This window comes from Streptomyces orinoci, assembly GCF_003121295.1.
Taxonomy (GTDB): Bacteria; Actinomycetota; Actinomycetes; order Streptomycetales; family Streptomycetaceae; genus Streptomyces; species Streptomyces orinoci.
In genome coordinates this window covers 115344-173014 of the sequence record NZ_PHNC01000035.1, presented here as the reverse complement: position 1 = coordinate 173014, position 57671 = coordinate 115344, and the positions used below count along the sequence as shown (strand labels likewise).

At 71.9% G+C, this 57671-nt stretch carries 44 protein-coding genes and 1 riboswitch (2 of these 45 cut by a window edge); of the genes, 34 read left to right on the top strand and 10 right to left on the bottom strand.

What is annotated here, in order from left to right; translation table 11 throughout:
* Nucleotides 1-945 carry the 3' portion of a M1 family metallopeptidase gene (locus CV755_RS32015; protein ID WP_109284203.1) on the top strand. 516 nt of this gene lie to the left of the window's left edge, so the window shows 945 of its 1461 coding nt (coding positions 517-1461); its start codon lies beyond the left edge, outside the window; it ends in the stop codon at nucleotides 943-945.
* 131 nt (nucleotides 946-1076) lie between these two features.
* On the top strand, nucleotides 1077-2579 hold the full coding sequence (gene hflX, locus CV755_RS32010) for a GTPase HflX (RefSeq protein ID WP_109284201.1): 1503 nt from the start codon (nucleotides 1077-1079) through the stop codon (nucleotides 2577-2579).
* A 156-nt stretch (nucleotides 2580-2735) separates the two neighbouring features.
* On the opposite strand, the gene CV755_RS32005 is transcribed toward hflX, so the two are convergent.
* Entirely contained in the window at nucleotides 2736-3968 is a 1233-nt protein-coding gene (locus CV755_RS32005; protein WP_161968777.1) for a trypsin-like serine peptidase, read from the bottom strand.
* A 208-nt stretch (nucleotides 3969-4176) separates the two neighbouring features.
* Here CV755_RS32005 and CV755_RS36995 point away from each other — a divergent pair, with 208 nt between their 5' ends.
* The 4 genes from CV755_RS36995 to CV755_RS31985 are packed head-to-tail and all read left to right on the top strand — an operon-like array spanning nucleotide 4177 to nucleotide 10190.
* Nucleotides 4177-5736 carry an aminotransferase class III-fold pyridoxal phosphate-dependent enzyme gene (locus CV755_RS36995; RefSeq protein ID WP_109284199.1) on the top strand — a complete coding sequence of 520 codons (1560 nt, stop codon included), beginning with the start codon at nucleotides 4177-4179 and terminating at the stop codon, nucleotides 5734-5736.
* A 37-nt stretch (nucleotides 5737-5773) separates the two neighbouring features.
* Nucleotides 5774-7468, top strand: a complete 1695-nt coding sequence (locus CV755_RS31995; RefSeq protein WP_109284197.1) for an IucA/IucC family protein — start codon at nucleotides 5774-5776, stop codon at nucleotides 7466-7468.
* A complete protein-coding gene (locus CV755_RS31990; protein ID WP_109284194.1) occupies nucleotides 7465-8157 on the top strand; it encodes a GNAT family N-acetyltransferase in 693 nt (230 codons plus the stop codon). Before CV755_RS31995 ends, CV755_RS31990 begins: the two co-directional genes overlap by 4 nt.
* A gap of 50 nt (nucleotides 8158-8207) precedes the next feature.
* On the top strand, nucleotides 8208-10190 hold the full coding sequence (locus CV755_RS31985; RefSeq protein ID WP_109284192.1) for an ATP-dependent DNA helicase: 1983 nt from the start codon (nucleotides 8208-8210) through the stop codon (nucleotides 10188-10190).
* 94 nt (nucleotides 10191-10284) lie between these two features.
* Here the strand turns inward: CV755_RS31985 and lexA are convergent, their stop codons facing one another.
* Nucleotides 10285-11070, bottom strand: a complete 786-nt coding sequence (gene lexA, locus CV755_RS31980; RefSeq protein ID WP_109284190.1) for a transcriptional repressor LexA — start codon at nucleotides 11068-11070, stop codon at nucleotides 10285-10287.
* Nucleotides 11071-11587: 517 nt separating this feature from the next.
* On the opposite strand from lexA, the gene nrdR reads away from it, so the two are divergent.
* The 8 genes from nrdR to CV755_RS31940 all read left to right on the top strand — a co-directional run bounded on the left by nrdR (nucleotide 11588) and on the right by CV755_RS31940 (nucleotide 19943).
* On the top strand, nucleotides 11588-12088 hold the full coding sequence (nrdR, locus tag CV755_RS31975) for a transcriptional regulator NrdR (protein ID WP_109284188.1): 501 nt from the start codon (nucleotides 11588-11590) through the stop codon (nucleotides 12086-12088).
* A 123-nt stretch (nucleotides 12089-12211) separates the two neighbouring features.
* Nucleotides 12212-15088 carry a vitamin B12-dependent ribonucleotide reductase gene (locus CV755_RS31970; RefSeq protein ID WP_109284186.1) on the top strand — a complete coding sequence of 959 codons (2877 nt, stop codon included), beginning with the start codon at nucleotides 12212-12214 and terminating at the stop codon, nucleotides 15086-15088.
* A 130-nt stretch (nucleotides 15089-15218) separates the two neighbouring features.
* Nucleotides 15219-16049 carry an arylamine N-acetyltransferase family protein gene (locus CV755_RS31965; protein ID WP_109284183.1) on the top strand — a complete coding sequence of 277 codons (831 nt, stop codon included), beginning with the start codon at nucleotides 15219-15221 and terminating at the stop codon, nucleotides 16047-16049.
* Between the two features lie 33 nt (nucleotides 16050-16082).
* Complete coding sequence (locus CV755_RS31960; RefSeq protein WP_109284181.1) at nucleotides 16083-16688, top strand: YdbC family protein; 606 nt, start codon at nucleotides 16083-16085, stop codon at nucleotides 16686-16688.
* Between the two features lie 113 nt (nucleotides 16689-16801).
* Nucleotides 16802-17461 carry a histidine phosphatase family protein gene (locus CV755_RS31955; RefSeq protein WP_109284179.1) on the top strand — a complete coding sequence of 220 codons (660 nt, stop codon included), beginning with the start codon at nucleotides 16802-16804 and terminating at the stop codon, nucleotides 17459-17461.
* Between the two features lie 11 nt (nucleotides 17462-17472).
* The gene (locus tag CV755_RS31950; RefSeq protein WP_109284177.1) at nucleotides 17473-18366 is read left to right on the top strand and encodes an ADP-ribosylglycohydrolase family protein; all 894 of its coding nucleotides are present in this window, start codon (nucleotides 17473-17475) and stop codon (nucleotides 18364-18366) included.
* Nucleotides 18367-18589: 223 nt separating this feature from the next.
* Nucleotides 18590-19318 carry a ribonuclease HII gene (locus CV755_RS31945; protein ID WP_109284176.1) on the top strand — a complete coding sequence of 243 codons (729 nt, stop codon included), beginning with the start codon at nucleotides 18590-18592 and terminating at the stop codon, nucleotides 19316-19318.
* Nucleotides 19319-19376: 58 nt separating this feature from the next.
* Nucleotides 19377-19943 carry a hypothetical protein gene (locus CV755_RS31940; RefSeq protein ID WP_109284174.1) on the top strand — a complete coding sequence of 189 codons (567 nt, stop codon included), beginning with the start codon at nucleotides 19377-19379 and terminating at the stop codon, nucleotides 19941-19943.
* A gap of 118 nt (nucleotides 19944-20061) precedes the next feature.
* Here the strand turns inward: CV755_RS31940 and CV755_RS31935 are convergent, their stop codons facing one another.
* Together CV755_RS31935 and CV755_RS31930 are read right to left on the bottom strand one after the other, a co-directional pair.
* On the bottom strand, nucleotides 20062-20634 hold the full coding sequence (locus tag CV755_RS31935) for a hypothetical protein (protein WP_109284172.1): 573 nt from the start codon (nucleotides 20632-20634) through the stop codon (nucleotides 20062-20064).
* Between the two features lie 249 nt (nucleotides 20635-20883).
* Nucleotides 20884-23049 (bottom strand): RecQ family ATP-dependent DNA helicase, encoded by a 2166-nt coding sequence (locus tag CV755_RS31930; protein ID WP_109284170.1) that lies wholly within the window; start codon nucleotides 23047-23049, stop codon nucleotides 20884-20886.
* Between the two features lie 120 nt (nucleotides 23050-23169).
* On the opposite strand from CV755_RS31930, the gene CV755_RS31925 reads away from it, so the two are divergent.
* The 7 genes from CV755_RS31925 (at nucleotide 23170) to CV755_RS31895 (ending at nucleotide 33862) form a co-directional block, all read left to right on the top strand.
* Nucleotides 23170-24561, top strand: coding sequence for a DUF4192 domain-containing protein (locus CV755_RS31925; RefSeq protein WP_109284168.1), 1392 nt, complete (start codon nucleotides 23170-23172; stop codon nucleotides 24559-24561).
* 116 nt (nucleotides 24562-24677) lie between these two features.
* Nucleotides 24678-26717, top strand: a complete 2040-nt coding sequence (locus CV755_RS31920) for a glycogen debranching N-terminal domain-containing protein (protein ID WP_109284166.1) — start codon at nucleotides 24678-24680, stop codon at nucleotides 26715-26717.
* Nucleotides 26718-26816: 99 nt separating this feature from the next.
* Nucleotides 26817-27563: an NUDIX hydrolase gene (locus tag CV755_RS31915; protein WP_109284164.1), complete on the top strand. Its 747-nt coding sequence runs from the start codon at nucleotides 26817-26819 to the stop codon at nucleotides 27561-27563.
* 179 nt (nucleotides 27564-27742) lie between these two features.
* Nucleotides 27743-29455, top strand: a complete 1713-nt coding sequence (locus tag CV755_RS31910; RefSeq protein WP_109284162.1) for an ATP-binding cassette domain-containing protein — start codon at nucleotides 27743-27745, stop codon at nucleotides 29453-29455.
* A gap of 240 nt (nucleotides 29456-29695) precedes the next feature.
* On the top strand, nucleotides 29696-30634 hold the full coding sequence (locus CV755_RS31905) for a FadR/GntR family transcriptional regulator (RefSeq protein ID WP_109284161.1): 939 nt from the start codon (nucleotides 29696-29698) through the stop codon (nucleotides 30632-30634).
* A 382-nt stretch (nucleotides 30635-31016) separates the two neighbouring features.
* Nucleotides 31017-32585, top strand: a complete 1569-nt coding sequence (locus CV755_RS31900) for an RNA polymerase sigma factor (protein ID WP_193553523.1) — start codon at nucleotides 31017-31019, stop codon at nucleotides 32583-32585.
* A 137-nt stretch (nucleotides 32586-32722) separates the two neighbouring features.
* On the top strand, nucleotides 32723-33862 hold the full coding sequence (locus CV755_RS31895) for a S1 family peptidase (protein WP_338323728.1): 1140 nt from the start codon (nucleotides 32723-32725) through the stop codon (nucleotides 33860-33862).
* Nucleotides 33863-33974: 112 nt separating this feature from the next.
* Here CV755_RS31895 and CV755_RS31890 read toward each other — a convergent pair whose 3' ends face one another.
* Entirely contained in the window at nucleotides 33975-34205 is a 231-nt protein-coding gene (locus tag CV755_RS31890) for a DUF7455 domain-containing protein (protein WP_071961820.1), read from the bottom strand.
* A gap of 432 nt (nucleotides 34206-34637) precedes the next feature.
* Here CV755_RS31890 and CV755_RS31885 point away from each other — a divergent pair, with 432 nt between their 5' ends.
* From CV755_RS31885 to CV755_RS31870, 4 genes are all read left to right on the top strand, one after another.
* The gene (locus CV755_RS31885) at nucleotides 34638-36758 is read left to right on the top strand and encodes a DNA gyrase/topoisomerase IV subunit B (protein WP_109284156.1); all 2121 of its coding nucleotides are present in this window, start codon (nucleotides 34638-34640) and stop codon (nucleotides 36756-36758) included.
* Between the two features lie 125 nt (nucleotides 36759-36883).
* Entirely contained in the window at nucleotides 36884-37375 is a 492-nt protein-coding gene (locus CV755_RS31880; protein WP_109284154.1) for a DUF1453 domain-containing protein, read from the top strand.
* 28 nt (nucleotides 37376-37403) lie between these two features.
* Complete coding sequence (locus CV755_RS31875; protein ID WP_109284152.1) at nucleotides 37404-38570, top strand: sensor histidine kinase; 1167 nt, start codon at nucleotides 37404-37406, stop codon at nucleotides 38568-38570.
* A gap of 44 nt (nucleotides 38571-38614) precedes the next feature.
* Nucleotides 38615-39331 carry a response regulator transcription factor gene (locus CV755_RS31870; RefSeq protein ID WP_109284150.1) on the top strand — a complete coding sequence of 239 codons (717 nt, stop codon included), beginning with the start codon at nucleotides 38615-38617 and terminating at the stop codon, nucleotides 39329-39331.
* Between the two features lie 28 nt (nucleotides 39332-39359).
* Here CV755_RS31870 and CV755_RS31865 read toward each other — a convergent pair whose 3' ends face one another.
* Both CV755_RS31865 and CV755_RS31860 read right to left on the bottom strand, forming a co-directional pair.
* Nucleotides 39360-40037 (bottom strand): response regulator, encoded by a 678-nt coding sequence (locus CV755_RS31865; RefSeq protein WP_109284148.1) that lies wholly within the window; start codon nucleotides 40035-40037, stop codon nucleotides 39360-39362.
* Nucleotides 40034-41647, bottom strand: coding sequence for a sensor histidine kinase (locus tag CV755_RS31860; RefSeq protein ID WP_109284146.1), 1614 nt, complete (start codon nucleotides 41645-41647; stop codon nucleotides 40034-40036). Before CV755_RS31860 ends, CV755_RS31865 begins: the two co-directional genes overlap by 4 nt.
* Nucleotides 41648-41928: 281 nt before the next feature.
* On the opposite strand from CV755_RS31860, the gene CV755_RS31855 reads away from it, so the two are divergent.
* From CV755_RS31855 to CV755_RS31845, 3 genes are all read left to right on the top strand, one after another.
* Complete coding sequence (locus CV755_RS31855; RefSeq protein ID WP_109284144.1) at nucleotides 41929-42771, top strand: ABC transporter ATP-binding protein; 843 nt, start codon at nucleotides 41929-41931, stop codon at nucleotides 42769-42771.
* Nucleotides 42761-43630 carry an ABC transporter permease gene (locus CV755_RS31850; protein ID WP_109284142.1) on the top strand — a complete coding sequence of 290 codons (870 nt, stop codon included), beginning with the start codon at nucleotides 42761-42763 and terminating at the stop codon, nucleotides 43628-43630. The genes CV755_RS31855 and CV755_RS31850 overlap by 11 nt, the downstream gene beginning before the upstream one ends.
* 63 nt (nucleotides 43631-43693) lie before the next feature.
* Complete coding sequence (locus CV755_RS31845; RefSeq protein WP_109284140.1) at nucleotides 43694-44758, top strand: ABC transporter substrate-binding protein; 1065 nt, start codon at nucleotides 43694-43696, stop codon at nucleotides 44756-44758.
* On the opposite strand, the gene CV755_RS31840 is transcribed toward CV755_RS31845, so the two are convergent.
* Entirely contained in the window at nucleotides 44742-45647 is a 906-nt protein-coding gene (locus CV755_RS31840) for a sucrase ferredoxin (RefSeq protein ID WP_109284138.1), read from the bottom strand. The two genes, CV755_RS31845 and CV755_RS31840, sit on opposite strands and share 17 nt — an antisense overlap.
* 125 nt (nucleotides 45648-45772) lie before the next feature.
* Here CV755_RS31840 and CV755_RS31835 point away from each other — a divergent pair, with 125 nt between their 5' ends.
* Complete coding sequence (locus tag CV755_RS31835) at nucleotides 45773-46804, top strand: CobW family GTP-binding protein (protein ID WP_109284136.1); 1032 nt, start codon at nucleotides 45773-45775, stop codon at nucleotides 46802-46804.
* A 265-nt stretch (nucleotides 46805-47069) separates the two neighbouring features.
* Here CV755_RS31835 and CV755_RS31830 read toward each other — a convergent pair whose 3' ends face one another.
* A complete protein-coding gene (locus tag CV755_RS31830) occupies nucleotides 47070-49529 on the bottom strand; it encodes a DNA gyrase/topoisomerase IV subunit A (RefSeq protein ID WP_109284134.1) in 2460 nt (819 codons plus the stop codon).
* 274 nt (nucleotides 49530-49803) lie between these two features.
* Between CV755_RS31830 and CV755_RS31825 the strand changes: the two genes are divergently transcribed.
* The 4 genes from CV755_RS31825 to CV755_RS31810 all read left to right on the top strand — a co-directional run bounded on the left by CV755_RS31825 (nucleotide 49804) and on the right by CV755_RS31810 (nucleotide 54602).
* On the top strand, nucleotides 49804-51150 hold the full coding sequence (locus CV755_RS31825) for a M16 family metallopeptidase (protein WP_241561532.1): 1347 nt from the start codon (nucleotides 49804-49806) through the stop codon (nucleotides 51148-51150).
* Nucleotides 51151-51185: 35 nt separating this feature from the next.
* Nucleotides 51186-52562 (top strand): M16 family metallopeptidase, encoded by a 1377-nt coding sequence (locus tag CV755_RS31820; RefSeq protein WP_109284327.1) that lies wholly within the window; start codon nucleotides 51186-51188, stop codon nucleotides 52560-52562.
* Nucleotides 52563-52782: 220 nt separating this feature from the next.
* A riboswitch (cyclic di-AMP (ydaO/yuaA leader) is annotated at nucleotides 52783-52938 on the top strand.
* A gap of 14 nt (nucleotides 52939-52952) precedes the next feature.
* Nucleotides 52953-53741: a M23 family metallopeptidase gene (locus tag CV755_RS31815; RefSeq protein ID WP_109284130.1), complete on the top strand. Its 789-nt coding sequence runs from the start codon at nucleotides 52953-52955 to the stop codon at nucleotides 53739-53741.
* Nucleotides 53742-53927: 186 nt separating this feature from the next.
* Nucleotides 53928-54602: a GntR family transcriptional regulator gene (locus CV755_RS31810; protein WP_109284325.1), complete on the top strand. Its 675-nt coding sequence runs from the start codon at nucleotides 53928-53930 to the stop codon at nucleotides 54600-54602.
* Between the two features lie 197 nt (nucleotides 54603-54799).
* Here the strand turns inward: CV755_RS31810 and CV755_RS31805 are convergent, their stop codons facing one another.
* Complete coding sequence (locus CV755_RS31805; protein WP_109284323.1) at nucleotides 54800-55081, bottom strand: HPr family phosphocarrier protein; 282 nt, start codon at nucleotides 55079-55081, stop codon at nucleotides 54800-54802.
* Nucleotides 55082-55199: 118 nt separating this feature from the next.
* Between CV755_RS31805 and CV755_RS31800 the strand changes: the two genes are divergently transcribed.
* Nucleotides 55200-57671, top strand: partial view of a bifunctional acetate--CoA ligase family protein/GNAT family N-acetyltransferase gene (locus CV755_RS31800; RefSeq protein WP_109284128.1) — the 5' portion only. 240 nt of this gene lie beyond the right edge of the window; only the first 2472 of its 2712 coding nucleotides appear in the window; the start codon lies at nucleotides 55200-55202; the stop codon falls past the right edge of the window.

The following is a 57671-nucleotide window of genomic DNA, read 5'->3' as shown; positions in this document are numbered from 1 at the left end:
CCCTCGGAGAAGGCCTACTTCACCTTCCGTATCACTGCCCCCAAGGACCTCACCGTGGTCGCCAACGGTGTCTCCACGGGCCGTACCACCGAGGGCGACGCCACCACCTGGACGTACCGCACCCGCCACCCCATGGCCACCGAGCTGGCCCAGGTCTCCATCGGGCGTTCCGCGGTCGCCGAGGGCACCGGCCCGCACGGGCTGCCGCTGCGCGATGTGCTGCCCGCGGCCGACCGGGCACAGCTGGAGAAGTGGACCGCGAAAACCCCGGAGCACCTGGCCTGGCTGGAGCGGCGGATCGGCGGCTACCCCTTCGAGAACTACGGCATGCTGATCGCCCAGGCCTCCACCGGCTTCGAGCTGGAGACCCAGACCCTCTCCCTGTTCGAGAAGGACCTGTTCACCCGCACCGCCTTCCCCGCCTGGTATGTGGAGTCGGTGATGGTGCACGAGCTGGCCCACCAGTGGTTCGGCGACAGCGTCACCCCGCGCACCTGGTCCGACCTCTGGCTGAACGAGGCCCATGCCACCTGGTACGAGTCGCTCTACGCGGAGGAGAAGGGCGGCCGCAAGCTCGAGGACCGGATGCGGGTGGCCTACCAGTACTCCGACCTGATGCGCCTGGACGGCGGCCCGCCGGCCGCGATCAAAAAGCCGGTGCCGGGCCGGAAGATCAGCATCTTCCGGCCGGTGGTCTACGACGGCAGCGCACTGGTGCTCTACGCCCTGCGGCAGAAGATCGGCGCCCCCGCCTTCGAGCGCCTGGAGCGGGCCTGGACCGCCGCCCACCGGGACGCCACCGTGAGCACCGCCGACTTCATCACCATGGCCTCCCGGGTCACCGGGCACCACCTGGAGTCCTTTCTGCGCCCCTGGCTGTACTCGCCCACCACCCCGCCCATGCCCGGCCACCCCGACTGGAAGGTCATCCGGAAACCCGCGTGACCCCTCCGCCTCCGCCATGGGACCATCAAGCGGTCGGCAGCGGCGCCGCGGGAATCTCCCGGAGGCGCCGAGCGTTGCCCACAATGGAAAAGCCCAAGGGGCGGCACGGCCCCCCGGATGCGAAGGATCACATGACCTCCACTTCTTCCCTTCCCCAGGACCGGCAGGGCCGGCAGAGCCTTCCGGAGAGCCTTCGGGCCGACGCCCTGATGGAAGAGGACGTCGCCTGGAGCCACGAGATCGACGGGGAGCGTGACGGGGACCAGTACGACCGTGACGAGCGCGCCGCCCTGCGCCGGGTGGCGGGCCTGTCCACCGAGCTGGAGGACGTCACCGAGGTCGAGTACCGCCAGCTGCGCCTGGAGCGCGTGGTGCTGGTCGGCGTCTGGACCTCCGGCACGGTGCAGGACGCCGAGAACTCCCTGGCGGAGCTGGCCGCGCTCGCCGAGACCGCGGGCGCCATGGTGCTGGACGGCGTCATCCAGCGCCGCGACAAGCCGGACCCGGCCACCTATATCGGCTCGGGCAAGGCCCAGGAGCTGCGGGACATCGTCCTGGAGTCCGGCGCCGACACCGTGGTCTGCGACGGTGAGCTCAGCCCCGGCCAGCTGATCCACCTGGAGGATGTCGTCAAGGTCAAGGTGGTGGACCGGACCGCCCTGATCCTGGACATCTTCGCCCAGCACGCCAAGTCCCGGGAGGGCAAGGCCCAGGTCTCCCTGGCCCAGATGCAGTACATGCTGCCCAGGCTGCGCGGCTGGGGCCAGTCGCTGTCCCGCCAGATGGGCGGTGGCGGCTCCGGATCCTCCGGCGGCGGCATGGCCACCCGTGGCCCCGGTGAGACCAAGATCGAGACGGACCGGCGCCGGATCCGCGAGAAGATGGCCAAGCTGCGCCGGGAGATCGCGGAGATGAAGACCGGCCGGGACATCAAGCGCCAGGAGCGGCGCCGCAACAAGGTCCCCTCGGTGGCCATCGCCGGCTACACCAACGCCGGGAAGTCCTCCCTGCTCAACCGGCTCACCGGGGCCGGGGTGCTGGTGGAGAACGCCCTGTTCGCCACCCTGGACCCGACCGTGCGCCGGGCCGAGACGCCCAGCGGGCGGCTCTACACCCTGGCCGACACCGTCGGCTTTGTCCGCCACCTGCCGCACCACCTGGTGGAGGCCTTCCGCTCCACCATGGAGGAGGTCGGTGACTCCGACCTGATCCTGCATGTGGTGGACGGCTCGCACCCGGCGCCGGAGGAGCAGCTGGCGGCGGTCCGCGAGGTGATCCGCGACGTTGGCGCGCTGGACGTACCGGAGATCGTGGTGATCAACAAGGCCGACGCGGCCGATCCGCTGATGCTCCAGCGGCTGCTGCGCATCGAGCGGCGCGCCATCGCGGTCTCCGCCCGTACCGGCCAGGGGATCGACGAGCTGCTGGCGCTGATCGACGCCGAACTGCCGCGCCCCGCCGTGGAAATCGAGGCGCTGCTGCCCTACACCCAGGGTTCGCTGGTGGCCCGCATCCACGCCGACGGTGAGGTGATCTCCGAGGAGCACACCGCGGAGGGCACCCTGGTCAAGGCACGGGTGCACGAGGAACTCGCCGCGGATCTGCGGCGTTTCGCGCCTGCCGCGCGAGCCTGAGCGCACGGTTTGAGCGGACGGCCCCATGGGCGGTCCGGGCGGATGGCCTGAGCGGATGGCCCCCTGGGGCGGTCCGGGCGGACGAAAGGGCCCGTTCCCGGTGAAAGCCGGTGAACGGGCCCTTTTCCTCGGCCGATTGGCCTCGCAGGCCGTTGCTCAGCCCTTGCTGGCGAACTTCTGGCTGATGGCGTCATAGACGCCCTTGGCCTCCGGGCCCAGATGCGGTCCCGCCAGCCAACGGCTGTCGGAGGGGCCGATGGAGGTGTTGGACACCAGCTCCGGCCTGCCGTCCGGCCCCTTGGCGAACCAGCCGCCGCCCGAGGAACCGCCGGTCATGGTGCAGCCGATGCGGTACATGGTCGGCTGGGCGGGGTCCAGCGACAGGCGGCCCGGCCGGTCGATGCAGTCGTACATCTTCTGCCCGTCGAAGGGCGGCGCGGCCGGATAGCCCCAGGCACCCATGGAATTGATGGACTTGACCTGGGGGGCGTTGAAGTCCACGGTCAGCGCGCTGCCCACGGTCTCCTCCAGCGACTTGCCGCTGCCGTTCTCCTGCGCCACATGCAGCACGGAGAAGTCGTAGGGCGCGCCCTGGCCGCCCGTCTCGGCGCCCTGGGTGATCCACTGGGTGGAGGTCTGGGCCCAGTTGGCCCACCACACACCGTGCGGGGCCACATCCTGCACCGGCGCGGTGTTCACCCGCGAGCTGGGCAGGCCCTTGTCGTTGTAGGACGGGACAAAGGCGATATTGCGGTACCAGCCGCCCTTCTTGCCCGCGTGCACACAGTGCCCGGCGGTCCACACCAGGTTGGACTTGCCCGGGTGTGCCGGGTCCTTGACGACCGTACCGGAGCAGACCATATGGCCCTGCGGGGCGTCGAAGAACACCTTGCCCACGGGCGGAACGCTCTGGTGGTAGGGGAGTTTGACGGCCTGGGCCGGCACCGGGCGCGGCACCGGGTCGGTCACCCCCTGGTCGCCCTGGCCGGAGCCGGGAGCTGCGCCCGGTGCGTCGGCGAGCTTCTTGTCGTCGGACTGGGCGTCCTTCATGGTGTCCGGCTTCCAATGCCCCTTGATGATGGGGTTGATGAAGTCGCGGGCCTCACGCAGCCAGCGGTCCCGGTCCCAGTTCTTCCAGTCGCCGTTCTTCCACTTCTCGATGTCCTTGAGGCTGAAACCCTTGGGCAGCTGAAGGACGTTGTCGCTCTGCTGGCTGGAAGCGCTGGCCTTGTCGTTGCCGGCGGCCTTGTCGTCCGACGGCCCGCAGGCGGTGGCCGACAGCGCCAGCGCGGTGGCCACCGCGGCGGCGGCCAGAGTGCGCGAGCCATGGGCACGCAGCGCCCGCCAACCGTCGTATCGGTGGGTGGCGCGCGGGCGTTGGGATGGCATGGAGTGAAATCCCCCGATCTAGGTTGTCATGCACCGCCCCGGCGATGGGGCACGGCCACCCTAACGCCGGTGCCGGGGAGGACGGTGCGGGCCCCGGCCCCGGTTCCCGGTCGAAGGATCTTGCACTCGCCCGTGTTCCGGGGCATCCGGCGTCGTTGGTACGTACGGGGGACGGTCGGCGTTCAGCGCACAAGGAGGGACCGTAGTCGTGGGCTTGACCCAGTCACCGCCGCCGGCGCTGCCCGACGCGGCGTCAGCGGCCCGCGCGGCGCAGTCCGCCGCTCCCGCCTGTCCGCTGCCGATCGTGCCGGTGCGGGCCCGGGGCCTGATCGTGGAGGGCGCCGACGGCCGCCGCTATCTGGACTGCTTCCCCGGCGCCGGGGCGCTGGTGCTCGGCCATAACCACCCGGTGGTGCTGGAGGCCGTCCGCTCCGTGCTCGACGGCCAGGCCCCGCTGTATGTGCCGGGCCTGGCCACCCCCGCGGAGCGCGCCTTCACCGGCGAGCTGCTGCGCACCCTGCCGGGTGGGCTGGCGGAAAGCGCCCGGATCAGGTTCTGCGGCCCGGGCGACGGGGAGGCGGTCACCGCCGCCCTGGAGCTGGTACGGGCCGCGACCGGCCGGGACGGCTGCCTGGTCTCCCCGGCCACCGTCTCCTCCGACGACCGGCTGCGCCGGATGCGGGACACCGCTGCCGCGCATTCCGTCCCCTTTGTGGTGGACGAGAGCCGCACCGGAGTGGGGCGGACGGGGGCGTTCTGGGCGGTGGAGCACAGCCAGGTGGTGCCCGATGTGATGGTGCTCTCGGGAGCCGTCGGCGGCGGGCTGCCGCTGGCGGCGGTGGTGCACCGGGAGGATCTGGGCCCGCCGCCCGCCGAGGGCAGCACCTTCCGGGGCAACCAGCTGGCGCTTGCGGCGGGCGCGGCCACCCTGCGCTATGTCCGGGAGCGGCAACTGGCCGAGCGGGCCCGGGTGCTGGGCGGCCGGATGCTCAGCCGGCTGCGCCGCCTGGCGCTGGAACACCGGTGCGTCGGGGGAGTGCGGGGGCGCGGCCTGATGCTGGAGATCGAGCTGCTCGACCATGCCGAGGCCCTGCGCCAGGAGTGTCTGCGCCGGGGCCTGATGGTCGGGATCGGCACCCGGCCCTTCCCGCTGGTCCACCTGCTGCCCCCGCTCACCATCACGGACGAGCAGGCCGAGGCGGTACTCGCCAGGCTGGCCGACGCGCTGGCCGAGATCTCCCGGCCTGCCCGCCACGGCCCGGCTTTCGGCGAGCGCCGGTCGGTTTCGGGTGAGGACCGGTCGGTCTCGGATGAGGACCGGTCGGTTTCGGGTGAGGCCCGGGCCGCCCCCGGTGAGCCCTCGTCCGTCTCCGGCGGGTCCCGGTCTGTCCCTGGTGAGGCCCGGCTCGTCTCCGGCGAGTCCGAGTCCGCCTCGGGTGGGTCCCGGCCCGTTTTCAGCGAGCCTCAGCCTGTCCCCGGCGAGCGCCAGCCCGTCCCTGCCGAGCCCCAGCCCGTCTCCGGCAAGCGCCGGTCCGTCCCCGGCGAGTCTCAACCTGCGCCTGGCGAGGTCCAGTCCGTCTCCGGCGGGTCCCGGCTCGTCTCCGGCAAGCGCCGGTCCGTCCCCGGTGAGTCTCAACCTGCGCCTGGCGAGGGCCAGCCCGCCCCCGGTGAGCCCCAGCCCTTCCCCGGTGAACCGCTGCCCGCGCCCCGCGAGCCCCACCCCGCCCCCAGCCAGCCCAAGGAGGAAGGCGTGGCATTCCCGGCCTGACCGGGTGTCCGCCGTTGCAGCTCATGAACCGGACCACATGAAGGCGCCCGGCGCCCTGGCGGCCGTCGCCCGGCAGGCCGGGTTCCCCGGGCCGCGCCCGCCGGCCGACCCCCTGGACCACCCCGACCCGGCCCGCGCCGCGGACGCCACCGTGCTGGAGCGGCTGCTGCGCTGCTGGGTGCGGGAGACCAATGTCGCGCGCCCCGGCGGCAGTTGTCTGCGCATCCCGCTCAGCGCCGACGGCCGGGTGCTTCATGTGCCCGTCCCCTACTGGTCCGTTACCGGAAGCCACCGCTTCGGTCCGCCCGGTCTGCTGGACGGACCGGCGGATGCCCCCGCGCTGGACGCCGTCACCCTGGCCGCCCTGCTCGGCCGGGAGGCGGTGCACTCCGGCCGCGCCCCGGCCGGTCACGGCGCCGAACTCACCCTGCGCATTGCGGAATTGGTCCGCCGCACCACGGCCTTCCTGCGGCAGCGGCGGCTGGATCCCGGACCGGAGGACGGGGAGTACTTCCTGCACGGCGAACAGGCGCTGCCGGGCGCGGCGTTGGGGGAGACCGAAGGTCATCCCCCGGAGTCGGCCGAGCCCTTCCGGCTGCACTGGCTGGGCGTCCACCGCTCCCTGCTGGCCGCCGACTCCGCCTGGACCGAACGCGGCCGGATCGTCGGCGCGGCCGTACTGACCGCCCGGCTGGCCCCGCCCGCCCTCGGGCTCCCGGCGGACAGCGTGCCGCTGCCCGTACATCCCGCGCGCCTGGCGGCGCTGCACCGCGAGCCGGCCGTCGTCCGGCTGCTGGAGGCCGGACTGCTCCATGACCTGGGCGCCCATGGCCAGCCCTGGTACGCCACCACAGCCCCGCGCACCGTCTACCGCAGCGGAGCGCCCGCCCTGCTCCGGCTCAACGAGAGCGACCGCCAACTTCTGGCATCCGGCGTGGAGTTGCACCGGATGCTGCGCGGCGGGATCGCCCAACGCTGGCACGCCGCCTGTGGTCCGGGCTTCGATGTGATCCGCGACCCGGCCTGGCTGGGCGTCAACGCCCCGGACGGCGTCCCGGTGCCCGGCCTGGGGCTGGGCATCCGGCACCACCCCTTCGCCCCGGACGCCGACGCCGTCTGTCTGGCCGGGCTGCTGGCACCCCGCCCCTGGCCAGGGCGCACCACGCCCGCCGGGCACCCGGCGCTCTGCTCCCGGCTGGCCGCCATCGTCGCCCGCCTGGTGCGGCGCACCGGCCGGCCCGCCGGGGCGGTGTCCGCCGAGTGGTTTCTGCGCTATCTGGAGGCGGTGGTACGGCCGTTGCTCTGGCTGGACGGTGCCGCCGGGATCGTCCTGGGCGCCGACCGGCAGCACACCCTGGTGCTGCTGGACGCCGAGGGCTGGCCGGCCGGCGGACGCCACCGGGGCAGCCTGCACCACCGGCTGCGCGAGCGGCTGCACCCGCCGGGCCCGGCCACCGTCGCCGACGACCGGGCGGACGAGGAGTTCGCCTGCGCCCTGGGCATCGACAACCTGCTCGGACTCATCGGCGCCCTGGGCGCCCAGCGCCTGGCCGATGAGCGCATTCTGCTGGCCGCCCTGCGCCGCTTTCTGCGGGAGGCCGCCGGGGCGCCCGCCGGGACGCGCTCCAGCCTGCCCGGCATGCTGCTGGACTCACCCACCCTGCGCTGCCGCGCCGGGCTGCTCACCGGACCGGTCACCATCACCAACCCCCTTGCCACGGCCCCGGGATGAGCGCCGACTCCGAGGACACCCTCGATCTGCGGCTCACCGGGGAGGCCCGTCGGTTCATCGCCGGTGACCCGCCCGCCCCGCGCACCACCGACCTGCTGGACGGCCTGCCCGGCTGGGGGCCGGTGGCCACCGCCGCCGGGCCCTTCCATCTGGTGCCGGTGCAGGAGGAACGCGACCTGGCGCTGCTCGCCCGCTGGATGAACGATCCGGCGGTGGCCGCTGTCTGGGGACTGGGCGGGCCGCGCACCGTCACCGCCGCGCACCTCGCCGAGCTGCGGCGCACCGACGGCCGCAGCGTGCCCTGCCTGGGCGTGCTGGGCGGGGTGGTGATGAGCTACTGGGAGATCTACCGCGCCGATCTGGACCTCATCGCCCGGCACTACCGCGCCCTTCCCCATGACACCGGGGTCCGGCTGCTGATCGGCCGGACCGCCGACCGGGGCCATGGCCTGGGCACCCTGCTGCTGCGTACCGTCGCCGATCTGGTGCTGGACCGCCGGCCGCACTGCGGGCGTGTCATCGCCGACCCCGATCTGCGCAATATCCCCGCCATCGCGGCCCATCTGGGCGCCGGATTCCGGCTGGCCGCCGAACTGGCACCGTCCGGCACGCAACTCGCACCGTCCGGTCGGCAGCTCGCACTGCTGATGCGGGAACGCGCGCTGCGCGGTGTGCTGCAAGGCCGGTGAGACGGAAGTCGGCCCACGATGTCGGTGCCGCCCCGTAGGCTGGACGGGCTATGACTGCCACCTCCTCCAAGCCCTCGCTCACCGACCTGCTGCGGGCCGCCGTCGCCGCCGTCGGAGGCTCCGAGCGCCCAGGCCAGGCCGCCATGGCCGAGGCCGTCGCCGAAGTGATCGACAACAATGCGCATCTGCTGGTGCAGGCCGGCACCGGCACCGGTAAGTCGCTGGGCTATCTGGTGCCCGCCCTGGCGCATGGCGAGCGCGTGGTGGTGGCCACCGCCACCCTGGCGCTCCAGCGCCAGCTGGTGGAGCGCGATCTGCCGCGCACCGTGGAGGCGTTGCATCCGCTGCTGCGCCGCCGCCCGGAGTTCGCCATGCTCAAGGGCCGCTCCAACTACCTCTGTCTGCACCGGCTGCACGAGGGCGTGCCGCAGGACGAGGAGGAGGGCCTCTTCGACGCCTTCGAGGCAGCCGCCCCCAGCAGCAAGCTCGGCCAGGACCTGCTGCGCCTGCGGGACTGGGCGGACGAGACCGGGACCGGTGACCGGGACGATCTCACCCCCGGCGTTTCCGACCGGGCCTGGTCCCAGGTCTCGGTCACCTCCCGGGAGTGCCTGTCGGCCTCCAAGTGCGCCTATGGGGCGGAGTGTTTCGCGGAGGCGGCCCGGGAGCGGGCCAAGCTCGCCGATGTGGTGGTGACCAACCACGCCCTGCTGGCCATCGATGCCATCGAGGGCGCCCCGGTGCTGCCCGGCCATGAGGTGCTGATCGTGGACGAGGCCCATGAGCTGGTCTCCCGGGTCACCGGTGTGGCCACTGGGGAGCTCACCCCCGGCCAGGTCAACCGGGCGGTGCGCCGGGCGGCCAAGCTGGTGGACGAGAAGGCGGCCGACGCCCTGCAGACCGCCGCCGAGGGCTTTGAGCGGGTGATGGAGCTGGCCCTGCCCGGCCGTCTGGAGGAGCTCCCGGAGGATCTCGCCCAGGTGCTGATGATGCTGCGGGACGCCGCCCGCACGGTGATCTCCGCCATTGGCAACACCCGGGACAAGACCGTCCAGGACGAGGACGCGGTCCGCAAGCAGGCCCTGGCCTCGGTGGAGAATGTGCACGCGGTGGCCGAGCGGATCGTCGAGGGCTCGGAGTACGACGTGGTCTGGTACGAGCGCCATGACCGCTTCGGTGCCTCGCTGCGGGTGGCGCCGCTGTCGGTGTCCGGGCTGCTGCGGGAGAAGCTGTTCGCCGAGCGCTCGGTGGTCCTCACCTCAGCCACCCTCAAGCTGGGCGGGGACTTCAACGGGGTGGCCGCCTCCCTGGGCCTGGCTCCCGAGGGCGTGACCGGTGAGGATGTGCCCGAGTGGCAGGGCGTGGATGTGGGCTCGCCCTTCGACTACCGCAAGCAGGGCATCCTCTATGTGGCCCGGCACCTCTCCCAGCCCGGGCGGGAGGGCAGCCGCTCGGACATGCTGGATGAGCTGGCCGAGCTGATCGAGGCGGCCGGCGGCCGTACCCTCGGCCTGTTCTCCTCGATGCGGGCGGCCCAGGCCGCCGCCGAGGAGCTGCGCGGGCGGCTGGAGCTGCCCATCCTGCTCCAGGGCGAGGAGACCCTGGGCGAGCTGATCAAGACCTTTGCCGCCGACCCCAGGACCTGCCTGTTCGGCACCCTCTCGCTGTGGCAGGGGGTGGATGTGCCCGGCCCCAGCTGCCAGCTGGTGGTGATGGACCGGGTGCCCTTCCCGCGGCCGGACGACCCGCTGATGAGTGCCCGGCAGCGGGCCGTGGAGCAAGGGGGCGGCAATGGCTTTATGGCCGTGGCCGCCACCCATGCCGCCCTGCTGATGGCCCAGGGGGCGGGCCGGCTGGTACGGGCCACCGGTGACCGCGGAGTGGTCGCGGTGCTCGACCCCCGGCTGGCCACCGCCCGCTACGGCTCCTTCCTGCGGGCCTCCATGCCGGACTTCTGGTACACCACGGACCGCAACCAGGTGCGCCGGTCGCTGGCCGCCATTGACGCCGCCGCCAGGGAGCAGGGGAAGTAGCCGGTCCGGTCCCGGCGCGGAGGAAGCGGCCGGGCGCGGACACGGCGGGGCCCCGGAACCGGCGCAGTGGCTCCGGGGCCCGGTCTCGGTGCTCTCACACCCGCCGCAGGACCGCCACGACCTTGCCCAGAATGGTGGCTTCGTCGCCCGGAATCGGCTGGTAGGCGGCGTTGTGCGGCAACAGCCACACATGGCCGTCCTCGCGCCGGAAGCGCTTGACCGTCGCCTCGCCGTCGAGCATGGCCGCCACGATATCGCCGTTCTCCGCGACCGGCTGGCGGCGCACCGTCACCCAGTCCCCGTCACAGATGGCGGCCTCGATCATGGAGTCGCCGACCACCTTGAGGACGAAGAGCTCACCGTCGCCGACCAGTTGGCGGGGGAGCGGGAAGACATCCTCCACCGACTCCTCGGCCAGGATGGGGCCACCGGCCGCGATCCGGCCGACCAGGGGGACGTAGGAGGCGGCGGGCTTGCCGGTGGTGTCGGTCGGCTGGGTGCTGGGCTGGTCCGAGCCGCGGACCTCATAGGCACGGGGCCGGTGCGGATCCCGGCGCAGGAAGCCCTTGCGCTCCAGGGCCATCAGCTGGTGGGCCACCGAGGAGGTGCTGGAGAGCCCCACCGCCTGCCCGATCTCGCGCATGGACGGTGGGTAGCCGCGGCGCTGGACGGAATCCCGGATCACCTCGATCACACGGCGCTGCCGGTCGGTGAGGCCCGAGCTGTCGGCCCGGATTCCCGGAGGGCGGCCCGGCAGCGAGCGGGCCGGCTTGGGCCCCTCGGCGTTCATGGTGCTGTCGCTCATCGGGTGTGTCTGGTCGAGTCGGTTCTGGGAGCGGTCCTGGGCGGTGATGGTGGCGCTGTTTGCGGTGGTGGTCACGTCGGCCCCTCTCGAAATTGTCTCCCTAGCTGGACAACGGTAGTTGCTTTCGAAAGGTTGCGCCAAACACACGTTCGAGTGAAATATCGCTGATTCGCTGACTCGATCAGCTGGGAGGGTGTAACAGGCGGAGATCACTCCGCCTCCGGGTGGCGGCGGGGCCGTCCGCCGGGCCGCCTCCGGCGTCGTCCTGGGGGCCGTCATCGGGCCCTTCCGGCGGGCCCCAGTGTGTCATCCGCGCACCCTCCGCCGGGCCCGGCGGGGCCCTCGCGTAGGCTCTTCTCCTGCCGCCGCCGGGCGACACGCTCAGGGCGCGCCTGGCCGCCGGGTACCAGATCTAGTGCTTTGATGGCGGCTGTCGCCCACAGGTTGTGGTTTCAGCCGGTCCCCGGTCATCTCCGGTGACGGCCATCGCCTATGCTTGGGGCTGCTTCGCCGGGCCGTGAACGGCCTTGACGGAGCCGCGAGTCGTACCTGGCCGCCGAGGCAACCCGAGGGTGAAGGAGGGTGGAGAGCCATGCACTGCCCCTTCTGCAGGCACCCCGACAGTCGTGTGGTCGATAGCCGGACCACCGATGACGGCTGCTCGATCCGCAGACGCCGGCAGTGCCCCGACTGCTCCCGTCGGTTTACGACGGTGGAGACCGCGTCACTGATGGTGATCAAGCGGAGCGGCGTCACCGAGCCCTTCAGCCGCAACAAGGTCATCTCCGGAGTGCGCAAGGCCTGTCAGGGCCGCCCGGTCACCGAGGACGCCCTGGCCCAGCTCGGCCAGCGGGTGGAGGAGGCGGTGCGGGCCACCGGCAGCGCCGAGCTGACCACCCATGACGTGGGCCTGGCCATACTCGGCCCGCTCAAGGATCTCGACCTGGTGGCCTACCTGCGGTTCGCCTCCGTGTACCAGGCGTTCGACTCGCTCGAGGACTTCGAGGCCGCCGTCGCGGAACTGCGGCGGGAGGCTTCCGGCGGCACCGGCCGGGAACCCGAGGTTCCGGCCCCCGCCGCGGCCGCCGACTGAGCGCGGCAAGCGGCGGCAACTCGGACCAGCCCGGCGCGCACGGCGCGCCAGGGCGGAAGACACACATCGCGTCACGGAAGAAATGGGCGCACAAGGGCGTTTTGCCCGGTAGAGGGAGGCGGCATGACAGAGACGGCGAGCGGCCCGGCACGTGGTTCCCGCTCCAAGGGAAGCAAGGGCGGCAAGGGTCTGCGGATCGAACGCATCCACACCACCCCGGGCGTGCACCCGTACGAGGAGGTGGCCTGGGAGCGCCGTGACGTCGTCATGACCAACTGGCGCGACGGCTCGGTCAACTTCGAGCAGCGCGGCGTGGAGTTCCCCGGCTTCTGGTCGGTGAACGCGGTCAACATCGTCACCAGCAAGTACTTCCGTGGCGCCGTGGGCTCGCCGGAGCGCGAGTCCAGCCTCAAGCAGCTGATCGACCGGGTGGTGCGCACCTACCGCAAGGCCGGTGAGGAGCACGGGTACTTCGCCTCCCCGGCGGACGCGGAGATCTTCGAGCACGAGCTGACCTACGCCCTGCTGCACCAGATCTTCAGCTTCAACTCCCCGGTGTGGTTCAACGTCGGCACCGCCCAGCCCCAGCAGGTCTCCGCCTGCTTCATCCTCTCCGTCGACGACTCCATGGAGTCCATCCTCGACTGGTACAAGGAAGAGGGGATGATCTTCAAGGGCGGCTCCGGCGCCGGCCTCAACCTCTCCCGGATCCGCTCCTCCAAGGAGCTGCTGTCCTCCGGCGGCAACGCCTCCGGTCCGGTCTCCTTTATGCGCGGCGCCGATGCCTCGGCGGGAACGATCAAGTCCGGCGGCGCCACCCGCCGCGCGGCCAAGATGGTCGTCCTGGATGTGGACCACCCCGATGTCGAGGCCTTCATCGAGACCAAGGTGAAGGAAGAGGAAAAGGTGCGCGCCCTGCGCGACGCCGGCTTCGACATGGACCTGGGCGGCGAGGACATCACCTCGGTCCAGTACCAGAACGCCAACAACTCGGTCCGCGTCAACGACGAATTCATGAAGGCCGTCGAGAGCGGCTCCAAGTTCGGCCTGCGCGCCCGGCTGACCGGCGAGGTCATCGAGGAGATCGACGCCAAGTCGCTGTTCCGCAAGATGGCCGAGGCGGCCTGGGCCTGCGCCGACCCCGGCATCCAGTACGACGACACCATCAACCACTGGCACACCTCGCCGGAGTCGGGCCGGATCACCGCCTCCAACCCGTGCAGCGAGTACATGCACCTGGACAACTCCTCGTGCAACCTGGCCTCGCTCAACCTGATGAAGTTCCTGCGCGACGATGACGCGGGCCACCAGTCCTTCGACGCCGAGCGCTTCGCCAAGGTCGTCGAGCTGGTCATCACCGCGATGGACATCTCCATCTGCTTCGCCGACTTCCCCACCCAGAAGATCGGTGAGACCACCCGCGCCTTCCGCCAGCTGGGCATCGGCTACGCCAACCTCGGCGCCCTGCTGATGGCCACCGGCCACGCCTATGACAGCGACGGCGGCCGGGCCCTGGCCGGTGCCATCACCTCGCTGATGACCGGCACCTCCTACCGCCGCTCCGCCGAACTGGCCGCGGTCGTCGGTCCGTACGAGGGCTACGCCCGCAACGCGGACGCCCATAAGCGTGTGATGAAGCAGCACGCCGACGCCAACACCGCCGCCAGGCGGATGGACGACCTGGACACCCCGGTATGGGCCGCGGCCACCGAGGCCTGGCAGGACGTACTGCGCCTCGGCGAGCAGAACGGCTTCCGCAACGCCCAGGCCTCCGTCCTGGCGCCCACCGGCACCATCGGCCTGATGATGGACTGCGACACCACGGGTGTCGAGCCGGACCTGGCGCTGGTGAAGTTCAAGAAGCTGGTCGGCGGCGGCTCGATGCAGATCGTCAACAACACGGTGCCCAAGGCGCTCAAGCGCCTCGGTTACCAGGCCGAGCAGGTGGAGGCGATCGTCGCGCACATCGCCGAGCACGGCAATGTGATCGACGCCCCGGGCCTCAAGCCCGAGCACTACGAGGTCTTCGACTGCGCCATGGGCGAGCGGGCGATCTCCGCCATGGGCCATGTGCGGATGATGGCCGCCGCCCAGCCGTTCCTCTCCGGCGCCATCTCCAAGACCGTCAACCTGCCCGAGTCGGCCACCGTCGAGGAGGTCGAGGAGGTCTACTTCGAGGGCTGGAAGCTGGGCCTGAAGGCGCTGGCGATCTACCGCGACAACTGCAAGGTCGGCCAGCCGCTCTCCGCCAAGAAGAAGGAGGAGGAGAAGAAGGCCGCCGAGACCACGGCCCCCGCCGCCGCGGAGAAGGTCGTCGAGTACCGCCCGGTCCGCAAGCGGCTGCCCAAGGGCCGTCCCGGCATCACCACCTCCTTCACGGTCGGCGGCGCCGAGGGCTATATGACCGCCAACTCCTACCCGGACGACGGTCTGGGCGAGGTCTTCCTGAAGATGTCCAAGCAGGGTTCCACCCTGGCGGGCATGATGGACGCCTTCTCCATCGCCGTCTCGGTGGGCCTGCAGTACGGGGTGCCGCTGGAGACCTATGTCTCCAAGTTCACCAATATGCGCTTCGAGCCGGCCGGTATGACCGACGACCCGGATGTGCGGATGGCCCAGTCCATCGTGGACTACATCTTCCGCCGCCTGGCGCTGGACTTCCTGCCCTTCGAGACCCGCTCCGCGCTGGGCATCCACTCCGCCGAGGAGCGCCAGCGCCACCTGGAGACCGGCTCCTATGAGCCGGCCGACGAGGAGGTGGACGTCGAGGGTCTGGCCCAGTCCGCCCCGCGGCTGGAGAGCCCCAAGCCGGAGCTCCCCGCCCAGCCGGCCAACGCCGGTCAGGCCCCCAAGGAGGCCCACAACTCCACCGAACTGATGGAGATGCGGCTGGGGCTGAACGCGGACGCGCCGCTGTGCTTCTCCTGCGGCACCAAGATGCGCCGCGCGGGCAGCTGCTATCTGTGCGAGGGCTGCGGCTCGACCAGCGGTTGCAGCTGACCGAGCGCCCGGAGTAACACGGTGAGGCGGAAGGAGAACCCGGAGGGTTTCCTTCCGCCTCACCGCTTCTCCGGCCGTACGGTGCCCGCACGCCGGCAATCGTTCACCCGTCTTTGGAAGGGCGGCCTGGATGAGTGAATTCCCCTTCAGCGGCGACAAGTTGGACCTGGACGCCTATCTCGGGCGCATCGGTCTGGGCCGGGCCGGCGGACCGGACCCGGGGACACTGCGGATGATCCACCGTGCTCATCTGGCGGCGTTCCCGTTCGAGAACCTGGAAATCCTGCTGGGCCGGCCGGTGTTGCTGGACATCAAGGCCCTCCAGGAGAAGCTGGTGGACCGGCGGCGCGGCGGCTACTGCTTTGAGCACAATCTCCTGCTGGCGGCGGTGCTGGAGCGCCTCGGCTTTGCCGTCTGGGGTCTGGCTGCCCGGGTGAGCAGGGACGACGGCGGGGTGGCGCCGGTGACGCATATGGCGCTGGGGGTCCATGCGGGCGGACAGGACTGGCTGTGCGATGTGGGCTTCGGCGGGGACGGCCTGCTGGACCCCCTTCCCCTCCGGCCGGCCGGCCCGGTCCCTCAGGACGGCCGGAGCTTTGCGGTCGAAACGCGGCGCCATGGAGTGCGGGTGCTGCGTACCCTGCGCCCCGAAGGCTGGTCGGACCTCTATGCCATTGGTCCGGAACGTCGCCTTCCGGTCGACTATGCGGTGATGAACCACTACACCTCCACCCATGCCGGCTCGCCCTTCGTCTCCCGCTTGCTGGTGCAGCGCACCGAGGAGGGCGTACGCCGGTCGCTGGTGGGCCGGGCCCTGAAGGTGACGCGCTCCGACGGCAGCCGTGAGCAACGGGACGTCGGCGGCGGTGAGTTGCGCGAGGTGCTGCGGTCGCAGTTCCTGATCGAGCTGGACGACGCCGATGCCGAGACGCTCGTACGGGTGTGCTCCGTCGTTACGTGATGCGCGCCACCTTCCCCGCCGTACCATGGCCCGGTGCTGGTCAAGTGGATTCGCTGCACCGTGGTGGACCGCCGCGGTTTCGAACGGGGGCAGCGGAAATGGGCGGGGTTGCTGGGTGAGCCGGGGTTCCGGGGGCAGGGGGGCGGCTGGAGCCGGGGGCGTCCCGGAGTGGCCCATCTGTTCAACTTCTGGGAGAGCCGGGCCTTTTACGACTCCTTCATGGCGCGGTCGCACGACAGACTGGCCGCCGCCCAGGCCGGCACCTACAAGGATGTCCAGGTGCGGCTGTTCGAGCACCGCCTCGATGTGAAGGTGGGCTTCCGGCCCCAGTTCACCGACGCCGACCTGGTGCGGTTCGCACACTGCAAGGTCCGCGCGGACCGGGTGGAGCACTTCACCCTGATGCAGGAGAAGGTGTGGAACCCGGCCATGGCGGGCTCGCCGGGCATGCTGCGCGGGGTCTTCGGTGAGGCGCCCGGCCCGGAGTTCCTGGTGCTGTCCATGTGGAACTCCGAGGCCGAGCACGGCAAGTACCGCGCGGACCGGGTGGAGCGGCTGGCGCTGCGCGCGCAGACCGAGGCGGATGTCGCGGCGATCAGCGGCGATGTGGTGCGGATAGAACCCTCCTGGACGGTCTGAGCGGCGGCCGGGCCCGCCGGTACGGGTCAGGCCGGGGCCGGGTCCCGGCCCGGGGGCCGGTGCGGTGCGGACATCACTTCGCCTCCGGGTGATGTTCGAATTAGGGTGGCGGCATGGCACGGCCCCGGCGCATCGTCCTCCTGCGGCACGGAGAGTCGGTGGGCAACATCGACGACTCGGTCTACGAGCGGGAGCCCGACCATGCCCTGAGCCTGACCGCCAAGGGACGCCGGCAGGCCGAGGAGGCCGGGGCCAGGCTGCGCGAGCTCTTCGGGGACGAGCAGATCTCCGCCTATGTCTCCCCCTACCGCCGCACCCACCAGACCTTCCAGGCCCTGGGGCTCGACCCCCGCCGGGTCAGGGTGCGCGAGGAGCCCCGGCTGCGCGAGCAGGACTGGGGCAACTGGCAGGACCCCGAGGACGTCCGCCGGCAGAAGGCCTACCGGGACGCCTACGGCCACTTCTTCTACCGCTTCGCCCAGGGTGAGTCGGGGGCCGATGTCTATGACCGGGTGGGCGCCTTCCTGGAGAGCCTGTGGCGCAGCTTCGAGGACCCGGCGCATCCGCCGAACGTCCTGCTGGTCACCCATGGACTGACCATGCGGCTGTTCTGTATGCGCTGGCTGCACTGGACGGTGGCCGAGTTCGAGAGCCTGTCCAACCCCGGCAATGGCGAGATGCGCGCCCTGCTGCTGGGACTGGACGGCCGCTATCACCTGGACCGCCCCTTTGAGCGCTGGTGCACCCCGGAGTCCTATGGCTACAGCGGTTAGAGTTCGCTGCGATGACCGCTGACCGATTCCACCGGGCCCTGGCCTCCCTGCGCGGGCTGGCCGTAGGTGACGCCCTCGGCTCCCAGTTCTTCGTACCCGCCAACTACCCGCTGCTCAAGCGCCGTCAGACGCCCCAGGCCCCCTGGCGGTGGACCGACGACACCGAGATGGCCTGCTCGGTGCTGGCCGTCCTCGCCGGGCACGGACGCGTGGATCAGGACGCCCTGGCCCGGTCCTTCGCCGAGCACCATGACTTCGACCGGGGGTACGGACCGGCGGTCAACCGGATGCTCCGGCTGATCCGGGAGGGCGGTGACTGGCGGGAGCTGGCGGCCGCCCTGTTCAAGGGGCAGGGCTCCTGGGGCAATGGCGCGGCCATGCGCATCGCCCCGCTGGGCGCCTGGTACGCGGACGACCCCGAGCAGGCCACCCACCAGGCGGAGATCTCCGCCTACACCACCCACCAGCACCGTGAGGCGGTGGCCGGCGCCATGGCCGTGGCCGCCGCGGCGGCTCTCGCCGCTGCTGCGGACGGCCCGCCCAAGCCCGAGGCGCTGCTGGACGGGGTGATCGGCCTGGTGCCGCGCAGCGCCGTGCAGGCCGCCCTGCGCCGGGCCCGCGACATGCTGGACTACGCGGACACCACCACCGTGGCGGCTGTCCTGGGCTGCGGCCGGCGCACCAGTGCCATGGACACCGTGCCCTTCGCCCTGTGGGCCGCCGCCCGGCATCTGGACTCCTTCCAGGCGGCGTTCTGGACCACCGCGCAGGCCGGCGGGGATGTGGACACCACCTGCGCCATCGTCGGCGGGGTGGTCGCGGCCACCGGGCGGGGCGCGCCGCCGGGCGACTGGCTCGCCGCCACCGAAGCGCTTCCCGGCTGGCTTCCGAGCGCCCCCCGCTGACCCGGGGCGCCCGGAAACGATGGCTCCGGGAGACCCCGGGGGCGGCCACCGGCCCGGTGTGCCGGATCGTCCTGGGGATGCCTCCCGGACGGCCTCCGGGATGCGTCCCGGACCGATCCCTGACCGATCCCGGACCGCTCCGGGATGCCCTCCGGACGGCCTTCGGGCGAAGGGGCCCCCGGAGCCACGCCGGATGCCGCGGGGGCGTAACCTTGCTGGCGCCATGGCCTACCAACCGCCCACCCACAGCGCCGAGCGCTCGCTTCGAGCGACTACCGGAGCCAAGATCGTCGCCGGTGTCGACGAGGTGGGCCGCGGTGCCTGGGCGGGACCGGTCACCGTGTGCGCGGCCGTCACCGGACTGCGCCGGCCGCCGGAGGGTCTCACCGACTCCAAGCTGCTGACTCCCAAGCGGCGCACCGCGCTCGCCGTCGAGCTGGAGTCCTGGGTGACCTGCTACGCCCTGGGGCACTCGCTGCCGGAGGAGATCGACGAGCTAGGGATGACGGCGGCGCTCCGGCTGGCCGCGTGCCGTGCTCTGGAGGGGCTTCCGGTGCGGCCGGACGCCGTCATCCTGGACGGCAAGCACGACTACCTGGGCGCCCCCTGGCGGGTCCGTACGGTGATCAAGGGGGACCAGTCCTCCGTGGCGGTCGCGGCCGCCTCGGTGATCGCCAAGGTGCGCCGGGACGCCATGATGGCCGAACTGGGCCTGGACCACGCGGACTTCGGCTTCTGCGACAACGCCGGATATCCCTCGCCGGTGCACCGCGAGGCCCTGGACCGGCTGGGTCCGACCCCGCATCACCGGCTGTCCTGGGCCTATCTGGACGCGCTGCCCAAGTGGCAGCATTTGAAGCGGGTTCGAATCACTCCCGCTAGTGGTGAGGACCCGGATATCCGTGGCAGGAACGCCCTGGAAGCGAGTGGTCAGCTCGGCTTCGAGTTCTGATCCCGCGATGGGCCACCCGCCGATGCGAATCGCACCGGCGTTTGATAGACATCAACTCATGCCTCTCATCCCCGAGGAGCCTCAGATTCACGAGAGTGTCCCGGGTCCCCGCGTTGTTCCGGCCGCCGGCCGCACCGCGCCGACCCCCCGCCCCGTTCCCGGTCCCGGCCCCCGTCCGGCACCGATGCGGCCCGGCAACCCCGGACCGCGCCGTGCCCCGGCCCAGGCCGCCCCGGCCACTCCGCAGATCCAGCTGATACCCGCCTCCGCGGAGGGTGCGCTGGACGCCGCGGACGAAGCCGTAGACCTGTTGCTCGACACCGGCCGAGCGCCGGGCGAGATCCTGGTGCTCACCACCGGCGCCCCCCACCCATGGGCGGCGCATGAACTCTCCTTCGGCGAGGCGTCCTACTGGGCGCAGCACGAGGCCGCCGATGACGTCTTCTACGCGGCCGCGGACGCCGGACGGGTCACCCGCCGCCCGGTCGTGGTGGTCGCCGTCAACGGCGGCGACGACGCCTCGGTGACCAAGGCCCTGCCCGCCGCCCTGGGCCTGGCCGGCGCGCTGCTGATCGTCTGTGGCGATCCGCAGCGGGTCAACGGCCTTCTGTCGGCGGGCGTCTGACGCCCTGCCCCGGCCGCGGTCCGCTCCGTCCGGAGCAGGCCCGCCGGGACCCGGGGCGGAACCCCGGGCGGTGCGCCGTATGCCGGCGGCCGGGCCCGGGCGGCGTTGACCGCGCCGCTCACCGGGCCGCCGGGAGGGCGTCGGACAGTGCCGTGCCGGGGCACAGCGGCATGCTCACCGGCGAGGCCGAGCGCGGCTGCCGCCCGCTGCGGCCCTCGCCGAGGACATGCCAGCCCGTCTCGGTCAGGGTGATGTACGCGCCGCAGCGCAGCCCGTGCAGGATGCAGGCGTCGCGCAGCCCCCACATCCAGGCGCCGTCCTCCGGGGTCCAATGGGCCTCGCCCTGGCGGCAGTAGAGCAGCACCGCGGTCCGCACCGGGGTGCGTCTGCGCAGATCGTGAGGGATCACCCGGCGCAGTTGGCCGAGCAGCGCGTTGCGGCGCTGCCAGCCGTCGGCGCCGGCGTCGCGGTACCCGAAGGAGGCGCTGGCCACCAGCCGTTCCTCCGGGTCGAGCACGGCGACCACGGCGGTCAAGGGCGTGGGCAGATGGCGGGCGTGCAGTCCGGTCACCACCTCCCGGGGGTTGCGCAGCAGCGGGATCCCGGCCCTGGCCCACTCCGCCGGTTCCAGCAACCGGCCGGTGGGAGCGGCGGATTGGGCGGACGGGGGCGGAGCCAAGCCGAAGGCCATGATTGTCCCTTCGTCTGCGTGCCCACGGTCCGGGGCCGGCGTCAGTGAGGGCATACCGGGACCACGCCCCAGGAGGGCCAACGGGCGGGAACGGGGAGCCGGTTCAATTCTCGCGGCGCCGACTACGCTGCGGCAACGATCAATTGACGCCAGTGACCGGTATCGCGCCTTCCGCCGTCGCCGCCACGCCTCCGCTCCGCCTTTCCCCGCACCTTCCTGTCCGCCGCTCCGGCTGCCGGCCCAGCGCCCTCAGCCCTGCACGGCCAGGACCATCGGCAGCACCCCCTTCGCCCCCGACCGGCGCAGCAGCCGGGCCGCCACCGCGAGCGTCCAGCCGGTATCGGTGAAGTCGTCCACCAGCAGCACCGGGCCGTCCGCCGAGGACAGCGCCCGGGCGAGTGCCGGCGGCACGGTGAGCACCCCTTCCAGCGCCATCAGCCGCTGGGCGCTGTTGGTGCGGGAGATCCGGGTGTCCGCCGCCCCCTCCCGGTAGGCGACCGTGCCGAGCAGCGGTATACGGCCCACTGTGGCGATGTGTTCGCCCAGGGAGTTCACCAGCCGTGGCCGCGTCCGGGAGGCGATGGTCACCACACCGGCCGGGCGGGCGGGGGCGGTTGGCTCGCCGGACGCCCAACCGCCCGGCCCGCGCGCCCAGTCGGCGAGCACCGTGACCACCGCGTCGGCGACATCGGCCGGAACCGGCCCGTCCGGTGCCTGGGGCGCCAGCAGTGGCCGCAGCCGGTTGCCCCAGCCGATGTCCGAGAGCCGCCCCAGGGCGCGCCCCGGCCCGGCCTGTTCCTCGGCGGGGATACGGCCCTTGAGGGCGACGCCCACCGAGGGCATTCCGGTGGGCCACATCCGGCGGGGCTCCACCTCCGTTCCCGGCCGGCCAAGTTCGCCCCGGGCGGCGGTCAGCGCCGCTTCGGAGATCTCCGGGGTGAACCGGGGGCCCGCGCAGTTGTCGCAGCGGCCGCAGGGGGCCGCCTGTTCGTCGTCCAGCTGCCGGCGCAGGAACTCCATACGGCAGCCGGTGGTGGTGGCGTACTCCCGCATCGCCCGCTGTTCCGCCTCGCGCTGCCGGGCCACCCGGGCGTAGCGCTCGCCGTCATAGGACCAGGGCTGTCCGGTGGCCGTCCAGCCGCCGCGCTCCCGGCGCACGGCGCCGTCCACGTCCAGGACCTTGAGCATGGTCTCCAGCCGGGAGCGGCGCAGTTCCACCTGGGGCTCCAGGGCGGGCAGCGAGACCGGGCGCCCGGCGGCGGACAGCACCTGGAGGGTGCGGCGCACCTGTTCCTCGGGAGGGAAGGCCAGCGAGGCGAAGTAGGACCAGATCGCCTCGTCCTCCCGGCCGGGCAGCAGCAGCACCTCGGCATTGCGCACCCCGCGCCCCGCCCGGCCGACCTGCTGGTAGTAGGAGATGGGGGAGGAGGGGGAGCCCAGGTGGACCACAAAGCCCAGGTCCGGCTTGTCGAACCCCATGCCCAGGGCGGAGGTGGCCACCAGCGCCTTGACCCGGTTGGCCAGCAGATCCTCCTCGGCCTGTCTGCGGTCGGCGTTCTCGGTCTTCCCGGTGTAGGAGGCCACCGTGTGCCCCCGGTGGCGCAGGAAGGCCGTGACCTCCTCGGCGGCGGCGACGGTCAGGGTGTAGACGATGCCGGAGCCCGGCAGCTCCGCCAGGTGGTCGGCGAGCCAGGCCAACCGGTGGGCGGCGTCGGGCAGTTGCAGAACGCCCAGCCGCAGGCTCTCCCGGTCCAGCGGCCCGCGCAGCACCAGGGCCTGCCCGCCGCCCTCGCCCGTGCCCAGCTGCTCGGCCACATCGGCGGTCACCCGGGCGTTGGCGGTGGCGGTGGTCGCCAGCACGGGGACTCCGGGCGGCAGTTCGGACAGCATGGTGCGCAGCCGGCGGTAGTCGGGCCGGAAGTCATGGCCCCAGTCGGAGATGCAGTGGGCCTCGTCCACCACCAACAGGCCGGTGGAGGCGGCGAGTTTGGGCAGCACCTGGTCGCGGAAGTCCGGGTTGTTCAGCCGCTCGGGGCTGACCAGCAGCACATCGACCTCGCCGGCCGAGATCTCCGACTGCACCGTTTCCCACTCCTCGGTATTGGAGGAGTTGATCGTCCGGGCCCGGATGCCGGCCCGGGCGGCGGCCTCCACCTGGTTGCGCATCAGCGCCAGCAGCGGAGAGACGATCACGGTGGGGCCGCTGCCGCGCTCCCGCAGCAGCGCGGTGGCCACGAAGTACACCGCGGACTTGCCCCAGCCGGTGCGCTGCACCACCAGGGCCCGGCGGCGGTCGGCCACCAGGGCCTCGATGGCGCGCCACTGGTCGGTGCGCAGCCGGGCCGTGCCGGTGGGGTCGGCCACCAGCCGGGCGAGGACGGCGTCGGCCGAGGTGCGGAGGGCTTCGTTGGTCATGCCCCCATGCAACACGAGACCACTGACAAGGCGCGAACGTTGTCCACAATCCCGGTAGGACAATATGCGGCGTATCCACAGGGCTGGCGGAGCCGGCCGGAGCCGCGGGACTCTCGGGCCATGGTCAATCACGAGGAACCCGCCCGTCCGTCCCACCCGTCCTCCGGCCGGGAAGCGGCCGACGGAAGTCATGTCACCCTGCGCAGCCCGGCCGAACTGGCCGATGCCCTGCCCTACTTGCTGGGGTACCACCCCGATGACTCGATCGTCATGATCGCTCTGCACGGTGACCGCGGGCGCTTCGGCGGCCGCCTGCGCACCGGCATCCCCGCCGACCCCGAGGAATGGCCGTCGCTGGGCGAACAGCTCGCCGAGACCCTGGTCGCCGGCTGCACCAGGCGAGGCACCCGGCCCGACGGCGTCGTCCTGTATCTGTGCCGGGACCCCGCGGCGGACGGGACCGGCCGCGAGGTGATGGAGGCCCTGCGCCCCCTGGCCCAGGCCCTGCGGCTGGCCTGCGGCGGGCTGGACGTCCCGGTCTTCGAGGCGCTGTGCGTCTCCGGCGGCCGCTTCTGGTCCTACTGCTGCTCGGACGCCCGCTGCTGTCCCCCGGAAGGCACGCCGCTGGCCATCCCGGGCACCTCGGTGATGGCCGCGGCGGCCGCCTACGCCGGAGTCCAGGTCGTGGGATCGCTGCGCCAGCTGGAAGCCCGGTTCGCACCGCCCGGCGGCGGCCGGGCCGAGGCCCAGCGGCGGGCGCTCGACACGGCCTCCGCCGAGCTGGTCCCGCGCATCCTGAGCGGCCCGGGCGCCGACACCGTGCGGCGGGAAACGCTCGAACTGGCGGATCAGCTGGTCCGGCGGCTGCACCAGGCCCCGGCGGCGGCCGGCCCGGCCGATCAGGACGCCCGGGACGACGGGCTGGTCACCGACGCGGAGGCGGCGGCCATCCTGACCGGCCTGCAGGACCGCGCCACCCGGGACGACGCCGCGGCCTGGATGGAGGGGCCGCGGGCGGGCGCCGTACTGCGCCTGTGGCGGGCACTGGCCCGGCGCTGCGTCCCGCCGTACACCGAACACGCCGCCGCCCCGCTGGCCCTGGCCGGCTGGGTCGCCTGGTCCACCGGCGGCATCGCCGAGGCCAGGGTCGCCCTGGGGCTGGCGCTGAGCGCCGACCCGCACTATCTCTTCGCCCGCCTCCTGCACCAGGCGTGCAACGAGGGCATGGATCCCGAGCGCCTGCGGCGCTGCCTGCGCCGGGACCGTCCGGGCCGGGCCGGGCCCGCCGGTTCACCCGGCACTTCCGGCACTTCCGGCACGGCGGGCGGGCCGCCGGCCGAGGGCACCGCCGGGCACACGCCGCCGGCGCCGCTGCCCCCGAAGCCGGCGGCCCGGCGCGCGAAGGGCGGAGCGCCAGGTGGTCCCACCGCTCCGGAAGCCGTCAACCGGCCTGCCGGAAAGCCGCGTTCGAGGCGGCACACCGGCCGGCGGGGGTTGCGTGACCGGCGCTGATCCGGGGCGCGCGCCCGGTCGGCGTGACCTCGGCCGGGCCGCCGCCGTTCACCTGAGTGGCCCCCTCGGCCGCGATCGACCGTCCTGTTCCAGCTGTCCGCAGGGAGCGCAGAGAAGTGCGTGACACCGCAGCCCAGCCCCGTCCGGTGCTCCGCCCGCCGGCCCCCCGGGCCGCCGGGGCCGGGCCCGTCCGGGCGCCCGGGCCGCAGCCGGTGCACCAGGCGCTGGTCTGTGTGGCGCTGCCCGCCCTGGCGGTCTCCGCCGAACACGGACAGCTCACCGGGCAGGGGCTCGACGGTTTCTACCGCGACGGGCGGCGGCTGCTGGCCCGGTGCCGGGTGCGGGTGGCGGAGGCCGAACCGGTCCCGGTGCAGGGGCGGCTGCTGGACGCGGCCCGGGCACGGTTCATGGGCACCGTGCGCATCCCCACCGAGGAGGGACCCGACCCGGTGGTCACCGTGGAGCGGCTGCGCGATGCGGAGGGCGTCGAGCGGATCACCGTGCACAACGCCGCCGTCCGTGAACTGCGGCTGCCGGTCGAGGTCGCCCTGGGCACCGATCTGGCGGAACTGGGCGCGGTGGCGGCCGGGCGGCCGGGCCCGGAGATCCCGGCCGCGGTGCACGGCTCCGGCCTGCGCTGGCCGGCCCCCGGGCTGCACGCGGTGCTCACCGCGGACCCCCCGGCGGAGGACGTCCTGGCCTCGGCCGGGCTGCTCTGCTGGGAGATACGGCTGCCGCCCGGCGGCTCCCGGACCATCGAGCTGCGCGTACGGCCGGAGGCCCCGGGCCGCCCCCGGCCGCCGGAGCCCGCCGCCCGCGGCCGCTCCGGCACCCTGTGGGACGAGGTACGGGCCGAAGGGGACGATCCAGGGGTGGCGGCGCTGCTGGCGACCGGCCTGGACGATCTGCGCTCGCTGCTGGTCAGGGACACCGGAAACCAGGAACTCCTGGCCGCCGCCGGGGTGCCCTGGCGGTGCGGCCGCCCCGCGCCCGCCGAGGCCCTGTGGACGGCCCGGATGACCCTCCCGCTGGGCGTCCGGCTGGCGGGAGGCACCTTGCGTGCCCTGGCCCGCGCCCAGGTGTCCGGGCCCGGCCCCGACCACGGCCGCATCCCCGGCGCACTGCGCCGGTCCGGCCCGCACCTGCCGCCCGGCTGCACGGGCGTGGAGGCCACCCTGCTGTTTCCGGTGGTGCTGGCCGAGGCGAGGCGGTGGGGCCTGCCCGAGCAGGAGACACAGGCCCTCCTGCCCGCCGCCGAACGCTGTCTTGGCTGGCTGCGGGCGGCCGTCGGACGCCGCGGCTATCTCGCCGACCCCTTCCCGGGCGGCCCCTATCGCTGTGAGGTGCAGGCACACGCCCATCGCGCCGCGCTGCTGGGTGCCGACCTCCTGGCGGCCTGTGGACGGCCCGGTGCCGAGGAGTGGCGGGAGTGGGCGGCCGCCCTCCGCCACCGGTTCCGGGCGGACTTCTGGGCCGAGGACCGCTCCGGCGGACGGCCGCTGGCGGCGCTGACCCCCGACGGCCGCCGCATACCGCACCTGGGCAGCACCGCCGCTCACCTGCTGGACACCGGACTGCTCGGCGCCGGTGCCCATGCCCCCGGGCTGCTGGACAAGGTGCAGACCGAACAGCTGGCCAGGCTCCTCGGCGGCCCGGCCCTGGACTGCGGCTGGGGCCTGCGCAGCCTCGGTGCCAAAGAGCCGGGATACAACCCCTTCGGCCACCGAGGCGGCGCGGTGCGGGTGCATGAGACCGCCGTGGCCGTGGCGGGCCTGGCCGCCGCCGGTTACGAGGCGGAGGCGGGTGCTCTGGCCAGGGGAATGCTGGACGCCGCCAAGGCCTTCGGCCACCGGCTGCCGGAGATGTACGCGGGCGAGCAGCGCAGCACCGGCAGCCTTCCGCTGCCCCACCCGGCGGCCTGCCGCCCCGCCGCCGTAGCCGCGGCCGGCGCGGTCCAGGCGCTGGTCGCCTTCGCCGGCGTACGGCCGGATGTACCGGCGCGCAGCGTGACCGTCCGCCCCCCGCGCAGCGCTCCGCTGGGCGCGTTGCGGTTCACCGGCCTGCGCGTCGCCGAGCAGCCGTTCTCGGTGCGGGTCAGCAGGCTGGGGCTGGGCATGGTCGAGGAGGCCGCCGACGGCCTGCAATTGGGGGTGTGAGAGACAGTGCGCGCCGAGCAGTGCGCCGGTCCGCCGGTTATGGGGATCGTCCGTGGTCAAGAGCCTGTTTATCGTCAGGCAGACGACTATGATCGCGTCATGCCCTACGACCCGTCGGCCTTCCCGCCCTTCGCCGTCACCGTCGACCTGGTCGTGCTCACCGTGCGCCGTCATGCGCTGTGCGCGCTGGCCGTGCGCCGCGGTGAGCCCCCCTTCCAAGGCCGGTGGGCGCTGCCCGGCGGTTTTGTGCGAGGGGACGAGGACCTGGCCACCGCGGCGGCCCGGGAGCTGGCCGAGGAGACCGGACTGCACGTCCAGGACCAGACCGGCCCGGCGCCGGCCAACGCCGCCCACCTGGAACAGCTCGCCACCTACGGTGATCCCAAGCGCGATCCCCGGATGCGGGTGGTGAGCGTGGCGCACCTCGCCCTGGCCCCCGACCTGCCCGCCCCGCGGGCCGGCGGCGACGCGCACAGCGTCCGCTGGGCCCCGGTGAACGAGCTGCTCGACGAACGGGAGGGCGAGCACACCGCCCCGCTCGCCTTCGACCACGCCCGCATCCTCGCCGACGGAGTGGAGCGCGCCCGCTCCAAGATCGAGTACTCCTCGCTCGCCACCGCCTTCTGCCCCCAGGAGTTCACCGTCGGCGAGCTGCGCCGGGTCTACGAAGCCGTCTGGGGGGTCGCCCTGGACCCGCGCAACTTCCACCGCAAGGTCACCGGCACCCCGGGCTTCCTGGTGCCCACCGGAGGCACCACCACGCGTCAGGGCGGCCGTCCGGCACAGCTCTTCCGGGCCGGTGGCGCCACCCTCCTCAACCCGCCCATGCTCCGCCCGGAGGCCTGAGGCGAGCCGCCGGGGCCGGTCGGCGGAGTAGCGGTCCGCCGACCGGAGGTGACACGGGCCGGAAGCGGCTGCGCTCCGCAGCAAATAGGACATATCGGGTTACGGTGCTGCGCGAAACGCCCCGCATCCGCCCGCCGACGCCCAAGCGCAGGGCCGTCTCACGTCCCGCGAGTGAACCCATGATCCAGGCCATCGGACTGACCAGCGCTCCCCGCCGGAACCAGCCCCTCGCCGTCGCCGACCTCACCTTCGAAGCCCGCCCCGGACGCATCACCGTGCTGCTGGGTGAGCCCGGGGCGGGCAAGACCAGCGCCCTGCGCCTGCTGCTGCGCCGCGACCCCGGACGCGGCGTCGCCCTCTTCCGGGGCCGTCCCCTGGACCGCATCCAGCACCCGGCCCGCGAGATCGGCGTCCTCCTCGGCGACGTACCCGGCCACCCCGCCCGTACCGCCCGCAACCACCTGCGCATGCTCGCCGCGGCCGCCGGAGTGCCGTTGAAGCGGGTGGACGAGGTGCTGGAGGTCGTCGGCCTCGCCGGGCTGGCCGAGCAGCGCCTGGGGGACTTCTCGCGGGGGATGGACCGCCGGCTGGGGATGGCCGCGGCCCTGCTCGGCGACCCGCACACCCTGGTGCTCGACGAGCCCGCCCATGAGCTGTCGCCCCGGGAGACCTCCTGGCTGTACGGCCTGCTGCGCGGCTTCGCGGCCCATGGCGGGACCGTCCTGACCACCTCCCGGGCACCCAAGGAGGCGGCGCGCATCGCCGACCGGGTGGTCACCATCGGCCAGGGCCGCCTCCTCGCCGACCAGAGCGCCACCGACTTCACCGCCGCCCGGATGCGGCCCCGGATTGTGGTCCAGTCCCCCTACGCCGGCCGCCTCGCCCACCTCCTGTCCCAGGAGCCTCCGGCTCCGGACGCGCCGCCCGCGGAGGTGGTCCAGGACGGCGGCAGCCGGCTCTTCATCTACGGCAGCAGCTGCGCCGCCGTGGGGGAGGCCGCCTTCCGGCACGGCATCCTGGTGCACCGGCTGACGGAGGAGACCGGCGACAGCGGCCCGGCCCCCGGCGAGCCCCCCGAGCCCCCGCCCCCCGCGCCCCAGGGCGAGGTGCACTCACCCCTGGCCATGCCCAACCCGGTGTGGCCGCTGCTGTACGAAGTGCGCCGGACCGCCGGGGTGCGGACGCCCTGGCTGGTGATCACCGCCACCCTCGCGGCTTCCCTGCTCACCGCCGTGCCGCTGGCCCGCTTCGGCGCCCCGCCCACCGGCATCCTGACGGCCTGGCCCGCCCGGCTGCCGCTGCCCCCCGCCGCTTTCGGGGCGGGTCTGCTCGGGGCGCTGGCCTTCGGCCAGGAGTTCCGCTACCCGGCCCTCGCTCCTGACGGCGGTACCGCCGGCCGCCGCCTGGCGCTGCTCGGCGCCAAGATCGTCGTCACCGGTACCGCGGCGGTCCTGCTCGCCCTGGTCACGGTCGCCCTCGACGCCCTGGCGGGCTGGCTGCTGTTCGGGAACTCCGCCATCGCGCTGCCCGGCGCCCCCGCCGTGGCGCTCACCGGCTGGATCGCCCTCAACCTGGGCTGCGCCTGGGCCGGTCTGTCCGCCGCGGGGCTGTTCCGTTCCACCGTCCTGGGGCTGCTCTCGGTGCTCGCGGTGCCCACCCTGGCGGTGCCGCTGCTCGGCGCGCTCTTCGCCCGGCCCGCGGCCCGGTCCCTGATCGGCCTCCCGGAGCGGCTGCGCTCCACGGTCCTGCTGCAGTGGCCCGCCGGGCTGGACCAGGGCCTCTCGGCCGCGCTGCGGCTGCTGTCCCAACCCATCGGCTGGGCCCTGGTGTTGGCACTCACCGGGCTGCTCGGGGCCTATGTGCTCACGGTCCTCAGGGGCCGCCCACGCTGAGAGCTGTGCTATTGGGCCGGACCCGGGAGCCGGCCACGACCGGTCAACGCAGCGTGAACAGAGAGAAGGAAGGAGCCCAAGGGATGCCGCTCAAGATCAGTGGATATCCGGCCGGCGTCCCCGGCTGCCCGGTTCACCGCCGCCACCTTGGTTGCTCTCCGTATTCGAGCCACCCCGGAGCGTGCCCCCATGTGTCCGTTTGGGCGTCAATTGTGAGGTAATGGGCGATCACCCTTTCGTGTGCTTTTCACCAAAGACCTCAAGGCGCTTCCACCCGTCGCCGACAAAGGAAGCGTGAGTACCCTTGCGCACACCATGATGACCGCGGCTCGCCCCGCCGACTCCGGCCTTTCGGGCCCGGGCGAGCTTGACCGTTACCCCTATGCGGATGCCACCGGGGTGGACCGCGGCTCCGTAACCGCCTGGGAAGGCGAGGCCGAGCTGGGCCGGGCCGGGCGCCGCGCCGCCGGAAGCCGCGGCCGGGGCCTGCACGGCCAACTCGTGCAGCAGCTGGGGCAGATGATCGTCTCCGGCGATCTGGGCGCCGACCGCCCGCTGGTCCCCGAGGAGATCGGCCAGCGCTTCGAAGTCTCCCGCACCGTCGTCCGCGAATCCCTGCGCGTCCTCGAGGCCAAGGGCCTGGTCAGCGCCCGGCCGAACGTCGGCACCCGAGTCCGTCCGGTCAGCGACTGGAACCTCCTCGACCCCGACATCATCGAGTGGCGGGCCTTCGGTCCCCAGCGTGACGACCAGCGACGCGAGCTGTGCGAACTGCGCTGGATCATCGAGCCGCTGGCCGCCCGGCTGGCCGCCGGCCACGGCCGCGAGGAGGTCCAGCAGCGCCTGGCCGACATGGCCGAGATCATGGGGCACGCCCTCGCCCAGGGTGACTCGCTCACCTTCTCCCGGGCCGACACCGAGTTCCACACCCTGCTGCTTCAGGTGGCGGGAAACCGCATGCTGGAGCACCTCTCCGGCATCGTCTCCGCCGCCCTGCACGTCTCCGGCGCCGCCACCGGGGGCTGTGACCGGCCCACCGAGGCCGGGGTGGGTCACCACCTGCGCATCGTGGACGCCGTGGGCGCCGGGGACGCCGCCGGCGCGGAGGCCGCGATGCGTCAACTCCTCGTGTCCCACCCGGAGGTCGAGCGGGTGGTGCCCGCGCCGCGCGAGCACTGACCGCGGCGATCGGGCCGGACGGACGGGACGGTACGCGCGGGGCTGTTCATCCGGCTCCCGCGTACGGCCGTGCGCGCGGGCCGGATGAACAGCCTCAGGTGATGCCCGCGGCCAATGAGCCTCGCGGCGATCTGTCCAGTTCAGTGGCCTTTCAGGCCGTTATGCGGTGTGACTCGGGCCACGGGGATTGGGCGTAACGCTCCTTGAGGCTGCGCGATGACTAAAGAGGTGGTGGCCGCGGAGGGAATACAAGCCTCGTTTGAGGCGCTGTGTTGCACCGCACCATTGCCCGCGCCGTCGGTTCATCCCTGCCGGCGGTCGTCGGCTCCAGTCCGCCGCGGACGGAGCCGGAAGCCGTTTCCATCGTTCCGAGAGGTTGTTCGTGTCGGCCAGCACATCCCGTACGCTCCCGCCGGAGATCGCCGAATCCGAGTCTCTGATGGCGCTCATCGAGCAGGGAAAGGCCGAGGGGCAGATCGCCGGCGACGACGTGCGTCGGGCCTTCGAGGCTGACCAGATTCCGCCAACCCAGTGGAAGAATGTTCTGCGCAGCCTCAACCAGGTCCTCGACGAGGAGGGTGTGACGCTGATGGTCAGTGCCGCAGAGGCGCCCAAGCGCACCCGCAAGAGCGTCGCAGCGAAGAGCCCGGCGAAGCGCACCGCCACCAAGGCCGTTTCCTCCAAGACGGCCACGTCCCGGTCCGCCGCGGCCACGGCGTCCGCCGCGTCCCCCGCCTCCGCCCAGTCCGGTGGATACGGGGACGACGGGGGTGAGGAAGCCGTGACTCCCGCCAAGAAGGCCGCCGCCAAGAAGACGGCCGCCAAGAAGACGGTGGCGAAGAAGACCACCGCCAAGAAGACGACGACCAAGAAGGCCGCCGCCAAGAAGGACGCCGACGAACTCCTCGAGGACGAGCTCGTCGACGAGACCCCCACTCCCGGCAAGGGTGACGACGAGGACGAGACCGGCGAGAGCAAGGGCTTCGTCCTGTCCGACGAGGACGAGGACGACGCCCCCGCGCAGCAGGTCGCGGTGGCCGGTGCCACCGCCGACCCGGTCAAGGACTACCTCAAGCAGATCGGCAAGGTCCCGCTGCTCAACGCCGAGCAGGAGGTCGAGCTCGCCAAGCGCATCGAGGCCGGCCTGTTCGCCGAGGACAAGCTCGCCAATGCCGACAAGCTGGCCCCCAAGCTCAAGCGCGAGCTGGAGATCATCGCCGAGGACGGCCGCCGGGCCAAGAACCACCTGCTGGAGGCCAACCTCCGGCTGGTGGTCTCGCTGGCCAAGCGCTACACCGGCCGCGGCATGCTCTTCCTGGACCTGATCCAGGAGGGCAATCTCGGTCTGATCCGTGCCGTCGAGAAGTTCGACTACACCAAGGGCTACAAGTTCTCCACCTACGCGACATGGTGGATCCGCCAGGCGATCACCCGCGCCATGGCCGACCAGGCCCGCACCATCCGTATCCCGGTGCACATGGTCGAGGTCATCAACAAGCTGGCGCGCGTCCAGCGCCAGATGCTCCAGGACCTGGGCCGTGAGCCCACCCCGGAGGAGCTGGCCAAGGAGCTCGACATGACCCCGGAGAAGGTCATCGAGGTCCAGAAGTACGGGCGTGAGCCGATCTCGCTGCACACCCCGCTGGGCGAGGACGGCGACAGCGAGTTCGGTGACCTCATCGAGGACTCCGAGGCGGTCGTGCCGGCCGACGCGGTGAGCTTCACCCTGCTCCAGGAGCAGCTGCACTCGGTCCTGGACACGCTCAGCGAGCGTGAGGCGGGCGTGGTCTCCATGCGGTTCGGTCTGACCGATGGTCAGCCCAAGACCCTCGACGAGATCGGCAAGGTCTATGGGGTGACGCGTGAGCGCATCCGCCAGATCGAGTCGAAGACGATGTCCAAGCTTCGTCACCCGTCGCGTTCCCAGGTACTCCGGGACTACTTGGACTAGTTCCGGCCAACTGATCACACCGTCTGGGCCCGGTCTCTCCTCGGAGGGGCCGGGCCCAAACGCATCTTCCGGATGCGCTGGCCGGTCTTCGGGTTGACGCTGGGTAGGCAAGAGCATTCAGACCGTCAGGAGACCGTATGCGCTCCGCGTTGAGCTACTCGTTGGCCGGGCTGATCGTGCTGCTGCTGGCGGTTCCCGGTCCGGCGACGGCCGACGACCGGGCGGTGGTCGGCGGGCAGGTGGTGAGGATTTCTGACGCACCGTGGACTGTGGCCCTGGCGAGCCGGGAACGCTTCGGCGACATCAGGGCGGGCCAGTTCTGCGGCGGTGTGGTGGTCGGCACCGTCACCGTGGTCACCGCCGCGCACTGCCTGTCCCGGGAGGCGCTGGGCGTCGAGCCGAGCGAGGCCAAGGACCTCCGGGTGATCGTCGGCCGGAGTGATCTGAGGGGCCCCGGGGGTGCGGAGATTCCGGTACGGGACGCCTGGGTCAACCCAGGCTTCGATTCCCGTACCAACGCCGGTGATGTGGCCGTGATCACCCTGGCGCAGCCGCTGGCCGAGGGGTACGCCCTGCCGATGGCGCAGCTGGGCGACGCTGCCTACACACCCGGTGTGCTGGCCGCCGTCTACGGATGGGGCGATCTGACGGGCAACGGTGCCTATCCGCAGACGCTGCACGGGGCGCCGGTGCTGGTGCTGGGGGACGAGCTGTGCGAGCAGGCCTATCCGGGCGGCCCGGAGGGGGTCTACAGCAAGGACTCCATGCTCTGCGCGGGCTGGCCGCAGGGGCGGCTGGACGCCTGTCAGGGGGACAGTGGCGGGCCGCTGGTGGTGCGGGGGCGGCTGGTGGGGCTGGTGTCCTGGGGGAGCGGGTGTGCACTGCCCGGCCGTCCGGGCGTCTACACCCGGATCTCGGCCATGGCGCCGCTGGTCAGGGAGCACAGCCTGGACTTCGCCAAGCCGGCCCAGCCCGTTCCTGCCCAGCCTGCTCCGGCGCCGCCCGCCGCGGTCGCCCCGGCTCCGGCGCCACCGGCCCAGATGCCGCCCGCGCAGGCTCCCAGGCCGCCGCAGGTGCCGCCCGGCCCGAGACCGCCCGCCCCGGCTCCGGCACAGCCTGCCCGGCCGCCTGCTCCCGCTCCGGCGCAGCCTGCCCAGCGGCCGCCCGCCCCGGCCGGGCCCGCTCCCAGGCCGCCGCAAGTGCCGCCCGCAGTAAGACCGCCCGTGCCGAGGCCCACGGCCCCGGCGCCGGCGGCGCCGCCGAAACCCGGCCGCTGAGGGCACGAGAGCGGGCGGCCTCCCTCAAGGGGCGGCCGCCCGCGGCTGCCCGGCCCTGGCCGGCCGGACCTCGCTCGTCGTCGGATGCGATGTGTCAGCGATACTTGCGGACTCAGCGGTCCTCGTCGGACGCGGACGCCGGGACGGCGGTGAGCCGCTCGGTCTCGTCCTGTATCTCCGCGGCGATCTTCTTGAGTTCTGGCTCGAACTTGCGCCCGTGGTGGGCGCAGAAGAGCAGTTCGCCGCCACTCATGAGAACGACGCGCAGGTATGCCTGAGCGCCGCACCGGTCGCAGCGGTCAGCGGCCGTCAGCGGGCTCGCGGGGGTCAGAACAGTAGTCACGTCGCCTCTTCTCTAGCTCGACGAGCTGTCGTACCAGGGTCAACATCCAACCAGGCCGAAAACGTTCCCGCTCGTGGCTTTTCCTCGAAACTTCCTTCCGAGTGAGCCGGATCTTGACGTTTGGCGGCGAATGAGCCGTTGTGCTCGGGGCTTACGGTTTCACGTCGCTGGGGGCTTTCGTCCACCGGCTGGCTTGCCGGGTTGTTCTTGAGGACGTGCCCGGAGCCTAAATGGTTCATGCCTCGAAGGGAACGTGATGTGCACGTCACCCCATAGAGTCATCGAACGTGTGACCGATATTCGACTAGCATGGCCGTGGCCGCGGGTGGCGGCACAAAGGCTCTATCAGGCCTCGGTACCCTCTGAACGGCACTGAGCCAACCATTGGGCCCGCAGTCGGGCCAGCGAGAAATTCAGCGAGGAGCGAACCGCGTGACCGCCGATACGTCCGTGCCGTCCACCGCCGTGCTGACCGGGGCAGACCGGGACGGATCCAACTACACCGCGCGGCACCTGCTCGTCCTCGAGGGACTGGAAGCCGTCCGCAAGCGGCCCGGCATGTACATCGGCTCCACCGACAGCCGCGGCCTGATGCACTGCCTCTGGGAGATCATCGACAACTCCGTGGACGAGGCGCTGGGCGGCTACTGCGACCGCATCGAGGTCGTTCTGCACGCCGACGGATCGGTGGAGGTCCGGGACAACGGCCGCGGCATCCCGGTGGACGTCGAGCCCAAGACGGGGCTGTCCGGCGTCGAGGTCGTGATGACCAAGCTGCACGCCGGCGGCAAGTTCGGCGGCGGCTCCTACGCGGCCTCCGGCGGTCTGCACGGGGTGGGCGCCTCGGTGGTCAATGCGCTGTCCTCCCGGCTGGACGTCGAGGTGGACCGCAACGGCCGGACGCATTCGATCAGCTTCCGCCGCGGAGTGCCCGGCATCTTCACCGAGTCCGGCCCGGACGCCCCGTTCGATCCGGCCAACGGCCTGCTCAAGGGCAAGAAGGTGGCCAAGACGGTCACCGGCACCCGGGTGCGCTACTGGGCGGACCGCCAGATCTTCCTCAAGGACGCCCGGCTCTCGCTGGAGACCCTGTACGGGCGCGCCCGGCAGACGGCCTTCCTGGTGCCGGGGCTGACCATCGTGGTCCGCGACGAGCGGGGGCTCAATGGCGAGGAGACCTCCGAGGAGATCTTCCGCTACGACGGCGGCATCAGCGAGTTCTGTGAGTACCTGGCGCAGGACAAGGCCGTGTGCGATGTGCTGCGGCTCACCGGCCAGGGCACCTTCAAGGAGACCGTGCCGGTCCTCGACGACCGCGGTCATATGACCCCCACCGAGGTCACCCGAGAGCTCGGGGTGGACATCGCGCTGCGCTGGGGCACCGGCTACGACACCACCGTGAAGTCTTTCGTCAACATCATCGCCACCCCCAAGGGCGGCACGCATGTGGCCGGATTCGAGCGGTCGGTCACCAAGACCGTCAACGAGGCGCTGCGGGCCGCCAAGCTGCTGCGGGTCGCCGAGGACGACGTCGTCAAGGACGACGCCATGGAGGGCCTCACCGCGGTGGTGACGGTCCGGCTGGCGGAGCCCCAGTTCGAGGGCCAGACCAAGGAGGTGCTGGGCACCTCGGCGGCCTCCCGGATCGTGGCCAATGTGGTGGCCAAGGAGCTCAAGGCATTCCTGACCTCGACCAAGAGGGACGCCAAGCAGCAGGCCAGGGCCGTGCTGGAGAAGATCGCTGCGGCCGCCCGCACCCGTATCGCCGCCCGTCAGCACAAGGAGGCCCAGCGGCGGAAGACGGCGCTGGAGTCCTCCTCGCTGCCGGCCAAGCTGGCCGACTGCCGCAGTGACGACGTGGACCGCAGCGAGCTGTTCATCGTCGAGGGAGACTCCGCGCTGGGCACCGCCAAGCTCGCCCGGAACTCCGAGTTCCAGGCGCTGCTGCCCATCCGCGGCAAGATCCTCAACGTCCAGAAGTCCTCGGTCTCGGACATGCTCAAGAACGCCGAGTGCGGAGCGATCATCCAGGTCATAGGAGCCGGGTCCGGGCGGACCTTCGACATCGACGCTGCCCGCTACGGCAAGGTCATCTTCCTGGCGGACGCCGATGTCGATGGCGCGCACATCCGGTGTCTGCTGCTCACGCTCTTCCAGCGCTATATGCGGCCGATGGTCGAGGAGGGCCGGGTCTTCTCCGCGGTGCCGCCGCTGCACCGGGTGGAGCTGACCCACCCCAAGAAGGGCCAGGACAAGTACATCTACACCTACTCGGACAACGAGCTCCGGCAGACCCTGATGGAGCTGGACCGCAAGGGGGTCCGGTACAAGGACTCCATCCAGCGCTACAAGGGTCTGGGCGAGATGGACGCCGACCAGCTCGCGGAGACCACGATGGACCCGCGCCACCGCACCCTGCGGCGGATCAACATCAGCGACCTGGAGGCCGCCGAGCGGGCCTTCGACCTGCTGATGGGCAATGAGGTGGCGCCCCGTAAGGAGTTCATCACCAACTCCGCGGCCACCCTGGACCGTTCGCGCATCGACGCCTGAGTCCCTCCACCCCCGGGTGGAGAGAGGATCTCCACCCGGAACCCACCCGTGTGCCGATCCGGGCCCGGGCGCACCCTCCGTAACGTCGGATGTGTCATTGATCCGCACTTCACGGAGGCTCTCCGATGTCCGGTCCCATCGACGCGGTGGTGATCATCGCGGCCGTGGTCTTCCTGCTGGTACGGCAGTCCAGGCCGCGGCGGCTGTCCGCCGACGCCAGGCGCTGGTGGCTGCTGCCGGCGGTGCTGGCGTTCGTCGCTCTGCGCAAGCCGGGTCTCATCGATTCCGCGCACCCCACGGCCTCCCTGGCGCTGCTGATCGGCGGCCTGCTGAGCGGGCTCGCGGTGGGCGCGGCCTGGGCGTGGACCACCCGAATATGGGCCGACGAGTCGGGGGCGATATGGGCCCGGGGCGGCAAGGCCACGGCCGGGGTCTGGCTGGGCGGGATCGCGCTGCGGCTGGGGCTGTTCGGGGCGGGCACGCTGGCCGGGGTGCACCAGGGAGCGGGAGCCGTGCTGCTGACCATGGCGGCGATGCTGCTGGCCCGGACGGGACTGCTGATCCGGCGGACCGCGGACCTGGGTGGTCCGGCGTACGGTGTCCCTGTCCGTGGCTGAGAGTGCCCTGGCGGCGGAGGAACCTTACGTGCCCATCGATACCTGGACCGAGTGGCCTGCCCGGGAAGCACTGGCCCGGGTGGGGGTGCCGCGTCGGCGGCGGGTGCTGACCTGGGTGGTGCGGATCGTGCTGGCCGCCGGGTTCCTCTGGGGGGCGCTGCACGAGGGGGCCGTCCACGGGTGGGGCTATCTCCCCTTCACCGCCGGGTTCCTGCTCTGTGCGGTCGCGGTGTGGCGCTACTTCCACTCCACGCTGGCCCAGCGCTTGTTGCCTTCGGCGGGCTGGCTGGCGGTGCTGGTGGTGACCGGGCTCGGCGCGGTGGCCGGCGGGGCGCATGTGGCGGCGGCCGGGCTGTGGTCCGTGGCCGGGGCCATCGCGGTGGAACGGCTGCCGCTGGGCTTCGGGCTGACCGGTGCGCTGGTGTCCATGAGCGCCTACTACTCCCTGGTGGGCATGAACCGTCCCCTGCCGACCGCCGGGACGGTGGCCGCGGTCCTGCTGGTGGGGTACTCGCTCCGGCTGGATGACGAGGCCCGGGGAGCCGGTTTCCGGCTGCTGGCCCAGGAGCGGGCCGCGCGGCGGGCGGAGGCCGAGTCGGCGGCCCTGGCCGAACGGGCCAGGATCGCCAGGGAGATCCACGATGTGCTGGCGCACAGCCTCTCCGCCCAGCTGGTCCACCTGGAGGCGGCCCGGCTGCTGGTGGAGAGCGGAGCGGACCGGGCGCGCATCCTGGAGAGGGTCACCGCGGCCCGGGTGATGGCACGGCAGGGGCTGGCCGAGACCAGACAGGCGCTGTCGGCGCTGCGGGGGGAGCTGGCGCAGACGGAGGACTTCCTCAAGGAGGTCGCGGCCTCCGAGGGAGCGCGGCTGGAAGTGACCGGTGAGCCAAGACGGTTGCCGGCCGAGGCAGCGCTGGCCGTGCGCAGGGTTGCCCAGGAGGCCCTGACCAATGTGCGTAAGCACGCGCCCGGGGCCTGGGTGGAGATGAGGTTCGCCTATCTGGATGGGGAGGTGGAGCTGACGGTTCGCGATGGCGGGGCACGTGGGGAGATCGATGCTCTGGCGTCCTCGGGCGCCGGGTACGGTCTGCTGGGGATGCGGGAGCGCGCCGAACTGCTGGGCGGCACGCTGGAGGCGGGGCCGGCGGGTCCTGATCGGGAGGGTTTTGTGGTGTGTTTGCGGGTGCCGGCGTGAGCCACAGTGCGGGGGGCGGGGAAGTGGCTTCGGAGGGCGGGGAGTTGGGCGGGGACGGGCACCGGCCGGTGCGGGTGGTGGTTGCCGACGACCAGACGGTGGTGCGGGAAGGCATTGTGATGCTGCTGGGGCTGCTGCCCGGGGTGGAGGTCGTCGGCTCGGCAGCAGACGGGCTGGAGGCCGTGCGGCAGGTCGCGGAACACGCCCCGGACATCGTGCTGATGGATCTGCGGATGCCGCGGTGCGACGGGGTGGAGGCGACCCGGCGGATCCGGGCCGAGTACCCGGCCACCCAGGTCGTGGTGCTGACCACCTTCGGCGATGACGATTCGCTCTTCCCGGCCCTGCAGGCCGGGGCGCGGGGTTATCTGACCAAGGACGCCGGAGGGGAGGAGATCGTGCAGGCGATGCGGAATGTGATATCGGGACATGCCGGGCTGTCGCCGCAGGTTCAGCGAAGGCTGCTGGAGCGGCTCGCCTCCGGGGCCGGGCCGGCCGCCGACGGGGCGGGGGCCGGCGGGTGGGCGGGGCCGCGGGCGCTGCCGGACGGGCTGACGGCCCGGGAGGCGGAGGTGCTGGCCCTGGTGGCCGAGGGAATGTCCAATGGGGAGATCGCCCGGCGGCTGCATGTGAGCACGGCGACGGTGAAGACGCATATCAACAACCTCTTCGCCAAGGCCGGTTTGCGGGACCGGACACAGGCCATGCGCTATGCCTTCCGCCATGGCATCGCCCAGCCGCCGGGGCCGCAGCGCGGCTGAGGCGGCGGCCGGGGGAGGGCGTGAGCGGTCAGCGGACGGCCCAGGTGTAGCGGTGTTCCGGGCGGCCGGTCTCGCCGTAGCGGAGGGTGAGGCTGAGCCGGCCGGACTGTTCCAGCCGTTTGAGGTAGCGCTGGGCGGTGGACCGGCTCAGGCCGGAGCGCAGGGCCACCTCATGGGCGGACAGGGGCTGGGCGGCGTCCGAGAGCACCCGGCGGATGAGTTCGGCGGTGGGGGCGGAGTGGCCCTTGGGCAGGGGGGCGCTGGCGGCGGCGGTGCGCAAGGTGCCGAAGATCTGGTCGACTTGGTCCTGTTCGGCCTCCGCGGTGAGCTCCAGCGTTCGCCGCAGCCGGGCATAGGCCTCCAGCTTCACCCGCAGTCCGGCGAAGGAAAAGGGCTTGACCAGGTATTGCAGGGCGCCGTAGCGCATGGCGGTCTGCACAGTGGCGATATCGCGGGCGGCGGTGACCATGATGACGTCGGTGAGGTGGCCGAGCTGGCGGAGGCGGTGGATCAGGGACAGGCCGCTCTCGTCGGGCAGATAGTGATCGAGGAGGATCAGATCGACCGGTTCGCGTTCCAGCACGGACAGGGCCTGGGCCGCGTTATGGGCCTTGGCGGTGACCCGGAAGCCCGGAACCTTGGCCACATAGGCGGAGTTGACGTCGGCCACGCGGAAGTCGTCATCGACGACCAGGACGTCGATCACCGGTTCACCTCTTCGAGTATGCGCACTGCTTCCGGCAGCCGGACGGTGAACACCGCGCCGCCGCCCCCACGTTCGGTCACCCCGGCCGTGCCCCCGTAGCGTTCGGCCAGGCGTCGCACCAGGGTCAGGCCCAGGCCCCGGCGGCGGTGTGCGGTGGGTTCCTTGGTGCTCCAGCCGTCGGAGAAGACCAGTTCCCGGGCCTGAGCCGGGACGCCCGGGCCATTGTCGGAGACCCGCAGCACCAGGGTGCCGCCCTCGGCGCGCAAGTCGGCTTCCACCCAGGGCGGTTGGCTGTCGCGCCGGGTGCCCGCGGCGGCGTCCAGGGCGTTGTCGATCAGGTTGCCCAGGACGGTGACCACATCGCGGGGGTCGGTCACCCGGTCCGGTAACCAGGTGTCCGGGCTCACCCGGAAGGTCACCCCGCGTTCCGCGGCGACCGCGCTCTTGCCCACCAGCAGCGAGCCGACCAGGGGTTCGCGCACCCGCTCGGTGAGCTGTTCGGCGGTGGCTCGCTGGGTTCCGGCCACTTCGGCGACAAACTCCGCCGCCTCCTGGTAGAGCTCCAGTTCCAGCAGCCCCAGCAGAGTGTGCATCCGGTTGGCGTGCTCATGGTCCTGGGCGCGCAGCGCCTCGGTGAGTCCCCGGGTGCCGTCCAATTCCCGGCCCAGCTCCTCCAGTTCGGTACGGTCGCGCAGGGTGGCCACCGCGCCGCCGTCAACCGTCCGCATCCGGTTGACGACCAGGACCCGCCCGTCCCGTACCGCCAGCAGATCGGTCCCCGCCACCCGGCCCGCCAGCACATCTGCGGTGCGGCCGGCGGGCAGGACCTCGTCCAGTGGCCGTCCGACGTCCTCGGGCCCCAGCCCCAGCAGCCGCTGTGCGGCGTCATTGACCAGCCGGATCCGTTGGCCGGAGTCCAGGGCGAGTACGCCCTCGCGGATGCCGTGCAGCATGGCCTCGCGCTCTCCCAGCAGGGCGGAGATCTCGGAGAGTTCGATGCCATGGGTGCGCTTGCGCAGCCGCCGGGATACGGCCAGTGCCGCCAGCGCGCCCGCGCCCAGCGCCGCACCGGCGTACAGCAGGATGCCCGGCACCGAGTGCAGCAGGGTGAGGCGCACACTCTGGTAGGGGATGCCCACCGACACCGCGCCCACAATGGCCCCCTCGGTGTCGCGCAGCGGTACCTTGCCGCGTGCCGAGCGGCCCAGGGTGCCCTGCTGGATGCCCGTCCACTCCGCTCCGGAGAGCGCCCGGCCCGGGTCGGTGCTCACATGACGGCCTATCAGCGCCGGGCTGGGGTGTGAGTAGCGGATCCCCTGAGTGTCGATGACCACCACATAACTGGCCTGGGTGGCAAGCCGGATGCGTTCGGCGGCGGCCTGCACCGGGCCGTCCGGCGACGGATGCCCGTCCAACAGCGCGGCGGCTACGCCGGGTTGGGCGGCGGTGGCCTGGGCGATGGCCAACGCCCTTTGTTCTGCCTGATCGTCGAGGCGCGAGCTCAGCGGAGCCAGGAAGAGACCCGCCGCGAGCAGGGTCACTCCGGTGATGATCAGCAGTTGTGCGGACAGCACTTGGGCGAAGACCCGACGGGGCCACCGGGGGCGCATGAGCGTCTCTTTCGTGTCGGCACCACCCCATTCCGGAGTGCGGCATGAGTTCCGATTCGGCGGGCGGGCACCGAACAGCCTTGAGATCATGCCCGGTTACCCAGCACTTCTACGCCTGTCACTTGTTCTAGCGTGAGCAAAACGAGTAGAACAGGGTTCGTGCACTCAAGCCACACAGCGCGCACAAGGCTGCCCACGCGTCGTAGGCCCCTCCTAACCTCCAGCACCGGCGTTCCGCACAGGGCCGCGGAGCCGAAGTAGCCGGTAGCGGAGGCAAATGGATGATCAAGGACACACCCCCGGGCGGTACCCCGGCCATCGAACTGCGCGGCGCCGGCAAGGTGTTCCGTACGCCGTCGGGCGCCGCCCATACCGCGGTGCGCGACCTCGATCTCACCGTGCGCCAGGGGGAGTTCGTGGCGGTCGTGGGGCCGACCGGCTGCGGCAAATCGACCACCCTCACCCTGGTGAGCGGCCTGGAGGAGCCCACCGAGGGCGAGGTGCTGATCGGCGGCCGGCCGGTGGACGGCATCCATCCCGGGGTCGGCTTTGTCTTCCAGCAGGACGCGGTCTTCCCCTGGCGGACCGTGCTGTCCAATGTGATGGCCGGCCCGCGCTTCCGGGGCGTGCCCAAGGCGGAAGCCCGGCAGCGGGCCCGGGACTGGCTGCGCCGGGTGGGGCTGGCGGCCTTCGCCGACCGCTACCCGCACCAGCTCTCCGGCGGCCAGCGCAAGCGGGTGGCGCTGGCCCAGACCTTTGTCAACGATCCGGCCATTCTGCTGATGGACGAGCCCTTTTCGGCGCTGGATGTCCAGACCAGGGCGCTGATGTCGGACGAACTGCTGGAGCTGTGGGGCGGTGCGCGGGACGGGCGGTCCCCGGCCTCGGTGGTCTTTGTCACCCATGACCTGGAGGAGGCCATCGCCCTGGCCGACCGGGTGGTGGTGATGACGGCCGGACCCGCCACCGTCAAGGAGGTGTTCCCCATCGCCCTGCCCCGGCCCCGCCGGGTGGAGTCGGTGCGTCTGGAGGCGCGGTTCATCGAGATCTACCGCGAGATCTGGTCCGCGCTGGGGGAAGAGGTCCGTATCACCAGGGAGAGGGGGGCCGGTCATGTCGCCTGACTCAGTCACCGCCCCGGCCGTGCGGCAGCCGAGTGCGGGCGGCCGTACCGCGGCCAGGGTGCGGGCCGCTCGTAACCGCAGACTGCTGGTGCTCGCCGCCCGGGTGCTGCTGCTGGCCGGACTGCTGGTGGCCTGGGAGGTGCTGGCCCGTACCGAGGTCATCGATTCCTTCAACTTCTCGATGCCCTCGAAGATCTGGGACCAACTCAGGCAGTGGACCATGCATGGCACCGCCCAGGGCTCGCTGGGCGAACAGATCTGGGTCACCCTCCAAGAGGCCTTGCAGGGCTGGGTGATCGGGGTGGCGGCCGGGGTGGCGCTGGGCATCGCCTTCGGCCGGATGCCCTTCCTGGCCGAGGTGGTGGGGCCGTTCATCAAGGTGCTCAACGCGCTGCCGCGCATTGTGCTGGCGCCCATCTTCCTGCTGTGGTTCGGTCTGGGGTCCGCCTCCAAGGTCGCCTCGGCGGTGGTGCTGGTCTTCTTCCCGGTGTTCTTCAACGCCTTCCAGGGCGCCCGGGAGGTGGACCGCAATCTGGTCGCCAACGCCCGTGTGCTGGGCGCCAGTAACCGGAAAGTCACCCTCCAGGTGGTGATTCCCTCGGCCACCTCCTGGATCTTCACCAGTCTTCATGTCAGTTTCGGCTTCGCCCTGATCGGCGCCATCGTCGGCGAATACCTCGGCGCCAGCAAGGGCCTCGGCCTGCTGGTTTACACCGCTCAGGCGAACTTCAACCCCGCCGGTGTCTATGCGGGGATGGCCATCCTCGCGGCCGTCGCACTCATGGCGGAGGGGCTGCTCACCCTTGTGGAGAAACGCCTGTTCCGCTGGAAATCCCAGCACTCGGACCGCAGTAGCTGATCCGTATCCCCCACCGCGGTCACACCCCCCGACTCGTGATCTCTGAACCGTTAGGAACCGCAAATGCGTACGTTCGGCAAGTTCACCAGAGTCCATGCGCTGACGGCCGTGGGGGCATTGTGTCTGGCACTCGCCGGCTGTGCCGACGACTCCTCCGCCAACTCCGGCTCTACCGGGGCCAATGAGGCCGCCAAGGGGGACACCGTCACCATCATGGTCGGCGGCCTGGACAAGGTGGTCTATCTGCCGATGATGCTCACCGAGCGGCTGGGCTATTTCCAGCAGGAGGGCGTCTCGGTCAAGCTGCTGACCGAACCGGCCGGGGTGCAGGCCGCCACCGCACTGGTCTCCGGCGATGTGCAGGGCGCCGTCGGCTTCTATGACCACACCCTGGATCTGCAGGCCAAGGGCAAGCAGGTGGAATCGGTGGTACAGCTGGGGCAGACGCCGGGCGAGGTGGAGGTGGTCTCCAACAAGGCGGCCGGCAAGCTGACTTCGCCCAAGGACTTCAAGGGCAAGAAACTCGGGGTCACCGGACTGGGCTCGTCCACCGATTTCCTGACCAAGTATCTGGCCGTCAAGCACGGGGTGAACACCAGTGAGTTCACCCCGGTGGCGGTGGGCGCCGGCCAGACCTTTATCTCCGCGCTGCAGAAGGGCTCCATCGACGGCGGAATGACCGGCGACCCCACCGTGGGGCAGATCCTCGCCAAGAATGCCGGCAAGGTCATTCTCGATATGCGCTCTCCCGACGGGTCCAGGGCGGCGCTGGGCGGGCTCTACCCCTCCTCCAGCCTCTATATGAACACCAGTTGGGTGGACGGCCACAAGGAGACCGTCCAGAAACTGGTCAACGCCCTGGTGAAGGGCCTGAAATGGATCTCGCAGCACAAGGCGGAGCAGATCGCCGCCAAGATGCCGCCGGACTACGCCAAGGGCGGGGGCAAGGAGCTCTATGTCCAGGCCGTGGCCAATACCCTGCCGATGTTCACCAAGGACGGGGTGATGCCGGAGGGCGGGCCGCAGACCGTCTATGAGGTCCTGAAGTCCTTCAACCCCGCACTCAAGGACACCAAGGTGGACCTGGCGAAGACCTACACCACCGAGTTCGTCAAGAAAGCGGGGTGAGTCCCACCACGTCCATACGGGCCGGGGTGGCGGGCGCCCGGCCGCAGCTCTCCGGCCGGGGCGGCTCGGCGGTGCCCTGTTCGACCACCACCTGCCAGGAGCGGCCGTCCCGGTGCGCCACGGTCACCGCCCAGCGGGGGGCCGCGCCCTCGCTGCCGGTGACATCCAGGGCCTCCGCGGCCCGCTCTCCGGTGAGCCGGCGGACCGCCAGCTCGGCGGCCTGGGCGGGACGCTCCCAGCAGGACCGGCCCCGGCAGTCCGCGGTCACCATCAGGCCCCGGCGGGCCGCCTCCAGCGCCTCCTTCACCCCCGGCGCGGTGGCCCGGCCATAGGCATAGCCATGGGGCAGCACCAGCAGGGTGGGGGCGAAGCGGTGGCCGCCGATATGGGTGATCTCCCAGACCTCGGCCGCCCCGGTGGCGGCCAGCTCGGCGGCCAGCGGGCGGCCCAGCAGGGCGCAGCAGCGGTCGCGCTTGCCATTGGTGCACACCAGGGCCAGCGGATCGCCGGTGTACGGCTCCCAGAGGCCGCCGTGCTCGCCCGCGCCCAGGGCCGCGAAGTCCAGTGCGGGCAGTACGGCGAGATCGTCGAGCAGGGTGGTACGGACCCATGAGCGCCCCGGCGCGGTATGCGCGGCGAAGATCCGCCGGCCGGCCGGACGGTGGCAGTCCGCGTGCCGCCCCGGGCGGCGGATCAGGGCGACCCGTACGCCCGTGCCCTTGGCGGCGGCGTCCAGTGCCCGGGCGGTCTCCGGGTCGGTATGGCTGGCAAAGAGCGCGTCGGCGCCCCAGGGCCCCGGCTGTTCGACCAGCAGCCAGGTCCGGGCCGTGGCGGCGGTGCCGGCCATGGGCTCGGTCAGCTCTCGGGAAACGGTCGCGCACATGCTCACGTAGGTGAGCCTAACCTGACCCGGCCTCCTTGGCATACGCCGCCTGGTTGTCAGGGGTGCCGCCTATTCTTGAGCACGCTCGGCGGGTCCCTGAGCAGTGCTCGACGGATGAAGGAGGCGCCCCCTTGGCCAAGCGACAGATTCCGGTCATCGTGCTGGCGGGATTCCTGGGTTCGGGCAAGACCACGCTGCTCAACCATCTGCTGGGCAACAGCGGGGGCAGCCGCATCGGTGTGGTGGTCAATGACTTCGGCAGCATCGAGATCGACGCCATGAGCGTGGCCGGGCAGGTGGACTCCATGGTCTCGCTGGGCAACGGCTGCCTGTGCTGCGCGGTGGACACCAGTGAACTGGACGGATTCCTGGAACGGTTGGCGCGTCCCTCGGCCCGTATCGATGTGATCGTGGTGGAGGCGAGCGGGCTGGCCGAGCCGCAGGAGCTGGTCCGGATGATCCTGGCCAGCGACAACCGCCGGATCGTCTATGGCGGGCTGGTGGAGGTGGTGGACGCGGCCGAGTTCACCGGCACCCGCGCCCGGCACCCGGAGCTGGACCGTCATCTGGGCATCGCCGATCTGGTGGTGCTCAACAAGGCGGACCGGGTGGCGGAGGAGGAGCGGGCCGCGTTGCTGCGGACGCTGTCCGGGCTGGCGCCCGGCACACCGGTGGTGGCCGCGGAGTACGGGCGGGTGGACCCGGAGCTGCTCTTCGACCGCCGGCCGCGGGAGGAACGGCTGGAGGCCGTAAGGCAGTTGTCCTTCGAGGACCTGTGCGCGGAGCGGCGGGAACACGAGGGGCATCTGCATACGGCCTATGAGAGTGTGGAGTTCGTCTCCGAGGAGCCGATGCATCCGCGGCGGCTGATGGAGTTTCTCGACCACAGGCCGCGGGGGCTCTACCGGATCAAGGGCTTTGTCCATTTCGGCATAGCCGGGCACCGGCAGAAGTTTGCGCTGCACGCGGTGGGGGATTTCCTGCGGTTCTATCCCTCGGCCTGGGGGCGTGCCGAGCGGCGGCTCACCCAACTGGTGCTGATCGGAAGCGGAGTTGACGCTTCCGGGCTGCGGGACGGCCTGGCGGCCTGCCGCGATACGGGGGCGGGGGAGCGGGCCGATGAGCGCGCCATGTGGGGGGTACTGCGGTACGCGCAGGGGTGAGCGGAGCGCTGCTCGCCGGCCTGGCCGGACGGTTCGCCCGGCTGATGCGGTGCCGCCGGGGGCGGGGATACGCGGCGATGGCTTGCCCGGACTGTGAAGCGGCCCCACGCCTGGCCGTTGAGTTGCAAGCGCGGGCCGTATCCGGCTGGTCGCGCAGTTCCTCGCGCCCCTGATGGGGCGCCCCGGTCCGTAAGGCCCGGAGGGCGGCGCAACTGGTGGACGCCGCCGAGGTGCGGGGGCCGGAGCCCCCACACCGGGGCCGGGACTATACGGGACCGGCCACCACAGCCACCGGCTTCGCCAGCGCCGTGCCCGAGCCATCGCGGCGCGGGTCGGGCACGGGAAGCTCGGCCGGGGCGCCCGTCGCGGTCGCCGCGCGGGCCGGAGTCGCCCCGGCCCAGGCCAGGACCAGGCAGTCCTCGCCCTTGAGGAAGCGCTGGCAGCGCACCCCGCCGGTGGCCCGGCCCTTGCGCGGGTACTGGTCGAAGGGGGTGAGCTTGGCCGAGCCCTGGGAGGCCGCGCCCGGCAGCCCCCCGGCCGCACCGGCGACGGTGAACACCGCCGCGTCCTGGGCCGGATCGACGGCGGCGAAGGAGATCACCTTCGCCCCCGAGGACAGCTTGATCCCCGCCATGCCGCCCGCCGCCCGGCCCTGCGGCCGTACCTGGGACGCCTGGTAGCGCAGCAGCTGGGCGTCGTCGGTGATGAAGACCAGGTCCTCCTCGCCGGTGCGCAGTTCCACCGCGCCCACCACACGGTCACCGGGCTTGAGGGCGATGACCTCCAACTCGTCCTTGTTGGCCGGGTAGTCGGGGACCACCCGCTTGACCACACCCTGCTCGGTGCCGACGGCCAGGCCCGGGGAGGACTCGTCCAGCGTGGTCAGGCAGACCACCCGCTCGTCCTCGGCCAGCGAGGAGAGGAACTCCGAGACGGGGGCGCCACCGGTCAGATTGGGCGCGGAGGCCGTCTCCGGCAGCTGTGGCAGATCGATCACCCGCAGCCGCAGCAGCCGCCCGGCCGAGGTCACCACGCCCACCTCGCCCAGGGCGGTGGCCGGCACCGCGGAGACGATCACATCGTGCTTGCTGCGCCTGGCCTCGGCGGCGTAGTCGAAGGGCTCCACCCCGGCGGTGCGGGCCAGCAGCCCGGTGGAGGACATCAGCACCCGGCACGGGTCGTCCGCCACCTTCAGCGGCACCGCGGAGACCGGCGCCGGGGCCGACTCCAGCAGCACCGTGCGCCGCTCGGTGCCGAACTGCTTGGCCACCGCGGCCAGTTCGCCGGAGACCAGCTTGCGCAGCTCCGCGTCGGATTCCAGGATCCGGGTCAGCTCCTCGATCTCCCGGTTGAGCTTGTCCCGCTCCGACTCCAGCTCCAGCCGGTCGAACTTGGTCAGCCGGCGCAGCGGGGTGTCCAGGATGTACTGGGTCTGCACCTCGGAGAGCGAGAAGCGTGCCACGAGTGATTCCTTGGCGGCCGCCGCGTTCTCACTCGATCGAATGATTCTGATGACCTCGTCGATGTCCACCAGCGCCACCAGCAGACCCTCGACCAGGTGCAGCCGGTCGCGCCGCTTGCCGCGCCGGAACTCGCTGCGCCGGCGGACCACCTCGAAGCGGTGGTCCACATAGACCTCCAGCAGCTCCTTCAGGCCCAGCGTCAGCGGCTGTCCGTCCACCAGGGCCACATTGTTGATGCCGAAGGACTCCTCCATCGGCGTCAGCTTGTAGAGCTGCTCCAGCACGGCCTCGGGGTTGAAGCCGTTCTTCACCTCGATGACCAGGCGCAGGCCATGGGCACGGTCGGTGAGGTCCTTCACATCGGCGATGCCCTGGAGCTTCTTGGCGCCGACCAGGTCCTTGATCTTGGAGATCACCTTCTCCGGGCCGACGGTGAAGGGCAGTTCGGTGACCACCAGGCCCTTGCGGCGGGCGGTGACATTCTCCACCGAGACGGTGGCGCGGATCCTGAAGGTGCCGCGGCCGGTCTCATAGGCGTCCCGGATGCCGCTCAGCCCCACGATCCGGCCGCCGGTGGGCAGGTCCGGACCCGGAATGAACCGCATCAGGGTGTCCAGATCGGCGCCGGGGTGCTTGATCAGGTGCCGGGCGGCGGCGATCACCTCGCCCAGGTTGTGCGGCGGCATATTGGTCGCCATGCCCACGGCGATCCCGGAGGAGCCGTTGACCAGCAGGTTGGGATAGGCGGCCGGGAGGGCCACCGGCTCCTGCTCGCTGCCGTCGTAGTTGGGGGCGAAATCGACCGTGTCCTCGTCGATGGACTCGGTCATCAGCGAGGTCGCCGCGTCCATCCGGGCCTCGGTGTACCGCATGGCCGCGGGCGGGTCGTCATTGCCCAGCGAGCCGAAGTTGCCATGCCCGTCCACCAGCGGCAGCCGCATGGAGAAGGGCTGCGCCATGCGCACCAGGGCGTCGTAGATGGAGGCGTCGCCGTGCGGGTGCAGCTTTCCCATCACCTCGCCGACCACCCGGGCGCACTTCACATAGCCCCGGTCGGGGCGCAGCCCCATCTCGTTCATCTGGTAGATGATCCGGCGCTGGACGGGCTTGAGGCCGTCCCGGGCGTCGGGCAGGGCGCGCGAGTAGATGACGGAGTAGGCGTACTCGAGGAAGGAGCCCTGCATCTCGTCGACGACGTCGATGTCGAGGATGCGCTCCTCGAAGTCTTCCGGCGGCGGGGTCTTCGTGCTGCGGCGGGCCATCGCGGCTGCTGCTCCTTCGATCGGTTGCCGGGGGCGGACAAGAATGGCGCGGTCAGAAATGACGCGGTCAAGAATGACGCGGTCAAGAATGACGCGGTCCATTGTGGACCGCCCCACCGACAACACCGACCACTGACCCGTCCCCGGGCCCGCCGGGCACCCCCGGGAACTTCGCGCGATGTCAGTGCGGTTGCATACAGTGACAGCAGTTCTCCTCTCGCGCGTCGTGCGCGCGCCATCACGGGACACAGCGATCGAAGGGACGTACATGCCCATGGGTCACACGGCCACGCAACAGGCCGGCACCGGCGGCCTGAAAGCGACTGAGCACCGCCTGGCCAACGGCCTCCGGGTGGTGCTCTCCGAAGATCACCTGACCCCGGTGGCCGCCGTCTGCCTCTGGTACGACGTCGGCTCCCGGCACGAGGTCAAGGGCCGCACCGGCCTGGCCCACCTCTTCGAGCACCTGATGTTCCAGGGCTCGGCGCAGGTCAAGGGCAATGGCCACTTCGAGCTGGTGCAGGGCGCCGGCGGTTCGCTCAATGGCACCACCAGCTTCGAGCGCACCAACTACTTCGAGACCATGCCCGCCCACCAGCTGGAGCTGGCCCTCTGGCTGGAGGCCGACCGGATGGGCTCCCTGCTGACCGCGCTGGACGAGGAGTCCATGGAGAACCAGCGCGATGTGGTGAAGAACGAGCGCCGCCAGCGCTATGACAACGTCCCCTACGGGACGGCCTTCGAGAAGCTGACCGCGCTGGCCTACCCGGACGGCCACCCCTACCACCACACCCCCATCGGCTCCATGGCCGACCTGGACGCCACCTCGCTGGAGGACGCCCGCGAGTTCTTCCGCACCTACTACGCGCCGGGCAACGCGGTGCTCGCCGTGGTCGGTGACATCGACCCCGAGCAGACCCTGGCCTGGATCGAGAAGTACTTCGGCGCCATCCCGGCCCATGAGCGCAAGCTCCCCCCACGCGACGGCACCCTGCCGGAGAACATCGGCGAGGAGCTGCGCGAGGTGGTGCGCGAGGATGTGCCCTCCCGCGCGCTGATGGCCGCCTACCGGCTGCCGCACGACGGCGGCCGCGAGGCCGACGCGGCCGATCTGGCGCTGACCATCCTGGGCGGCGGCGAGTCCTCCCGGCTGCACAACCGCCTGGTCCGCCATGACCGCACCGCGGTGGCGGCCGGTTTCGGGATGCTGCGCCTGGCCGGTGCCCCCTCGCTGGGCTGGCTGGATGTCAAGGCATCGGCCGGGGCCGAGGTGGAGAAGATCGAGGCCGCGGTGGACGAGGAGCTGGCCCGCTTCGCCCTGGAGGGTCCCAGCCCCAAGGAAATGGAGCGCGCCCAGGCCCAGTTGGAGCGCGAGTGGCTGGACCGGCTGGCCACGGTCAGCGGCCGGGCCGATGAACTCTGCCGCTATGCCGTGCTGTTCGGCGACCCTCAGCTGGCGCTGACCGCCGTCCAGCGGATTCTGGACATCACTCCGGAGGAGGTGCAGGCGGTCGCCAAGGCCCGGCTGCACCCCAAGAACCGTGCCGTGCTGGTGTACGAGCCGGTCGCCGCCCCCGAAGAAGCCGCCGACGTCAACGAGGAAGAGGAGACGGCCCAGTGAGCGACGCCGTGGCCCGGAACGCAGCCGGCCCCTCGATGGAGTTCCACCCCCAGCCGCAGCCGGGCACCGCGACCCCCTGGGGCTTCCCGGCCCCCGAGCGCGGCACGCTGCCCAACGGCCTGACCGTGCTGCGCTGCCACCGCCCCGGCCAGCAGGTGATCGCGGTCGAGGTCAGCCTGGCCGCCCCGCTGGACGCCGAGCCCAAGGGCCTGGAGGGCGTGGCCACCATCATGGCGCGGGCCTTCTCCGAGGGCACCGACAAGCTCAGCGCCGAGGACTTCACCGCCGAGCTGGAGCGCTGCGGCGCCACCCTGGACGCGCATGCCGACCACCCGGCGGTGCGGGTCTCCCTGGAGGTCCCCGCCTCCCGGCTGCCCAAGGCGCTCGGCCTGCTGGCCGACGCCCTGCGCGCCCCCGCCTTCCCGGACAACGAGATCGAGCGCCTGGTCAACAACCGGCTGGACGAGATCCCGCATGAGCTGGCCAACCCCGCCCGCCGGGCGGCCATGGCGCTGTCCGCCGAGCTGTTCCCCGCCGACTCCCGGATGTCCCGCCCCCGCCAGGGCACCGAGGAGTCCGTGGCCCGGATCGACGCCGCCTCGGTACGGGCCTTCTACGAGGCCCATGTCCGCCCCGCCACCGCCACCGTGGTGATCGTCGGCGACTTCACCGGCGTCGATCTGGACCAGGCGCTGGCCGACTCGCTGGGCGCCTGGACCGGTGCCACCGCCGAGCCCCGGCCCGTCCCGCCCATCACCGCCGACGACACCGGCCGGGTGCTGATCGTGGACCGCCCCGGCGCGGTGCAGACCCAGCTGCTCATCGGCCGCATCGGCCCCGACCGGCACGACAGCGTCTGGCCCGCCCAGGTGCTGGGCACCTACTGCCTGGGCGGCACCCTGACCTCCCGGCTGGACAAGGTGCTGCGAGAGGAGAAGGGCTACACCTACGGGGTGCGCGCCTTCGCCCAGGTGCTGCGCTCCGCGCCGCCCGCCGAGGGCGCCACCGGCGCCGCGATGCTCGCCATCAGCGGCTCGGTGGACACCCCCAACACCGGCCCGGCGCTGGCCGATCTGTGGACGGTGCTGCGCACCCTGGCCGCCGAGGGCCTCACCGACGCCGAGCGGGATGTCGCGGTGCAGAACCTGGTGGGTGTGGCCCCGCTGAAGTACGAGACCGCGGCGGCGGTGGCCGGCACCCTGGCCGACCAGGTCGAGCAGCACCTGCCCGATGACTTCCAGGCGCACCTCTATGAACGCCTGGCCCGGACCGGCACGGTGGAGGCCACCGCCGCCGTGGTCAGTGCCTTCCCGGCGGACCGGCTGGTGACGGTGCTGGTGGGTGACGCCTCCCAGATCGCCGGGCCGGTCCGGGAGTTGGGCATCGGAGAGGTGACCGTAATCGCCTCCTGACCGGCTGCTGACGGCTGGTCAGCTGTCGAGGCATTCCAACAGGGGAGGTGCGCACGGCCGGTTGGGCCATGCGCGCCTCCCTGGTGTCCCGTTCAACGCCTTGGTTGCGTCCGGTCGTTGTGTCGTGCGTCACTAAAGTGCCCTTCCGTTTGCCCATCGAATCTGACGCCGATTAGCTTCGGGTCGGCAGTCCGTCGCATGGAGCCGCATCCGCGCTCCCGGGCAGCCATCGCCGAGTCCCCGTACGGCGCGAGCCAGGGGAGCCGGGGAACCACCGTTCCCTGGGGTGAATCGGGCCCCTCTCCGGAGGGTTCCGTAGGAGACCTTCCTGCTCCGAACCCGTCAGCTAACCCGGTAGGCGAGAGGGAAGGAAAGGAACACCCCGCACCCATGGCGTTCACCCGCCCCACCGGGAAGCACCGTCGTCCGAGCCGTGCCGTGCGCGCCGGTGCCAACGCGGCCGGCATAGCCACCCTGGCCGCCACCGGTGTGGTCGCCGGTGTCGCCGCCCCCGCCTTCGCCTCCGCCGGTGACACCCACGGCCTTGAGGACACCGGTCTGACCAAGGCCGTGGTGATGACCGACGACGTGGCCGACAACCTGGGCGCCCAGGCCGCCACCCAGCACGCCAACGCCGCCCAGGAGCAGGCCGCCGCAGATGCCAAGCGGCAGGCCGCCCAGATCAAGAAGCGCGCGGACGAGGCCAAGCGCAAGGCGGAGGCGCGCGCCGCCAAGGAGCGCGCCGCCCGTGACGAGGAGCGCAAGCGCCTCAACGCCTTTGTGCTGCCCATCGAGGGCTCGTATGTCTCCACCGGCTACAAGGCCAGCAGCAGCCTGTGGTCCTCCGGCAGCCACACCGGGGTGGACTTCCACGCCGAGACCGGCACCTCGGTGCACGCGGTGGGCGCGGGCACCGTGGTCGAGGCCGGCTGGGGCGGCGCCTATGGCAACAACATCGTGATCCAGATGGCCGATGGCACCTACACCCAGTACGGCCATCTGTCCTCCATCGATGTGGCGGTCGGCCAGACGGTGACGCCCGGCCAGCAGATCGGCCTGTCCGGCGCCACCGGCAATGTCACCGGCCCGCATCTGCACTTCGAGGCCCGTACCAGCCCCAACTATGGTTCGGACATCGACCCGGTGGCCTATCTGCGCGCCCACGGCGTGGCCATCTAGTCCGCGACGCCGGGTCGTTGGCCGAAAAGGCGCCCCGGATTCCGCCAAGCCATCGGAAAAACCCCGGCATTGTCATAGAGTCGATCGCATTCGGCCAGGGCAATTCGGAGGTACGTCCATGCGAGACCGTAGGTGAGCGGTGCCGGTGAAGCGGTGCACGAGGGCCGCGGCATTTCCTCTCAGGCGGTGTGCACGGCGATCCGCGACGACATCGTCTCCGGGACCTTCCCGCCCGGCAGCAGGCTGATCGAGGATCTGCTGGCCCGCCGTTATGGAGTCTCCCGGGTGCCGGTCCGCGAGGCCCTGCGCACCCTGGCCTCCGAGGGCTTTGTGGTCACCCGCCGGCACGCCGGCGCCTGTGTGGCCGAGCCGACCCGCGCCGAGGCGGCGGATCTGCTGGAGGTACGCGCCCTGCTGGAGCCGCTGGGCGCGGCCCGGGCCGCCCAGCGCCGTGGCGAGGCGCATCTGAAGGTGCTGCGCGGGCTGGTACGGATCGGCCGGGAGCGGGCCCGTGCCGGGCGTTCCGGCGAGCTGTGCCAGCTGGCCGAGTGGTTCGACGAGACCCTGGCCCAGGCCTGTGGCAGTCCCAGCCTGACGGCGCTGCTCACCCAGGTCCGCCGCAAGATCGCCTGGGTGTATGTGGCGGAGCCGCCCGCCCGCCCGGTGGAAACCTGGGAGGCGCATGGTGCGCTGGTGGACGCGGTGGTCAGAAGGGACGCGGAACGGGCCCGGGAACTCGCCGCCGCCCGGGCCGGGCGCTTTCCCGGTGAATTCCGCCTCTGGCGCCCGGTGGCACCGGCCGGACCGCCCGGGGATTCACCCCGGAAACGGGCCGTAAACACAATGAGCGCTCGTTCTTAACAAACAGCCGCTATTCCTGGGAATGGACCGGCCGGGAATTGTGGCGGTTCCCGGCCGGGCTCGTCGCCCCGGCCGCGCCGGACAAGCAGCCGGCAAGCGGCGGACGACGAGGCCGCGGCGGCCGGGATTCCGGCCGCCGCGGCCTCGTTATGCCGTCCTTCGGGCCGTCCTTCGGGCCGGGACGGTCTTCCGGGAGCTCAGACGGTCTCCGGGAGCTCCTCCAGCCCCTCGGCGACCAGCTTCGCCAGGCGGTCGAGCGCGGCCTCGGCGTCGTCCGACTCGCTGGCCAGCACGATCTCCTCGCCGCCCTGGGCGCCCAGGCCCAGCACCGCCAGCATGGAGGCGGCGTTGACCGGGTTGCCGCCGGCCTTGGCGATCGTCACCGGGACGCCGGCGGCCGTCGCCGCACGGACGAAGATCGACGCCGGGCGGGCGTGCAGGCCCTCGGCCCAGCCGACGTTTACGCGGCGCTCAACCATGGTGTTGCCCTTCAAGTCGTCATTGGTTGTCTAGACCATTGTTGCATGGGCCGGATGGTGCTCGGCGAAGGCCGTCCGGCCCGCGGCGGGTGTCGGTGCCGGGCCGTACGCTGGCCCCATGCAGACGCCGCCCGAGCATGTCTACCCGGCCCACTGGGAAGCCGATGTGGTGCTGCGTGACGGCGGCACCGCGCAGATCCGTCCCATCACCCCCGAGGACGTCCGGCGGCTGGCCGACTTCTATGAGCATGTTTCGGACGAGTCGAAGTACTACCGCTTCTTCGCCCCCCACCCCCGGCTCTCCGACCGTGACCTGCACCGCTTCACCCACCATGACTATGTGGACCGGGTCGGGCTGGCCGCCACCGTGGGCGGCGAGTTCATCGCCACCGTGCGCTATGACCGGGTGGCCCCCGAGGAGGCCGAGGTCGCCTTTCTGGTGCAGGACGCCCACCAGGGCCGGGGCGTGGCCTCGGCGCTGCTGGAGCACATCGCCGCGGTGGCCAGGGAGCGCGGCATCCGCCGGTTCGCCGCCGAGGTGCTGCCCGCCAACACCAAGATGATCAAGGTGTTCACGGATGCCGGCTACACCCAGAAGCGCAGCTTCGAGGACGGCGTGGTCCGCCTGGAGCTGGACCTGGAGCCCACCGACCGCTCCCTGGACGTCCAGCGGGCCCGGGAGCAGCGGGCCGAGGCCCGCTCGGTGCAGCGCCTGATCACCCCCGGCTCGGTGGCCGTGATCGGCGTCGGCCGCCGGGAAGGCGGCATGGGCCGCACCGTGCTGCGCAATCTGCTCGCGGGCGGCTTCACCGGGCGGGTGTATGCCGTCAACCGGGCCTTTGCCGAAGGCACTTCGGTGCTGGAGCCGGAAGGAGTGCCCGCCCACCGCTCGGTGGCCGAGATCGACGGCGCCGTCGATCTGGCCGTGCTGGCCGTCCCCGCCGACCAGGTGCCCTCGGTGGTCGCCGACTGCGGTGAGCACGGCGTCCAGGGGCTGGTGGTGCTCACCGCCGGATACGCCGAGAGCGGCCCCGAAGGGCGCGAGCGCCAGCGGCAGTTGGTCCGCCAGGCCCGTTCCCATGGTATGCGGGTCATCGGCCCCAACTCCTTCGGCCTGATCAACACCGCCCCGGACACCCGCCTCAACGCCTCCCTCTCCCCCCAACTGCCCACCGCCGGACGGATCGGCCTGTTCAGCCAGTCCGGCGCCATCGGCATAGCCCTGCTCTCCGAGCTGCACCGCCGTGGCGCCGGCCTGGCCGGAGTGTCCACCTTTGTCTCCACCGGCAACCGCGCCGATGTCTCCGGCAATGACTTCCTCCAGCACTGGCACGACGACCCGGCCACCGATGTGGTGCTGATGTATCTCGAATCCATCGGCAATCCAAGGAAGTTCAGCCGCCTGGCCAAGCGCACCGCCGCCCGTAAACCGGTGGTGGTGGTCAAGGGCGCCCGGCATGGCGGCGCCGCCCCCGCCGGGCATGCCGTGCCCACCATCCGGGTCCCCGACGCCACCGTCTCCGACCTGCTGCGGCAGGCCGGTGTCTGCCGGGTGGACACCGTCACCGAACTCGCCGACACCGGGCTGCTGCTGGCCGGCCAGCCGCTGCCGGCCGGCGGCCGGGTCGCCATCCTGGGCAACTCCGAATCCCTCAACCTGCTCAGCTATGACGCCTGTCTGTCCGCCGGCCTGCGCCCGCTGCGGCCGCTCGATCTGACCACCGCCGCCGAGCCGGCCGACTTCCGGCGCGCCATCGGCCGGGCCCTGGCCGACCAGGGCTGTGACGCCCTGCTGGTCACCGCCATCCCCTGGGTGGACGGCTCCCCGCCCGCCGAGCTCGCCGCCGCACTGCGCGGGGCGGTCGCCGAGGCCGGCGCCGCCAAGCCGGTCGCCGTGGTGCACCTGGAGATCCCCGGCCTGGCCGAGGCGCTGGCCGCCCCCGGCCCGGACGTCCGGCTGCCCGCCTACCCCGCCGCCGAGCGGGCGGCCCGCGCCCTGGGCGAGGCCGCCCGGTACGCGGCCTGGCGCCGCCGCACCGAGGAGAACCCCGGCCGCGTCCCCGGCTATGAGGACATCGACCGGGCGGGCGCCGCCGAGGACATCGAGGTGCTGCTGAAGGCCCATGGCGCGACCGGCCCCACCGCCGTCACCCTCTCCGCCGCCGACACCCAGCGGCTGCTCGCCCGCTATGGCATCGCGGTACTGCCCGCCCTGCCCGCCCCCGACCCGGACAGCGCCCTGGCCGCCGCCCACCGCCTGGGCTTCCCGGTGGCCCTCAAGCCCACCGCCCCCCATCTGCGCCACCGCGCCGACCTCGGCGGCGTCCGCCTGGACCTGGGCGGTGAGGCCGAACTCCTCCGCTCCTACACCGAGTTGACCGAGCTGCTGGGCAAGCCCTCGGAGACCCGGCTGGTGGTCCAGTCGATGGCCCCGCGCGGGGTGGACACGGTGGTACGGGCCGCCATCGACCCGGCGGCCGGGGCGGTGCTCACCTTCGGCCTGGCCGGGGCCCCCTCGCTGCTGCTGGGCGACACCGCGCACCGGCTGATCCCGGCCACCGACCGGGACGCCGCCGAAATGGTCCGCGCC

Coding starts and splice junctions, on each gene's coding strand:
- CV755_RS31945 (WP_109284176.1), top strand. CDS start 18,590: ATGGCCTACCAACCGCCCACCCACAGCGCCGAGCGCTCGCTTCGAGCG.
- CV755_RS31820 (WP_109284327.1), top strand. CDS start 51,186: ATGGAGTTCCACCCCCAGCCGCAGCCGGGCACCGCGACCCCCTGGGGC.
- CV755_RS31985 (WP_109284192.1), top strand. CDS start 8,208: ATGACTGCCACCTCCTCCAAGCCCTCGCTCACCGACCTGCTGCGGGCC.
- CV755_RS31935 (WP_109284172.1), bottom strand. CDS start 20,634: ATGGCCTTCGGCTTGGCTCCGCCCCCGTCCGCCCAATCCGCCGCTCCC.
- CV755_RS31825 (WP_241561532.1), top strand. CDS start 49,804: ATGGGTCACACGGCCACGCAACAGGCCGGCACCGGCGGCCTGAAAGCG.
- CV755_RS31915 (WP_109284164.1), top strand. CDS start 26,817: ATGCCCTACGACCCGTCGGCCTTCCCGCCCTTCGCCGTCACCGTCGAC.
- CV755_RS31895 (WP_338323728.1), top strand. CDS start 32,723: ATGCGCTCCGCGTTGAGCTACTCGTTGGCCGGGCTGATCGTGCTGCTG.
- CV755_RS31860 (WP_109284146.1), bottom strand. CDS start 41,647: ATGCGCCCCCGGTGGCCCCGTCGGGTCTTCGCCCAAGTGCTGTCCGCA.
- CV755_RS31830 (WP_109284134.1), bottom strand. CDS start 49,529: ATGGCCCGCCGCAGCACGAAGACCCCGCCGCCGGAAGACTTCGAGGAG.
- CV755_RS31925 (WP_109284168.1), top strand. CDS start 23,170: ATGGTCAATCACGAGGAACCCGCCCGTCCGTCCCACCCGTCCTCCGGC.
- CV755_RS32005 (WP_161968777.1), bottom strand. CDS start 3,968: ATGCCATCCCAACGCCCGCGCGCCACCCACCGATACGACGGTTGGCGG.
- CV755_RS31970 (WP_109284186.1), top strand. CDS start 12,212: ATGACAGAGACGGCGAGCGGCCCGGCACGTGGTTCCCGCTCCAAGGGA.
- CV755_RS31990 (WP_109284194.1), top strand. CDS start 7,465: ATGAGCGCCGACTCCGAGGACACCCTCGATCTGCGGCTCACCGGGGAG.
- CV755_RS31855 (WP_109284144.1), top strand. CDS start 41,929: ATGATCAAGGACACACCCCCGGGCGGTACCCCGGCCATCGAACTGCGC.
- CV755_RS31880 (WP_109284154.1), top strand. CDS start 36,884: ATGTCCGGTCCCATCGACGCGGTGGTGATCATCGCGGCCGTGGTCTTC.
- CV755_RS31845 (WP_109284140.1), top strand. CDS start 43,694: ATGCGTACGTTCGGCAAGTTCACCAGAGTCCATGCGCTGACGGCCGTG.
- CV755_RS31965 (WP_109284183.1), top strand. CDS start 15,219: ATGAGTGAATTCCCCTTCAGCGGCGACAAGTTGGACCTGGACGCCTAT.
- nrdR (WP_109284188.1), top strand. CDS start 11,588: ATGCACTGCCCCTTCTGCAGGCACCCCGACAGTCGTGTGGTCGATAGC.
- CV755_RS31930 (WP_109284170.1), bottom strand. CDS start 23,049: ATGACCAACGAAGCCCTCCGCACCTCGGCCGACGCCGTCCTCGCCCGG.
- CV755_RS31805 (WP_109284323.1), bottom strand. CDS start 55,081: ATGGTTGAGCGCCGCGTAAACGTCGGCTGGGCCGAGGGCCTGCACGCC.
- CV755_RS31955 (WP_109284179.1), top strand. CDS start 16,802: ATGGCACGGCCCCGGCGCATCGTCCTCCTGCGGCACGGAGAGTCGGTG.
- CV755_RS31850 (WP_109284142.1), top strand. CDS start 42,761: ATGTCGCCTGACTCAGTCACCGCCCCGGCCGTGCGGCAGCCGAGTGCG.
- hflX (WP_109284201.1), top strand. CDS start 1,077: ATGACCTCCACTTCTTCCCTTCCCCAGGACCGGCAGGGCCGGCAGAGC.
- CV755_RS31940 (WP_109284174.1), top strand. CDS start 19,377: ATGCCTCTCATCCCCGAGGAGCCTCAGATTCACGAGAGTGTCCCGGGT.
- CV755_RS31950 (WP_109284177.1), top strand. CDS start 17,473: ATGACCGCTGACCGATTCCACCGGGCCCTGGCCTCCCTGCGCGGGCTG.
- CV755_RS31995 (WP_109284197.1), top strand. CDS start 5,774: ATGAAGGCGCCCGGCGCCCTGGCGGCCGTCGCCCGGCAGGCCGGGTTC.
- CV755_RS31815 (WP_109284130.1), top strand. CDS start 52,953: ATGGCGTTCACCCGCCCCACCGGGAAGCACCGTCGTCCGAGCCGTGCC.
- CV755_RS31910 (WP_109284162.1), top strand. CDS start 27,743: ATGATCCAGGCCATCGGACTGACCAGCGCTCCCCGCCGGAACCAGCCC.